Origin of the sequence: Komagataeibacter europaeus LMG 18890 (genome assembly GCF_000285295.1) — a bacterium.
Lineage (GTDB): Bacteria > Pseudomonadota > Alphaproteobacteria > Acetobacterales > Acetobacteraceae > Komagataeibacter > Komagataeibacter europaeus.
Genome location: NZ_CADP01000007.1, coordinates 12,426 through 70,096 on the forward strand (window position 1 = coordinate 12,426; position 57,671 = coordinate 70,096).

Annotated in this window: 49 protein-coding genes (1 of these 49 only partly in view); 23 read left to right on the forward strand and 26 right to left on the reverse strand. The window is 65.7% G+C overall.

The genetic code is table 11. From position 1 onward, the window contains the following. Positions 1-30 precede the first annotated feature (30 nt). The 3 genes from GEU01_RS04510 to GEU01_RS26180 form a co-directional block, all read right to left on the reverse strand. The gene (locus GEU01_RS04510; RefSeq protein WP_010507201.1) at positions 31-1,605 is read right to left on the reverse strand and encodes a 2-isopropylmalate synthase; all 1,575 of its coding nucleotides are present in this window, start codon (positions 1,603-1,605) and stop codon (positions 31-33) included. A 358-nt stretch (positions 1,606-1,963) separates the two neighbouring features. After that, positions 1,964-2,914: an N-acetylmuramoyl-L-alanine amidase family protein gene (locus GEU01_RS04515; RefSeq protein ID WP_019085110.1), complete on the reverse strand. Its 951-nt coding sequence runs from the start codon at positions 2,912-2,914 to the stop codon at positions 1,964-1,966. Positions 2,915-3,161: 247 nt separating this feature from the next. Next, a complete protein-coding gene (locus GEU01_RS26180; RefSeq protein WP_182356866.1) occupies positions 3,162-3,485 on the reverse strand; it encodes a hypothetical protein in 324 nt (107 codons plus the stop codon). Between the two features lie 92 nt (positions 3,486-3,577). Here GEU01_RS26180 and GEU01_RS04530 point away from each other — a divergent pair, with 92 nt between their 5' ends. Continuing rightward, on the forward strand, positions 3,578-6,466 hold the full coding sequence (locus tag GEU01_RS04530) for an Rne/Rng family ribonuclease (RefSeq protein WP_019085113.1): 2,889 nt from the start codon (positions 3,578-3,580) through the stop codon (positions 6,464-6,466). Between the two features lie 158 nt (positions 6,467-6,624). After that, a complete protein-coding gene (locus GEU01_RS26185; protein ID WP_162136424.1) occupies positions 6,625-6,897 on the forward strand; it encodes a hypothetical protein in 273 nt (90 codons plus the stop codon). Here the strand turns inward: GEU01_RS26185 and GEU01_RS04545 are convergent. The 4 genes from GEU01_RS04545 to GEU01_RS04560 form a co-directional block, all read right to left on the reverse strand. Next, the gene (locus GEU01_RS04545) at positions 6,888-8,390 is read right to left on the reverse strand and encodes an ATP-binding protein (RefSeq protein ID WP_019085116.1); all 1,503 of its coding nucleotides are present in this window, start codon (positions 8,388-8,390) and stop codon (positions 6,888-6,890) included. The genes GEU01_RS26185 and GEU01_RS04545 overlap by 10 nt on opposite strands. Continuing rightward, positions 8,387-9,643, reverse strand: a complete 1,257-nt coding sequence (locus GEU01_RS04550) for a TIGR03862 family flavoprotein (RefSeq protein WP_019085117.1) — start codon at positions 9,641-9,643, stop codon at positions 8,387-8,389. Before GEU01_RS04550 ends, GEU01_RS04545 begins: the two co-directional genes overlap by 4 nt. Further along, a complete protein-coding gene (gene cysE / locus GEU01_RS04555) occupies positions 9,643-10,452 on the reverse strand; it encodes a serine O-acetyltransferase (RefSeq protein WP_231289803.1) in 810 nt (269 codons plus the stop codon). The genes GEU01_RS04550 and cysE overlap by 1 nt, the downstream gene beginning before the upstream one ends. Before the next feature lie 104 nt (positions 10,453-10,556). Then, positions 10,557-11,789: a UbiH/UbiF/VisC/COQ6 family ubiquinone biosynthesis hydroxylase gene (locus GEU01_RS04560; RefSeq protein ID WP_010507215.1), complete on the reverse strand. Its 1,233-nt coding sequence runs from the start codon at positions 11,787-11,789 to the stop codon at positions 10,557-10,559. A gap of 206 nt (positions 11,790-11,995) precedes the next feature. Between GEU01_RS04560 and GEU01_RS04565 the strand changes: the two genes are divergently transcribed. Continuing rightward, positions 11,996-12,334 carry a P-II family nitrogen regulator gene (locus GEU01_RS04565; protein ID WP_010507216.1) on the forward strand — a complete coding sequence of 113 codons (339 nt, stop codon included), beginning with the start codon at positions 11,996-11,998 and terminating at the stop codon, positions 12,332-12,334. Positions 12,335-12,378: 44 nt separating this feature from the next. Further along, entirely contained in the window at positions 12,379-12,852 is a 474-nt protein-coding gene (locus GEU01_RS04570) for a hypothetical protein (RefSeq protein WP_019085118.1), read from the forward strand. Positions 12,853-13,035: 183 nt separating this feature from the next. Here the strand turns inward: GEU01_RS04570 and GEU01_RS04575 are convergent, their stop codons facing one another. From GEU01_RS04575 to GEU01_RS04585, 3 genes are read right to left on the reverse strand one after another with little or no spacing between them, the layout of a single operon-like run. Further along, entirely contained in the window at positions 13,036-13,992 is a 957-nt protein-coding gene (locus GEU01_RS04575; protein ID WP_019085119.1) for a retroviral-like aspartic protease family protein, read from the reverse strand. A gap of 8 nt (positions 13,993-14,000) precedes the next feature. Next, positions 14,001-14,957, reverse strand: a complete 957-nt coding sequence (pip, locus tag GEU01_RS04580) for a prolyl aminopeptidase (protein WP_019085120.1) — start codon at positions 14,955-14,957, stop codon at positions 14,001-14,003. Between the two features lie 12 nt (positions 14,958-14,969). After that, positions 14,970-15,959 (reverse strand): tyrosine recombinase XerC, encoded by a 990-nt coding sequence (locus GEU01_RS04585; protein WP_026018500.1) that lies wholly within the window; start codon positions 15,957-15,959, stop codon positions 14,970-14,972. A gap of 240 nt (positions 15,960-16,199) precedes the next feature. Here GEU01_RS04585 and GEU01_RS04590 point away from each other — a divergent pair, with 240 nt between their 5' ends. Beyond that, positions 16,200-18,449: a primosomal protein N' gene (locus tag GEU01_RS04590; RefSeq protein WP_019085122.1), complete on the forward strand. Its 2,250-nt coding sequence runs from the start codon at positions 16,200-16,202 to the stop codon at positions 18,447-18,449. A gap of 106 nt (positions 18,450-18,555) precedes the next feature. Here GEU01_RS04590 and GEU01_RS04595 read toward each other — a convergent pair whose 3' ends face one another. Then, positions 18,556-20,241 (reverse strand): NAD(P)/FAD-dependent oxidoreductase, encoded by a 1,686-nt coding sequence (locus tag GEU01_RS04595; protein ID WP_019085123.1) that lies wholly within the window; start codon positions 20,239-20,241, stop codon positions 18,556-18,558. 149 nt (positions 20,242-20,390) lie between these two features. Between GEU01_RS04595 and GEU01_RS04600 the strand changes: the two genes are divergently transcribed. From GEU01_RS04600 to GEU01_RS04610, 3 genes are all read left to right on the forward strand, one after another. Next, positions 20,391-21,476, forward strand: a complete 1,086-nt coding sequence (locus GEU01_RS04600; protein WP_026018501.1) for a cation diffusion facilitator family transporter — start codon at positions 20,391-20,393, stop codon at positions 21,474-21,476. A 23-nt stretch (positions 21,477-21,499) separates the two neighbouring features. After that, on the forward strand, positions 21,500-22,402 hold the full coding sequence (locus GEU01_RS04605; RefSeq protein WP_019085126.1) for a cation diffusion facilitator family transporter: 903 nt from the start codon (positions 21,500-21,502) through the stop codon (positions 22,400-22,402). A 193-nt stretch (positions 22,403-22,595) separates the two neighbouring features. Beyond that, a complete protein-coding gene (locus tag GEU01_RS04610; protein ID WP_019085127.1) occupies positions 22,596-23,948 on the forward strand; it encodes a chloride channel protein in 1,353 nt (450 codons plus the stop codon). On the opposite strand, the gene GEU01_RS04615 is transcribed toward GEU01_RS04610, so the two are convergent. From GEU01_RS04615 to GEU01_RS04655, 9 genes are all read right to left on the reverse strand, one after another. Continuing rightward, positions 23,931-24,968 (reverse strand): glycosyltransferase, encoded by a 1,038-nt coding sequence (locus GEU01_RS04615; RefSeq protein ID WP_019085128.1) that lies wholly within the window; start codon positions 24,966-24,968, stop codon positions 23,931-23,933. The two genes, GEU01_RS04610 and GEU01_RS04615, sit on opposite strands and share 18 nt — an antisense overlap. Before the next feature lie 114 nt (positions 24,969-25,082). Then, on the reverse strand, positions 25,083-26,147 hold the full coding sequence (locus GEU01_RS04620; RefSeq protein ID WP_019085129.1) for a WD40 repeat domain-containing protein: 1,065 nt from the start codon (positions 26,145-26,147) through the stop codon (positions 25,083-25,085). Further along, positions 26,144-27,145, reverse strand: coding sequence for a CobW family GTP-binding protein (locus GEU01_RS04625; protein WP_010507237.1), 1,002 nt, complete (start codon positions 27,143-27,145; stop codon positions 26,144-26,146). Before GEU01_RS04625 ends, GEU01_RS04620 begins: the two co-directional genes overlap by 4 nt. Positions 27,146-27,265: 120 nt before the next feature. After that, the gene (locus GEU01_RS04630) at positions 27,266-28,363 is read right to left on the reverse strand and encodes a glycosyltransferase family 4 protein (RefSeq protein ID WP_019085130.1); all 1,098 of its coding nucleotides are present in this window, start codon (positions 28,361-28,363) and stop codon (positions 27,266-27,268) included. A 16-nt stretch (positions 28,364-28,379) separates the two neighbouring features. Further along, the gene (locus GEU01_RS04635) at positions 28,380-29,048 is read right to left on the reverse strand and encodes a glutathione S-transferase family protein (RefSeq protein ID WP_019085131.1); all 669 of its coding nucleotides are present in this window, start codon (positions 29,046-29,048) and stop codon (positions 28,380-28,382) included. Then, complete coding sequence (gene mnmA / locus GEU01_RS04640) at positions 29,045-30,154, reverse strand: tRNA 2-thiouridine(34) synthase MnmA (RefSeq protein ID WP_019085132.1); 1,110 nt, start codon at positions 30,152-30,154, stop codon at positions 29,045-29,047. Before mnmA ends, GEU01_RS04635 begins: the two co-directional genes overlap by 4 nt. Before the next feature lie 118 nt (positions 30,155-30,272). Next, complete coding sequence (locus tag GEU01_RS04645) at positions 30,273-30,587, reverse strand: ferredoxin family 2Fe-2S iron-sulfur cluster binding protein (RefSeq protein ID WP_019085133.1); 315 nt, start codon at positions 30,585-30,587, stop codon at positions 30,273-30,275. 4 nt (positions 30,588-30,591) lie between these two features. Continuing rightward, positions 30,592-31,806, reverse strand: a complete 1,215-nt coding sequence (locus GEU01_RS04650) for a cysteine desulfurase family protein (RefSeq protein WP_019085134.1) — start codon at positions 31,804-31,806, stop codon at positions 30,592-30,594. Next, positions 31,803-32,939: a cysteine desulfurase family protein gene (locus GEU01_RS04655; protein ID WP_019085135.1), complete on the reverse strand. Its 1,137-nt coding sequence runs from the start codon at positions 32,937-32,939 to the stop codon at positions 31,803-31,805. Before GEU01_RS04655 ends, GEU01_RS04650 begins: the two co-directional genes overlap by 4 nt. Before the next feature lie 575 nt (positions 32,940-33,514). Between GEU01_RS04655 and GEU01_RS04660 the strand changes: the two genes are divergently transcribed. The 3 genes from GEU01_RS04660 to GEU01_RS04670 all read left to right on the forward strand — a co-directional run bounded on the left by GEU01_RS04660 (position 33,515) and on the right by GEU01_RS04670 (position 36,079). Next, complete coding sequence (locus GEU01_RS04660) at positions 33,515-34,180, forward strand: alpha/beta hydrolase (protein WP_010507247.1); 666 nt, start codon at positions 33,515-33,517, stop codon at positions 34,178-34,180. A 118-nt stretch (positions 34,181-34,298) separates the two neighbouring features. Beyond that, the gene (tyrS, locus tag GEU01_RS04665) at positions 34,299-35,546 is read left to right on the forward strand and encodes a tyrosine--tRNA ligase (protein WP_026018504.1); all 1,248 of its coding nucleotides are present in this window, start codon (positions 34,299-34,301) and stop codon (positions 35,544-35,546) included. Between the two features lie 11 nt (positions 35,547-35,557). Continuing rightward, positions 35,558-36,079, forward strand: coding sequence for a DUF4186 domain-containing protein (locus tag GEU01_RS04670; RefSeq protein ID WP_026018505.1), 522 nt, complete (start codon positions 35,558-35,560; stop codon positions 36,077-36,079). On the opposite strand, the gene GEU01_RS04675 is transcribed toward GEU01_RS04670, so the two are convergent. After that, complete coding sequence (locus GEU01_RS04675) at positions 36,042-36,389, reverse strand: Rieske (2Fe-2S) protein (RefSeq protein WP_231289802.1); 348 nt, start codon at positions 36,387-36,389, stop codon at positions 36,042-36,044. The two genes, GEU01_RS04670 and GEU01_RS04675, sit on opposite strands and share 38 nt — an antisense overlap. Before the next feature lie 121 nt (positions 36,390-36,510). Between GEU01_RS04675 and GEU01_RS04680 the strand changes: the two genes are divergently transcribed. Together GEU01_RS04680 and GEU01_RS04685 are read left to right on the forward strand one after the other, a co-directional pair. Further along, the gene (locus GEU01_RS04680; RefSeq protein WP_010507255.1) at positions 36,511-37,758 is read left to right on the forward strand and encodes an aminopeptidase; all 1,248 of its coding nucleotides are present in this window, start codon (positions 36,511-36,513) and stop codon (positions 37,756-37,758) included. Beyond that, on the forward strand, positions 37,755-38,288 hold the full coding sequence (locus GEU01_RS04685) for a hypothetical protein (protein WP_019085138.1): 534 nt from the start codon (positions 37,755-37,757) through the stop codon (positions 38,286-38,288). Before GEU01_RS04680 ends, GEU01_RS04685 begins: the two co-directional genes overlap by 4 nt. Positions 38,289-38,348: 60 nt before the next feature. Here the strand turns inward: GEU01_RS04685 and GEU01_RS04690 are convergent, their stop codons facing one another. Genes GEU01_RS04690 through GEU01_RS04705 form a run of 4 tightly spaced genes read right to left on the reverse strand, consistent with a single transcriptional unit; the run spans position 38,349 to position 43,334 of the window. Further along, the gene (locus tag GEU01_RS04690) at positions 38,349-39,554 is read right to left on the reverse strand and encodes a glycosyltransferase family 4 protein (protein ID WP_019085139.1); all 1,206 of its coding nucleotides are present in this window, start codon (positions 39,552-39,554) and stop codon (positions 38,349-38,351) included. Beyond that, positions 39,551-41,224, reverse strand: coding sequence for a heparinase II/III family protein (locus GEU01_RS04695; RefSeq protein ID WP_019085140.1), 1,674 nt, complete (start codon positions 41,222-41,224; stop codon positions 39,551-39,553). The genes GEU01_RS04690 and GEU01_RS04695 overlap by 4 nt, the downstream gene beginning before the upstream one ends. 37 nt (positions 41,225-41,261) lie before the next feature. Continuing rightward, positions 41,262-41,939: a ribulose-phosphate 3-epimerase gene (rpe, locus tag GEU01_RS04700; protein WP_019085141.1), complete on the reverse strand. Its 678-nt coding sequence runs from the start codon at positions 41,937-41,939 to the stop codon at positions 41,262-41,264. 60 nt (positions 41,940-41,999) lie between these two features. Further along, on the reverse strand, positions 42,000-43,334 hold the full coding sequence (locus GEU01_RS04705) for an RsmB/NOP family class I SAM-dependent RNA methyltransferase (protein WP_010507261.1): 1,335 nt from the start codon (positions 43,332-43,334) through the stop codon (positions 42,000-42,002). A 70-nt stretch (positions 43,335-43,404) separates the two neighbouring features. On the opposite strand from GEU01_RS04705, the gene GEU01_RS04710 reads away from it, so the two are divergent. From GEU01_RS04710 to GEU01_RS04735, 6 genes are all read left to right on the forward strand, one after another. After that, entirely contained in the window at positions 43,405-44,088 is a 684-nt protein-coding gene (locus GEU01_RS04710) for a YggS family pyridoxal phosphate-dependent enzyme (protein WP_019085143.1), read from the forward strand. 126 nt (positions 44,089-44,214) lie between these two features. Continuing rightward, complete coding sequence (locus GEU01_RS04715; RefSeq protein WP_026018506.1) at positions 44,215-46,215, forward strand: potassium transporter Kup; 2,001 nt, start codon at positions 44,215-44,217, stop codon at positions 46,213-46,215. A 145-nt stretch (positions 46,216-46,360) separates the two neighbouring features. Next, complete coding sequence (gene hemW / locus GEU01_RS04720; RefSeq protein ID WP_019085145.1) at positions 46,361-47,533, forward strand: radical SAM family heme chaperone HemW; 1,173 nt, start codon at positions 46,361-46,363, stop codon at positions 47,531-47,533. A gap of 109 nt (positions 47,534-47,642) precedes the next feature. After that, positions 47,643-48,713 carry a nucleoside hydrolase gene (locus GEU01_RS04725; RefSeq protein WP_019085146.1) on the forward strand — a complete coding sequence of 357 codons (1,071 nt, stop codon included), beginning with the start codon at positions 47,643-47,645 and terminating at the stop codon, positions 48,711-48,713. A 19-nt stretch (positions 48,714-48,732) separates the two neighbouring features. Beyond that, positions 48,733-49,176 carry a DUF1489 family protein gene (locus GEU01_RS04730; RefSeq protein WP_010507268.1) on the forward strand — a complete coding sequence of 148 codons (444 nt, stop codon included), beginning with the start codon at positions 48,733-48,735 and terminating at the stop codon, positions 49,174-49,176. Positions 49,177-49,208: 32 nt separating this feature from the next. Next, entirely contained in the window at positions 49,209-50,270 is a 1,062-nt protein-coding gene (locus GEU01_RS04735) for a lytic transglycosylase domain-containing protein (RefSeq protein WP_019085147.1), read from the forward strand. 33 nt (positions 50,271-50,303) lie between these two features. Here the strand turns inward: GEU01_RS04735 and GEU01_RS04740 are convergent, their stop codons facing one another. Beyond that, positions 50,304-52,331: a glycoside hydrolase family 3 protein gene (locus GEU01_RS04740; protein WP_019085148.1), complete on the reverse strand. Its 2,028-nt coding sequence runs from the start codon at positions 52,329-52,331 to the stop codon at positions 50,304-50,306. 229 nt (positions 52,332-52,560) lie between these two features. On the opposite strand from GEU01_RS04740, the gene GEU01_RS04745 reads away from it, so the two are divergent. From GEU01_RS04745 to holA, 4 genes are all read left to right on the forward strand, one after another. Further along, positions 52,561-53,094 (forward strand): DUF3576 domain-containing protein, encoded by a 534-nt coding sequence (locus GEU01_RS04745; protein WP_010507274.1) that lies wholly within the window; start codon positions 52,561-52,563, stop codon positions 53,092-53,094. Positions 53,095-53,200: 106 nt separating this feature from the next. Continuing rightward, on the forward strand, positions 53,201-55,834 hold the full coding sequence (leuS, locus tag GEU01_RS04750) for a leucine--tRNA ligase (RefSeq protein WP_019085149.1): 2,634 nt from the start codon (positions 53,201-53,203) through the stop codon (positions 55,832-55,834). A gap of 3 nt (positions 55,835-55,837) precedes the next feature. Continuing rightward, positions 55,838-56,695 carry an LPS-assembly lipoprotein gene (locus tag GEU01_RS04755; protein WP_019085150.1) on the forward strand — a complete coding sequence of 286 codons (858 nt, stop codon included), beginning with the start codon at positions 55,838-55,840 and terminating at the stop codon, positions 56,693-56,695. Between the two features lie 5 nt (positions 56,696-56,700). Further along, positions 56,701-57,671: the 5' portion of a DNA polymerase III subunit delta gene (gene holA / locus GEU01_RS04760; RefSeq protein WP_019085151.1), read on the forward strand. The gene runs 49 nt beyond the window's last position; 971 of the gene's 1,020 nt are visible here — the first part of the coding sequence; the start codon lies at positions 56,701-56,703; its stop codon lies beyond the right edge, outside the window.

Below are 57,671 nucleotides of genomic sequence, written 5' to 3' on the forward strand. Positions count from 1 at the left end.
TGGCGGCAGGATTGCCCGAACCGCCGGGGATCAGGCATCCAGCGCCGCGGGTTCGGCACGGTCACGCTTGACCAGCAGCTTGTTCAGCGCATGGACATAGGCCCGCACGGCGGACACCAGCGTGTCGGCATCCGCACCCTGGCCATCAACCAGCTTGCCGCCTTCTTCCAGACGGACCGAAGTACGGGCCTGCGCATCGCTGCCTTCGGTCACGGCACCGACGGAATACAGCTGCAGGGTTGCGTCATGGGCGACAATGGCGCGGATGGCGTTGAACGCGGCGTCAACCGGCCCCTGCCCTTCGGCACGACCTTCCTCGCGCTTCCCGTCGACATCCAGCACCAGATCGGCGGTGGCCGGGCGACGGGAACCGGCGGTCACGTCCAGTGATACGAAGCGGATGCGGGCATGGTCGCGCACTTCGTCATCGACCAGCGCCACCAGATCCTCGTCGTAGATGACCTTCTTGCGGTCGGCCAGATCCTTGAAGCGTGAAAATGCCTCGTTGAACTGCGCTTCTTCCAGATTGTCGTAGCCCATCGCCTTCAGCTTGTCGCGGAAGGCCGCACGGCCCGAATGCTTGCCCAGCACCAGCGAGGAACGGGTCCAGCCCACGCTTTCGGGCGTCATGATCTCATAGGTCGCGGCGTTTTTCAGGATACCATCCTGATGGATGCCGCTTTCATGCGCGAACGCGTTGCGCCCCACGATGGCCTTGTTGGGCTGCACGTCAAAGCCGGTGATGGTGGCCAGCATGCGCGAGGTGCGCAGCAGGCGTTCGGTATGGATACCGGTGGTGAACGGCAGCACGTCATGGCGCGTGCGCAGCACCATGATGATTTCCTCCAGCGCCGCATTGCCCGCGCGTTCGCCAATGCCGTTGATGGTGCATTCCACCTGCCGTGCGCCTGCCTTCAGCGCCGCAACCGTGTTGGCCACGCCCAGGCCCAGATCGTTATGGTTGTGGGTGGAGAAGATCACCCCATCGGCGCCTGGCACGCGCGCGCGCAGGTCAGCAAAGATGCGGGCCATGTCTTCCGGCGTGGAATAGCCGACGGTATCGGGGATGTTGATGGTGGTGGCACCCGCGCGGATGGCGGTTTCCACACAGCGGCACAGGAAGTCGGGATCAGTGCGCGAGCCGTCTTCCGCCGACCATTCCACGTCATCGGTGAACTGGCGGGCGGCGCGGTTGCCTGCCTCGATCACTTCCAGAACCGTTTCGGGCTCCATGCGCAGCTTGTATTTCATGTGCAGCGGCGAGGTGGAGATGAAGTTGTGGATACGCCCGCGCCTTGCCGGCCGGATCGCCTCGCCCGCGCTGGCGATGTCATTCTTGCCACCGCTGCGCGCCAGTGCGCATACGACGGTGTCCTTCACCTTCTGCGCGATCTGGTAGACGCTGTCGAAATCCCCCTTGGACGCCACGGGAAAGCCCGCTTCCATCACGTCCACGCCCAGTTCCTCCAGCGCTTCGGCCATGCGCAGCTTTTCCGCGAGGTTCATGGAAAAACCGGGCGACTGCTCCCCATCACGCAGGGTGGTGTCGAAAATGATGACACGGTTGGGGTCGATACGGCCAAAGGAAGGATGGTCGATGCTCATGGTAATAACCTCGGACTTGGTCCTGTTGTGTGACGGGCGGTGGCACGGTTGTCGCGTGCCACTGTCATGCGTGTTCGCAAACCGGCGTGGGCCGGCCTGATCAATCCCCTGGGCGCACCGGCACGCGGCCGGCCCTGATCGCTCAGGGGCGGATAAGTCGAAGACGAAGAAGCCCGGCACCGGCACATGCGCGCGCGGACAGGTGCGCGTATGCGCCCGTTCCAGCCCCAGCAATGTGCGCTATCGTTACCATGGCGGGCACAATACAGGCCCGACCCCCGATTGCAACCGTAAAAGCACGCGCTTTCCCCATCACGCGGACGGGAGGCCGGACCGCCATGCCCCATCGCGCGCCACGTCAGCCCGTGGCATGGGTCACCATGCTGTCGGTTGCGAAATAGCGGTCGATCGCCTGCACCATCGCGCCCGCCACCACCATGCGGTGGGCGGCCTGGCGCAGGGCTGCTTCATCCATGTGGTTGGACATGAATCCCATCTCCACCAGGACGGAGGGGATATCGGCCGATTTCAGCACCACGAACGAGGCATGGCGCGCCGGATGCTGCAGCAGCCCGATGCGCGGGCGGAAAGCGGTGACGATGCTGCTGGCCATGTGGGCCGCCCCGTGGCGCGTTTCCTCGGTCACGAGGCTGGCGAGGATTTCCTGCACTTCGGGCGAATCCGCATGCACCTGCGGGCCACCATAACGGTCGGCGCTGTTTTCCGTGCGGGCCAGCGTGGCCGTCTGCCGGTCCGACGCCTTTGACGACAGGGTATAGACACTGGCCCCGCGCACGGCGCGGTTGGTCAGGGCATCGGCATGCATGGATATGAACAGCGACGCCTTGTGGCTATGGGCGATGTCCACCCGGACTTCCAGCGGGATGAAGCGGTCATCGGCGCGGGTCATCGCGACACGGTAACGCCCGCTGGCTTCAAGCTGGCGCTGCAGTTCGCTGGCCGCCGCTTCCGCCACATGCTTTTCATACGTACCGGAAATGCCGATCGCGCCAGGATCCTTGCCGCCATGGCCGGGGTCCAGCATGACCAGCGGCTTTGGCGGTGCCGCGCGGCCGACAATGGCCGGGGCATGCAGCGGCGCATGGGGCACGCGGCTGGCGGCATGATGGGTGGTTACGGCATGGGCCGGGACATGCGCCGCCACCCGCGCCAGTGCCGTCGTGGGCGCAAGCCCGGCCAGCCCCCCCACCAGCAGGCGCCGCGCCAGGTCGGGCACACGCCCGCCCGTGCCATCGTGTCGTGGCGTGGGCTGCAGGGCATCATTTCCATCCGGCCGGCCTTTGGGCATGCATCTTGTTCCGGTCAAAACAGTTACGGGTCTGTCCGCTTTCCTTATCATCGTACGGGCCGGTCGTCAGCGGGATAAACGCAAGGCCCCCTTGCAGGAATGGTTTCATTGCGCCATGCTGCCCAGCCGTGATGGACCACGCCAAGTCCGGCTGCCTTGCGGGCATGTCCGAAACGGACCGATGCCAGCAGGCATGACTTTCTCCATCCGGCATGCATCATGCATGCGCGGCATACGCTTACCGGTCTTACATACCGGCCACGCCACGGCGTGGGGGCACATGCCACGCACGACCTGACGCTGCCGCGCCGGTGTTCCCCATCGACAGGAAACCGGATGGCATACCAGTCGATACGGAAGGTCCCGCCCCGGCAATCAGGCCGGGCCGCGCCCTCCCCCAGTCATGACCGAGGATGGATTGAACACCACGCGGGTTTCTGCCGCACATGCGATGACACCATGCCCCACCGCGGGCGGCACGAATGCGCCGCGTCAACGCGGCAGGCATGGCCTGTCCGCCCGCGCGCCGCGCGGTGGTGTTCCGTCCGGGTCCGGTCGCCTGTTTTTTCATGTTTCTGTCCGTTCCCCCCGCCTCCCCCTGCCGCCACGGATCGCGCGCGCAGCCCGGATGCCGGAACGCGACATACCGGAGTGCGCCTATTTATGAGCAAACGCATGCTGATCGACACGACCCACGCGGAAGAAACCCGCGTGGTCGTGATGGATGGTAACCACCTGGAAGATTACGATGTTGAAGCTGCATCCAAGAAGCAGCTCAAGGGCAACATCTATCTGGCCAAGGTTATCCGCGTGGAACCCAGCCTGCAGGCTGCGTTCGTGGATTATGGCGGCAACCGCCACGGGTTCCTGGCCTTCAGTGAGATCCACCCCGATTATTACCAGATCCCCGTAGCCGACCGCGAAAAGCTGCTGGCGCTGCAGGAAGAGGAACGCCGCGCGGAAGAAGAACGCCGCGCGCGTGACGACGAGGAAGATGATGCCCCCGCCGCCACCGCCGAGGAAGGCGAGGAACCCGGCGAGGACGACGAGCCCGAAACCGTAGGCGGCGAAAACGACACCGGCGACGAAGCGCAGGCCCAGCGCCGCATCGCGCGCTTCCTGCGCAACTACAAGATTCAGGAAGTCATCCGCCGCCGCCAGATCCTGCTGGTGCAGGTGGTCAAGGAAGAACGCGGCAACAAGGGCGCTGCGCTGACCACATATGTCTCGCTGGCCGGTCGCTATTGCGTGCTCATGCCCAACTCGCTGCGTGGCGGGGGGGTTTCGCGCAAGATCACCTCGGTGGCCGACCGCCGCCGCCTGCGTGACATCATTACCGAACTGCAGATCCCGCGCGGCATGGCCATGATCGTGCGCACCGCCGGCGCCCAGCGCCCGCGCGCCGAAATCATGCGCGACTGCGAATACCTGCTGCGCCTGTGGGACGATATCCGCCAGCACACGCTGGAATCGGTGGCCCCCGCCCTGATCTATGAAGAAGCCAGCCTGATCAAGCGCGCCATCCGCGACATCTACACGCGTGAGGTCAGCGAGATCCTGATCGATGGCGAGCCGGGTTGGAAGTCCGCGCGTGAGTTCATGCGCATGCTCATGCCGCAGAACGCGCAGAAGGTACGGCTGTGGCAGGATCATGAACAGACCCTGTTCTCCCACTACAAGGTGGAGGGACTGCTGGATTCCATGCTGTCGCCGTCCGTGCAGCTGAAATCGGGTGGCTATCTGGTCATCAACCAGACCGAGGCGCTGGTCGCGATCGACGTGAACTCGGGCCGCGCCACGCGTGAGCGCAATATCGAGGAAACGGCGCTGCGCACCAACCTCGAAGCGGCCGAGGAAGTCGCCCGCCAGCTGCGCCTGCGTGACCTTGCCGGGCTGATCGTCATCGACTTCATCGACATGGAAAGCCGCAAGCACAACGGCATGGTCGAGCGCAAGCTGAAGGACGCGCTGCGCACTGACCGCGCGCGCATTCAGGTGGGCCAGATCTCGCATTTCGGCCTGCTGGAAATGTCGCGCCAGCGCCTGCGTCCCTCCATTGCCGAATCCGCCTTCATGCCCTGCCCGCACTGTCAGGGCACCGGCATCGTGCGCGGGATCGAAAGCTCGGCGCTGCACGTACTGCGCGCGATCGAGGAAGAGGGCATGCAGCGCAAGGCGGCGGAGATCGCCGTAGGCGTCGCGCCGGAAATCGCCTTCTACATCCTCAACCACAAGCGCAACTGGCTGTCGGAAATCGAAACCCGGCACAAGATGCAGGTCACCTTCGCCCCCGATGCCGCCCTGCAGCCGCAGGAATGCAAGATCGAGCGCGTGCGCCAGCAGACGGCCCGCTTCGATGCGCCGGTGGTCGAACAGGCTGTGGCTGAAACCAGCCATGTGCGTGAAATCCAGATCCAGGCCGAACCGCCAGGGGCGGAAACCCCGGCCGAAGCCGTCACGACCACGGATGAGGACGAGGATATCGCGTCAGGCACCGACCATCGTCGCCGTCGCCGTCGCCGCCGCCGTCGTGGCGCGGGCACACAGACCGCCCAGACGCAGGCAACCGGGGATACGGCACAGGAAGCACCCGCACCGGTCGCGCCTCCCGCGCCCGCCCCGGCTCCTGAAGCCTATCGTGGCCCCACCTCGGCTGATCCGTATGGCGATGCGATCATCGACATCTTTGACGTGATCGAACAGACGACCGCACCCAGCGAAGTGGTTGTGGAAGCCGATCCGGTGGTGGTCGAAGTGGAAGAAGCCGCCCCGGCCCCGGTGGCCGAGGAAGAAACCACCAAGCCACGCCGCACGCGTCGTCGTACGCGCCGTCGTACCACCCCGGTGGAAAACGAGGCGACGCCGGTTGCACAGGAAGCCGAGGCAACCCCGCCTGCCGTGGAAGTGGAAGCCGAACCCGAAGCTGCCCCCGCACCTGCGGAACCGGCAGCGGAAGAAGCGCCCAAGCCACGCCGCCGTCGTGCCAGCACGACCACCACGCGCCGCACCAGCACCCGCCGCAAGGCCGCTGATGAGGCTGTAGAGGCGGAACCGGCGGAAGAAAAGGCAACCGAGGAAGCAGCCCCCGCCAAGCCCGCGCGCAAGCGTGCGGCCAGCCGCAGCACGGGCACGACGGCCACCACGCGTCGCCGCACCACCCGCACGGCGGCAAAGGCCGCGGACAAGGTCGAGGAACCGGCAGTGGAAACGCCTGCCGCCCCGACCGAAGCCGAAGCCCCGGCCACGGAAGAAGCCCCCAAGCGTCGCCGCACCACGCGCCGCAAGAAGGCTGAACCCGCGCCGGAAGCGGAAGCTGCGCCAACCGTAGCCGAAACAGCGGACGCCGCACCGGAAAAGGCTGAAAAGCCCACCCCGAAAAAGCGGACCACAACCCGCAAGACGGCCACGACCACGACGGCAACCCGTCGCCGCCGCAAGAAGGCCGATGAGGAGGCTGAAACCACGGGTACCACGGCGGATGCCGCGCCGACCCCGATCGACGTGGACGCCGCACCAGCCACACGCCGTCGCACGGGATGGTGGAAGCGCTGATGACAGCGTGATGGATTGACCGGTGAAAAAAACCTGCCTTCGCAAGAAGGCAGGTTTTTTCATACCCGGACGGATCCCGATTTCCATCTGCGTTACAGATTTCTACCGAAATTTTTTGAAAAAATTGATACCCGGAAAATTCTATTACTTTTCCATCAATGCACCATGACCACGACTATCCCCTGCATGATCCCGTTGATGTAAAAACTGTACAGGTCAAAGGACTGAAGGATTTCGTGTTCCGGATCACCTTGGAAGAAAAAGTCCATCCGGTCCGGGTTGATGCCGGAATCGTTTGTCTTTTTCCGCACACCCGGCAGGGAATGGCGCTGGCCATGCCAGTTTTACTGACAGGCACGGCCAACAATAAAGGTTTTCAGGTGCTGCCTTTTCAGGCAGGCGGCGTTCTGGCGGCGCTTCTTTACGACTGACCGCCATCCGGCAGGGCGGGCGCGGTTTCCCAGCCGGGACCGATAATGGCGGCACTGCGCCGACCCAGCCCGTCATTGCGCAGGACAATCATGTTCTGCTCCTCCAGATAGGCCAGTTGCCGCCGGGCACGTCCCAGGGAATGGGTGCCATAGGTGCGGGCAATCAGGCTGTCGGACGGACAGGGTTCACCATGCAGGGCGGCGCGCGCGATCAGCAGGAAGATGCCCTGCACGTCATCAGGCAGCACGCCTGCCATCTGTTCGGCCTGCCGCCACTGCCCGCTTTCCGCCGTGCGGGCATCCACACCGGCCTTGGCGACCGCCAGCAGGCGGCGGAAGCGCGGCATGTCCAGCGCATCACGGCCCATGCCCTCGATCCGGCAGCGGACGAGAAAATCCTGATACAGCACATGTACGGGACGAAAACCCGCATCCTCGTCGCGCAGGATATCGGTCAGTATCTCGATAAAGCGCAGCCGCTGGGCCGCCGCGTCGACAGGCGGGGCATCCGGCTCCTCCTCCGCCACGTCCACCGTCGCGGTTTCGGCGTGGGCCGCCAGTTGGGACAGGATATCGGGCGGCGGGCTGAAACTGCGCGCGGGACGGGCCGGGATCTCGCGTTCGGGCACGGGGGTCAGGATCAGTTCACGGATCTCGTCCCCCGCTGGCACCGGCTCGAACGGCATGAGCGTGGGACCGGCCGAACGGCTCTCGGTTTCCACCGGGCCGATCTTCACGGCCAGTGGCCTGCGGGATATGGCGGGACCGAGGGCCACGAAATACCCGCGTTCAAGGTCACGGAAACTTTCGGCCTGCCGCCGTTCCATGCCCAGCAGGTCGGCCGCCCTCATCATGTCGATATCAAGGAAAGTGCGGCCCATGAGAAAGTTCGAGGCCTCGGCCGCGACATTCTTCGCCAGCTTGGCCAGGCGCTGGGTCGCGATCACCCCGGCCAGCCCCCGCTTGCGCCCACGGCACATGAGGTTGGTCATGGCGCCAAGCGAGGCCCGGCGCGCTTCGTCCGATACCTCGCCCGCCGCCGCAGGTGCAAAAAGCTGGGCTTCATCCACCACGACCAGCACGGGGTACCAGTAATCACGCGGCACCTCGAACATGCCGCCAAGGAAGGCGGCGGCGCGGCGCATCTGCACCTCCGCATCCACGCCCTCAAGGTTCAGCACGACGGAGGCCCGGTGCATCCGCATCCGCTCCCCCGCCGCCTGCAATGCGGCTTCGGTATGTTCGGCGGCGTCAATGACCAGATGGCCGTAGCGTTCGGCTATGCTGACAAAATCGCCCTCGGGGTCGATGATCGCCTGCTGCACCATGCGCGCGGACTGTTCCAGCAGGCGACGCAGCAGGTGCGACTTGCCCGACCCGGAATTGCCCTGCACCAGCAGGCGGGTGGACAGCAGTTCCGCCAGGTCCATCGTCACGGGGGCATCCGTCGCCATGGCCCCGCGCCGTTCACCAATCGTGATCGCAACACTCATGGCGCTGACGGATACCGCCCGCGCTGCGAGTCACGCAACCATTCCCATGCGCCCTGTCCCGCCATGCGCCCGGTCGCGATGCAGCCCTGCAGCAGATAACCGCCGGTCGGGGCCTCCCAGTCCAGCATTTCACCGGCGGCGAAAACACCGGGCAGCGCACGCAGCATGAAATGTTCGTCCAGCGCGGGCCACGCGATTCCACCAGCCACCGAAATGGCGCGGTCCAGCGCCGCGGGCGCACGCAGCACCACCGGCACGGCCTTGACCAGACGGGCCAGGGCCGCAGGATCGCGCGGCGGTGGTCCCACATCGCCCTCACGCAGCAGGGCGATGGCCACGGGCGGAAGCCGCAGTGCCTTGCGCAGGGTGTTGGACAGGCTTTCGCGCGAACGCACGCGGGCGATCCGGGTGGCGATTTCCGTCACGTCCAGCGCGGGCCGCAGGTCGACATGAACCAGCGCATGGCCATCACGGGCAATCCGGTCGCGAATCGCAGCCGACAGGGCATAGACCGCGCCGCCTTCAATTCCCGCGCCGGTCACCACGGCCTCCCCACGCACCGTGTCACCCCCATCCAGCGTCAGTGCTATCCCCCGCAGCGGCGTGCCCGCAAAACGCGTGGTGAACGGCGCACGCCACCCGGTTACGAAGCCACAATTGGCGGGGGCAAAGGGCGATACATCAACACCCAGCCCCAGCAGGCGCGCCCGCCATGCGCCATCTGCCCCCAGCCGCGCCCAGCTTGCCCCGCCCAGCGCCAGCACCGTGGCGTTGACCCGCCACGATGCCGGGCCACCGGGACCTGATACAAGCAGCCTGCCATCCGCGTCCCAGCCATCCCAGCGGTGGCGCGTCAGCAGTCGCACGCCAGCGGCGGCAAGCCGCGCCAGCCACGCCCGCAACAGCGGCGACGCCTTCATGGCGCGCGGAAAGACACGTCCGCTACTGCCGGTAAAACAGGGTTGGCCCAGCCCTTCGGCCCACTGCACCATGTCGCGCGGGGCAAAGGCCCGCAGGGCGCGTTCCATCATCGGGCGCGCGGCGCCATAGCGGGCGGCAAAGGCGTCGGCCGGTTCGGAATGGGTCAGGTTGAGCCCCCCCCGCCCGGCAATGAGCAGCTTGCGCCCCATGGTGGGCATCTGTTCCACCACGCTGACGCCGCACCCGTGCGCGGACAGGATTTCGGCTGCGGCAAGGCCCGCGGGCCCACCGCCAATGACCGCGACGTGCGGCCTGAAAACGAATTCGGTCATCAGATGATATAATCGATCGGCGGCAGCATCTGGTCCATGGTGAAGGCGGGCAGGCTGGAATGCCGCGTGCCCACGATACGGGCGGGGTTGCCCACCACGGTGGTGTAGGGGGGCACGGATTCCAGCACGATGGAGCCAGCGCCGACCTTGGCCCCCTCGCCAATCTCGATATTGCCCAGGATCTTGGCCCCTGCCCCGATCAGCACGCCCCGGCGTACCTTGGGGTGGCGGTCGCCCACGTTCTTGCCTGTCCCCCCAAGGGTCACGCCCTGCAGCAGGGACACGTCATCCTCCAGCACCGATGTCTCGCCTATGACGATACCCGTGCCGTGGTCCAGCAGGATACGCCGTCCCAGCGTTGCCGCAGGATGGATATCAACGGCAAACAGTTCGGAACACCGGCTTTGCAGGTGCAGGGCAAGGTAGCTGCGGTTGTTGTGCCACAGCCAGTGCGCCACGCGGTAGCTCTGCACCGCGTGATAACCCTTGAAGAACAGGAAGGGGGTCACGTAATTGGCCGTGGCCGGGTCGCGTTCACGAATGGCGACAAGGTCGGCCGCCGCCGCGCTGACGATATCGGGGTCGGCGTCGAATACCTCGCTAACCAGTTCGGCCAGCGCGTCATCCGCAACCGAACGGTCCCCCAGCTTGCGACCGATCAGGGCCGCCAGGGCACAGCGGAAGGACGCATGGTTGCGGATGCCAGTGGCCAGCAGCCCCTTGACCAGCGGGTCATTGCACCCGCACGCGCCATTCACGATTTCCTGCCACAGCGCGACAGGGTCCACATGCCCCAGCGTGGGCGGCATGACGGGACGCGTGCGTGTATCCATGGGAATGCCAGCAGGCTGCTTTTCAGACATAAGCCATCCGTTCCGGCCCTTGGGCCCAGTTATTCGTCGCGATCCCCGTTTTACAGGCCCATGGCGTGACGGGCAAAGCCGCGGCGCAGCGGGGTGATGCGGTTGACGGTCGCAAGCCCCACGTCGCGCGCAAGGCGCAGGACCGGGTTGTCGTTGCCAAACAGCCGTTCCAGCGCATCGGTCGCCACCAGCATGAGCATGTTGGCGGGACGGCAGCGGGCCTGGTACCTGCGCAGCACATCCGCAGCCCCAACGTCCCCGCCACCGGCATGCACGCGGCCCAGAATATCGGCCATGGCAATCACGTCACGGAAACCGAGGTTCAGCCCCTGCCCCGCAATGGGGTGGATGCCATGCGCCGCGTCCCCCACCAGGGCGAGGCGCGTGTCAACATAACGCTGCGCGTACTGCGCCGAAAGCGGATAGACCCACCGCCGCCCCACCGGGTTGACCGCACCCAGCCAGTCATCACCCATGCGGCGGCGGATTTCGTGCGCGAAGGCATCATGCGGCAGGTCCGCCAGGCGATGGGCGACCTTCTCGCTTTCGGTCCAGACAAGGGCGGACAGGTTCGGGTGTTCGGCCGTGCCCGCCATGGGCAGCTGCGCGAACGGACCGGCAGGCAGGAAATGTTCCAGCGCGCGGCCTTCATGCGGGCGTTCATGGGCCACGGCGCAGACGATGCCGCACTGGTTGTAGGGCAGGCGCGTAACCGCGATGCGGGCCTGTTCGCGCAGCGGGCTGCGCCGCCCCTCGGCCGCGACGACCAGACGCGCATGGATGACCCGCCCGCTGGCGGTGCGGATGACCGCACCATCGGGACTGCGGGTCACGACCCCTTCGTCAGGGGCGAAAACATGCAGGCCGGGCGTTGCGTGCAGGCTTGCGTTCAGCGCCACGCGCAGGGCGCGCGCCTCGATCATCGCGCCAAAGGGCTGGTCGGCATCGCCGCGCCCGAATTCCAGGAACAGGGGCGACGGCGGCTGTCCCGGCCGGCCGTCGGTCACGCGGATTTCGCGAATGTCGCACGATTCCATGGGCAGGCGCTGCCACACGCCCGCTTCTTCCAGCAGGCGGCGTGAACCCGCGGCAATGGCATAGGCGCGGCCATCGAAGGCGGGATGTTCCATCGGCGGCAGGGCCGCGCGGTCAATGATCGCGACCTTCAGGCCATCAGCAGCCAGACGGCAGGCAAGTGTCGCGCCCACCGGTCCAGCCCCCACGATGCAGACATCGACCTCAAGGGGCCCGGGCGCGGTGTGGGATGGCATGTTCGCGGTCATTTCGTTTCCTGTTCTGGCCCGTGCGGGCAGGGACGGCAAGCCTGCCGGATTTACGCCGCTCCACGGTAAAGACACAAGCGCGCTTAACACATCTGGTGCGCGAAGGCGGATGACATGCATCATCCGATCAGGGTATAGACGGAACGTTACTTTATCTTTCACACACGGTCAGCCCGGCCGGACAGCAGAAATGGAGACGCGGTGAGATGAAGCTTGTCACAGCCATCATCAAGCCTTTCAAGCTCGACGATGTGCGTGAGGCCCTGACCCCGTTGGGGATACAGGGGCTGACCGTATCGGAAGTCAAGGGCTTTGGCCGGCAGAAAGGCCAGACCGAAATCTATCGCGGGGCGGAATATCACGTCAGCTTCCTGCCCAAGATCAAGATCGAGGTCGCCGTGACCGACGACCTGGTTGAACAGGCGGTGGAAACGATCCTGGAAGCCGCCCATACCGGCAAGATCGGTGACGGCAAGATCTTCATTTCCCCCCTCGACAGCGTCATCCGCATCCGCACGCGCGAAACCGGCGACAGCGCGCTGTAAACCGCGTGTCTTTTACAACCGTCATTTCAGGACCGACCCACTCAATGGCCACATCATTCCGTTTCAAGGTCGCAACCGCGTCCGTACTTGCCCTTGCCCTGTCCACCGGCGCCGCACATGCGCGCGAAACCTCCAAGTCGTGTCACCAGAAATTCGCTACCGCCCGCACCGCAGGCACGCTGAACGGGCAGAGCTACAAGGATTTCAAGACCGCCCAGTGCGGCGATGCCGCCACCCCGGAGACCAAGGCCGCTGAAACAGCAGCCCCTGCGGCCAGCCCTGCCGCCGCCCCTGCCCCCAAGGCGACGGCCCCGGCGGCGGCCCCCGTATCCACCAGCGCGACGCTGCCCGATGCCGTTTCCGCGAAATACAGCAAGGAAGCCGCAGGCAAGGCGCGCATGCACACCTGCCTTGACCAGTACAACGCCAACAAGGCCGCCAACGCCAATGGCGGCCTGCGCTGGATCCAGAAGGGCGGCGGATACTACAGCGTGTGCAACGCCAAGCTGAAGGGCTGATCCACCCCGATCACCCCGACGATTATTCCAGGCCCGGCGGACCATGCCGGGCCTGATTTGTGGGAGACTGCCTGAAAAGTCCGCCTTTGGGACATCTTGCAATCATCCACGAAAGTTTCCGGGTAGCACCGTCTTCTAGCAACAGAGGCCGCGCCCGGGAATTTCTGTCTTCCAGTCAGTCCCTTATCTGCTGGCCTGCCGTGGCGTGGGCCGGATGAATATCTGGTTGGTAGCATAGGATATCCACACCTGATGGGTGGCGAACCAGTCCGATCCCAGCAACATTTCCAGATGTTCGCGTAGCGGCGCCACGGTCAGCGTGACATTGCGCTCCAGCTCATGGCCAACCTGCAGGCTGTCGAAGCGGTGCCAGTGATAGATATCCTTGTGCCCGTCCACGCTGGCGGTCACGCCGCCGGGATCGCGGTCAAGCTGTGACTGGCTGACACCGGCGCGGCGTGCGACCTCTGGCGAGACGATGCGTGAACGCGCACCACTATCCAGCAGGGCCGTGACCGGCCTGCCATCCAGCTTCACTTCCAGCAGGAAACGGTTGTCCTGCCTGTGCAGCGGCACGGTTTCATACGGCCCGTCCCATGCCGGTGGCGGCGCGCAGGCCATGGATCGATGCTGGATGTTCCACAATGTCAGCATGCCGGCGGACACGTTCATATCCAGATCGAATCGCGACAGGATATCGCCCCCCAGCAGTCCGGCCACGGGGGGATGGATCATCGGCTGGCCCGGCAGTTCGCCCACCGGCACCGAACGCGCGCCGAAATCGACGCCACCCACCCGCAGATCCGGCACCAGGGCGTTCGGCGTCGCCTGCGCCATCCCGCCCGTACCATGAATGACGGTTTCATGGTCGGGATCAAGCCGCAGCCGCAGGTAGCCAACCATGTCAGGTGTCAGCAGGCCACCATCCGATCCCGTATCCACCAGCGCGCTAAGGTCATGGCCCGCAATGCTGACGACAATGGACAGGTACCCCCCGTCATCACGCAGCGGTACCTGCGCCACGCGTTCATGGTTGCACAGGCGCGGCACCGTATCCTGTGCCGCCACAGCCGATGTGGCCGACAGGCTGGCAACCCCCATGGCGGCGGCAAGTCCCCATGCCGCAAGCCATGCACGCATTCCCGCCACTACGCCAGTCGCCCGGCCATGGTGTCGGTTGCATCCAGCAGGGCGGACAGGATACCCGGCTCGGTCATGGCATGGGCCGCGGTATCTATGATCCGGAAATCCGCCTCGGGCCATGCGCGGTGCAGATCCCACGCGGTGCGCATGGGCGTGGTGACGTCATAGCGCCCCTGCACGATAATGGCGGGGATATCCCGGATACGGCCGACATCACGGATCAGCTGTCCTTCATCCAGCCATCCGGCATTGATGAAATAATGGTTCTCGATACGCGAAAACGCCAGCGCGTAACGTGGGGCGGCATGCTGGATGATGGTGTCGGACGCGGGCAGCAGGGTAATGGTGCGTCCCTCCCACACACTCCACGCAACGGCGGCTTTCATCTGCACCTCCGGGTCCGGGCCGGTCAGCCGCCGGTGATAGGCCGCCATCAGGTCGCCGCGTTCATCGGGCGCAATGGGGGCGACAAACTGCTCCCACAGGTCGGGAAACAGCCATGACGCGCCATCCTGATAATACCACAGCAGTTCCGCCCGACGCAGGGTGAAGATGCCACGCAGCACCAGCGCGCTGACGTGGTCGGGATGCGCCTGTGCATAGGCCAGCGCCAGCGTTGACCCCCACGACCCGCCAAACACCATCCATTTTTGCGCCCCCGTCATGACGCGCAGCCGTTCGATATCCGCCACAAGATGCCATGTCGTGTTGTTGGCAAGGGCGGCATGCGGGGTCGATCGCCCGCAGCCACGCTGGTCAAACAGCAGGATGCGGTAGCGGTCGGGGTCGAACATCTGGCGCTGGAAAGCCGAACAGCCGCCACCGGGACCGCCATGCAGGAACACCACCGGAATGCCATCGGGATTGCCGCACAGTTCCCAGTAAATGCGGTGTCCCTCGCCCGTATCAAGCCAGCCGTGGTCGTAAGGGGCGATCGGGGGATAGGGAAACCGCTGGGACATGGGCAATCCTGTTCATCGTGCAGTATCGGGCGGGGTATCGGTGGCATGGGGATGCGCCCGTGTCCAGACATCCATAAGCCTGGCTTCGTCCGCCAGCGTATAGCGCTGCGTGGTGGACAGGCTGGCATGGCCCAGCAGATCCTGTATCACGCGCAGGTCGGCGCCCCCTTCCATAAGGTGGGTGGCAAACGAATGCCGCAGGGCATGCGGGGTTGCATGTTCGGGCAGGCCCGCCATGTGCCGCCATGTCCGCATGGCGCGCTGGGCGATGCCCGCCTGCAGGCGTCCCCCACGCACGCCGACGAACAATGGCGCATCGGGCTGCGGCAGCGGATGCACGCCCCGCCAGCGCAACAGCGCCTGCATGACCTGCGGCAGCACCGGCACCATGCGTTCCTTCCCGCCCTTGCCCCGTATGCGCAGCACACCATCGCCCTTCGTGCCATCGCCAAGTGTGCCAGCCTGATCCAGATCGCGCACATCCAGCGTCAGGGCTTCGGAAATACGCAGGCCACAGCCATACAGCAGCATGAACAATGCCCCGTCGCGCACCTGCGCCATGGGGGTATGGGCGATATCGGATACCCCTTCGGGTACCTCCAGCGCCTGTGCCTGCGGCAGCGGGCGGGGCAGCGGGCGACGCGTGCGCGGCGTGGCCAGCAGACCCGGCGCCGGATTGTCGACACCATGATAGCGCGCCAGATAACGGTAAAAGGACCGCAGCGCCGAAACCCGGCGCGCGCGTGTCCGCGCGGCGCGGTCCTGCGTGGTGGGGCGGCGACCACCCAAGGCTGCGGCATGTTCATGGGCCAGCCATGCGCGCAGGTCGGTCAGGGACAGGCCCGCCAGCGCCCCCAGATCCGGCTCCGCGCCCAGATGCGTGGTCAGGAATGCAAGGAACCGGTCCAGATCCCCCCGATAGGCCACAAGCGTCAGGTCCGCGGCACGGCGCTCGGTTTCCATCCATTGCAGGAACGCGTCACGTGCTTCGGTTGCCATCATGTCCTGCGCCCTTTCATTCCGTCGCCATGTAACCTTGGACATTACCTGAAAATAACGCATTGATAAAAAATAATAAAAGTTTCCAGGCGATGCCTTTCCGGAAAATGCTGCACCAAAAACCTTCCCGGTTTTTTCCGGCCATTTCACAAGCAGGCTTTTCAGACAGTCCCTTCCGACGATGTGTGCGCCCTACGCAAATGATGGACAAGACACGGGCGATGCCTGACGGTAGAAAAACACATGCCGCATCGCAATGCTTCACAACCGGACCTGCTGCCCGCCCCTGCCGATGGACGGGTGCGGGTCATGCTGACCCTGCCCTTTGCCGGGCCGCTGGACTATCTGCTGCCGCCCCGCCTGGCCGGTGTGCAACCCGGTGATATCGTAAGCGTGCCACTGGGCCGCCGCACCGAAACGGGGGTGGTCTGGGACGCGACATCGCGCCTGCCCCCCGAATTCACCCTGCCGCCTCAAAAAGAAGTGGCGACCGCACGCCTGAAACCCGTTGCCGCGCGGCTTGACCTGCCGCCCCTGCCCGCGCAGTTGCGGCAGTTCGTGGACTGGGTGGCGGCCTATACCCTTTCCCCGCCGGGCATGGTGCTGGCCATGGCGTTGCGGGCCAACGCGCTGGCCCCGCTGCCGCGTCCCGCAACCGGGTGGGCCGTGGTCCCGGCGCTTCCCACGGATCTGCGCCTGACGCCAGCACGGCACAAGGTGCTGGATATTGCCGCCGAAGGCTCCCCCCTGACCACGACGGAACTGGCCCGCCGCGCGGGCGTGGGTGCCGCCGTGATACGCGGGCTGGCGCAGGCCGGTGCGTTGCAGGCGGTTGAAATCGCCCCGCCGCCACCGTTCAGTAATCCCGATCCCGCGCATTGCCCCCCGATGCTGGAGGGTGATCAGGCGACCGTCGCCACCGAACTGCGCGCCCGCGTGGCGGAGAACGGATTTTCCATCACCCTGCTGGAAGGGGTAACCGGGTCAGGCAAGACCGAGATTTACATGGAGGCCATAGCCGCCTGTATCGCAGCGGGGCGGCAGGCGCTGGTGCTGCTGCCAGAAATCGCGCTGTCGGCCCAGTGGACCGGACGGTTTGCCCGCCGCTTCGGCGCGGAACCCGCCCTGTGGCATTCCGACCTTGGTTCCCGCCTGCGCCGTGTGACATGGCGGGCGGTGGCCGATGGCACGGCGCGGGTCGTGGTCGGGGCGCGATCGGCGCTGTTCCTGCCGTTCGACCAGCTTGGCCTGATCATTGTCGATGAGGAGCACGAAACCGCCTTCAAGCAGGAAGACGGCGTGACCTACCACGCCCGCGACATGGCGGTGGTACGCGCGCGCATGAGCCGGGCCCCCGTGGTGCTGGTCTCGGCCACCCCCAGCCTTGAAAGCCTGGCCAATGTCGGCGCGGGCCGGTACCGGCACCTGAAGCTGGGGGCACGCCACGGCAATGCCAGCATGCCGGATGTGGAAACGCTGGACATGCGCGCGGACCCGCCCGAACGCGGGCTGTTCCTGTCGCCCGTGCTGACCGGCGCGATCAATGATGCGATCGGGCGCGGGGAACAGGCGATGCTGTTCCTCAACCGCCGCGGCTATGCGCCGCTGACGCTGTGCCGCACCTGCGGCCACCGCATGCAGTGCCCCAACTGCACCGCATGGCTGGTGGAACACCGCGCGCGCCATATCCTGACCTGTCACCATTGCGGGTATGACGAACCCATTCCCCAGACCTGCCCCAAATGCGCCGATGCCGACAGCCTGACCCCCATCGGCCCCGGCGTGGAGCGGATAACGGAAGAAGCCCGCGCCACCTTTCCCGATGCGCGGATACTGGTCATGGCCAGCGATACGCTGAATGGCCCCTCCGCCACCGCCGCCGCCGTGGAGCGCATCGCCCGGCGCGAGATCGACCTGGTGATCGGCACGCAGATCGTGGCCAAGGGCTGGCATTTCCCGCACCTGACGCTGGTGGGAATCGTGGATGCCGATCTGGGCCTGGGGGGTGGCGACCTGCGCGCGTCCGAGCGCACGGTGCAGCTATTGCACCAGGTCGCGGGCCGCGCGGGCCGTGCCGAGGCACCGGGCCGCGTGCTGCTGCAAAGCTACGTGCCCGACCACCCGGTCATGCAGGCGCTGGTATCGGGCGATTTCGCAAGCTTCATGGAACAGGAAGCCGAACAGCGCCGTCCCGGCTTCTGGCCCCCTTATGGGCGGCTGGCCGCCCTGATCGTCAGCGCGGAAGCACCCGATGCGGCGGACCTGACCGCGCGCGCGCTGGGCCAGAACGCGCCCCGGATGGACGGCGTGCAGGTGCTGGGCCCCGCCCCCGCACCACTGGCCATCCTGCGTGGGCGGCACCGCTTTCGCCTGCTGCTGCGCGCGCGGCGCAATATCGCGGTGCAGCCGATCGTGCGTGAATGGCTGTCGCGCGTAAAGCCTGAGCGCGGGGCGCGGATCGATGTGGATATTGATCCGGTCTCGTTCCTGTAAATTACTTAAAAAATAAAGGTTTTTGGGTGCCGCCTTTTTTCAAAAAGGCGACGTTCCCTGAAGCTTTTTGAAAAAAGCTTCACCAAAAACTTTTATCCGTTTTGGTTCACTGCGCGTCGGTCGCGTGCGTCATGCCACGCTGCATGGTCCCATCAACCGGGCGGCCGGCCAGCGACAGGGCCACGGCCTCGGCAATGCGGGTGCCGTCAATCCCCGCCGACAGGATGCCACCGGCATAACCCGCCCCTTCACCCGCCGGGAACAGGCCGCGCATGTTCACGCCCTGCCCGTCCACCCCGCGCGGGATGCGCAGGGGAGAGGACGTGCGCGTCTCCACCCCGGTCATGATGGCGTCACGCATGGAAAAGCCCGGTATCTTGCGTTCGAACGCGGGCAGCGCCTCACGCATGGCGGTCACCGCGAATTCCGGCAGGCAGAGCGCGAGGTCGGTCGGCGTGACACCGGGCCTGTAGGACGGCACGACATCGCCCAACGCGGTCGAGGGCCTGCCGTCAAGGAAATCCCCCACCGTCTGGGCCGGGGCGAAATAGGCGCCGCCACCGGCTTCGAACGCCTTGCGCTCCCACTCACGCTGGAACGCGATACCGGCCAGCGGGCCGCCGGGATAATCGCGTTCCGGCGTCACGCCGACCACGATGCCCGCATTGGCGTTGCGTTCGGCGCGGGAATACTGGCTCATGCCATTGGTCACCACCTGCCCCACTTCCGACGTGGCCGCGACCACCGTGCCACCGGGACACATGCAGAACGAATAGACCCCGCGCCCGTTGGCCGCATGGTGCACCAGCCTGTAATCGGCCGCCCCCAGCAACGGCACGGTGTCGGGCTGGCCATAACGGGCGGTGTTGATGATGGATTGCGGATGTTCGATCCGCACGCCGATTGAAAACGGCTTGGCCACCATGTCCACGCCCGCCGCATGCAGGGATGCAAAGGTGTCGCGCGCGCTGTGGCCAATCGCCAGCACGACATGGCCTGCCGCGATTTCATCCCCGTCCGCCAGGCGCAGGGCAGCGATACGCTGGCCACCCGCGCCATCGTCCTGCGTTACGAAATCGGTCACATGCGCGCCAAAACGGTATTCGCCACCAAGTGCCTCGATCTCGGCGCGGATACGCTCCACCATCGAGACAAGGCGGAAGGTGCCGATATGGGGACGGGAAAGATAGAGGATTTCCTCCGGCGCGCCCGCACGCACGAATTCCGCCAGCACCTTGCGCCCGTAATGCCGGGGGTCGCTGACCTGGCTGTACAGCTTGCCGTCCGAGAACGTTCCCGCCCCCCCTTCGCCAAACTGCACGTTGCTTTCGGGGTTCAGGATGGATTTGCGCCACAGGGCGAAAGTATCGACCGTGCGCTCACGCACCACCTTGCCGCGTTCGAGCACCAGCGGACGCAGCCCCATCTGCGCCAGCACCAGGGCCGCCATCAGCCCGCATGGCCCCGCCCCGATCACCACCGGCCGCACGAATCCGGCCATCCGCGCCATGGCCGGACCATCATCCACCACGAAACGATAGGACGTATCGGGGGCAGGCATGATATCACGCGCGCCGTCATGCGCAGCGAGGACAGCGGCTTCATCCCGCACGGCGCAGTCCACCGTATAGACCAGCATGATACGGTGCCTGCGGCGGGCGTCATGCCCGCGACGGAATATGGTCACGTCACTGATGTCCATGACAGGCACACCCAGCCGGTCGGCCACGGCCTGCGTCAGGGCAGCGTCGTCATGGTCGATGGGCAGGCGCAGTTCGGTCAGTCGGATCATCGGGTCGCGTTTCCATGGCAGTGAGGCCGTCGCGATGCCATATCACGCCGGCCCCATGCACAAAATGCGCTAAGTGCTGGTGACGTGCCGCAACCTTCTGCTAGGAAGGCGGCACGCTTTCAATCCCACTGCTGAATGGATGCTGCCCCATGGGTGAGTGCCAGCATAACCATGGCGACCATGACGGCCATGGGCACAACCACGATCATGGCCATGACGCCCACAACGCCCACAGCCCCGATGGTCATGCGGGCCATGGTCACGACGACCATGACGGACATGACCATGCAGGTCACGACTGCGGGCACGACCATGGCGGGCTGTTTGGCCACCACCATGTCCACACGCCTGCATCCTATGGCCGGGCGTTTGCCATCGGCATCGCGCTCAACCTTGTCTATGTCATCGGGGAAGCGGCGTGGGGCGTGCGCAGCCATGCGCTGTCGCTGCTGGCGGATGCGGGGCACAACCTGTCGGACGTGCTCGCCCTGGGCGCTGCGTGGCTGGCGGAAATCCTGTCGCGCCGTTCACCCAGCCGCGATTTCACGTACGGGCTGCGCCGGTCATCCATCCTTGCCGCCCTGGGCAATGCGGTGGCCCTGCTGGTCGTGACCGGGGGCATCATGTGGGAAGCCGTGCTGCGCCTGATCCACCCGCACCCGGTGGCCGGTGTCGCAGTAATGGTGGTCGCGGGCATCGGCATTGCGGTCAACGGGGCAACGGCCATGCTGTTCGCCAGCGGCGGCAAGACGGACCTGAACCTGCATGGCGCGTTCCTGCACATGGCGTCGGATGCGCTGATGTCGCTGGCGGTGGTGGCCGGTGGCGGGCTGATCCTGATGACGGGATGGCTGCGAATCGACCCCATCATCTGCCTTGTCGTGTCGCTGTCCATTATCATGGCGACATGGTCGCTTTTGCGGGATTCGCTGGACATGGCGCTGGACCGCGTGCCGCGTGGCATCAACGCGGCGCAGGTGGATGCCTTCCTGCGCACCCTGCCCGGCGTATGCGACCTGCATGACCTGCATATCTGGCCGATCAGCACCACCGAAACCGCGCTGACGGTCCATCTGGTACGCAGCGCCTGTGAAAACGGCCACCCTGCCGACGGGCTGCTGAACCGCGCGGCGCATGAACTGCGTGAGCGCTTTGGCATCGTCCATCCCACGTTCCAGATCGAAACGCTGAACGACGCGGATCACTGCGTCCTTGCCGACGCCCGCACCGTCTAGGTCCAACGAGTTTCCTGCCCGACATGTTTTCCAATACCAACACCAAGATACGCGCGGCCTGGTGCAGCGTGGTGGTCAGCATCATCGCGCTGGGCATGAAATACGCCGCATGGCGGGTGACGGGCAGCATCGCGCTGTATTCCGATGCGATCGAGACGATCATCAACGTGGTTTCCGCCGTGGCGGGACTGTGGGCGCTGCGGGTGGCCAGCCTGCCGCCCGACCACAACCATACCTATGGCCATTACAAGGCCGAGTACCTGTCCGCCGTGGCGGAAGGGGTGCTGGTGGTCATTACCGCCATTACCATCGCGCATGAGGCATGGATCGGTTTCATGCACATGCACCCGCCCGAGGATTCGCTGCTGGGCATTTCGCTCAATGGCGGGGCGGGGCTGCTCAACCTGGGGTGGGGGCTGTTCCTCATGCGCATGGGGCGGGCGCACCATTCCCCCGCCCTTGTGGCCAGCGGGCATCATGTGCTGTCCGATGTCTGGACGTCTGCCGTGCTGATTGGCGGCTTCATCCTGATCCCGCTGACGGGGTGGCTGTGGCTGGACCCGCTGCTGGCCGCGCTGATCTCGCTCAACGTGCTGCGCACGGGCTGGGACATGATGCGTACCTCCATCGCGTGGCTTATGGACGAAGCCCCCGATTCCGGGACGCTGGCGGAAATCCGCTCCATCATTTCCCACACTGCCACCGGCGCGATGGAAGCCCACGACATCCGCGCACGTATCGTGGGCGCCATGACATTCATCGAATTTCACCTTGTGGTGCCCGGCACCATGAGCGTAGAGGACGCCCATCATATCTGCGACCGGATCGAGAACGGCCTGCGCGCGGGTCTGGGCGATGCGCTGATCAACATTCACGTCGAACCCGAACGCAAGGCCAAGCATACCGGCGTACTGGTCCTGCCGTGATCTGATCCCGGTTGCCTGCGCCCGACCGGAAAAACGTAGGCCGGACGTGCCGCAGATGGCCGTCCGGGTTGCGATAAATGCTGCCCTTGTCCCGCAACCGGACTGTCCCCGCCCGGTTTTAACTGTCAGTGCCGTTGCTGAAAGTAGATGACCGGTAATGCGAACCGACCTTACTGAAATCCGCAGGAAGCACATGCGCCACCTGCGTCGTTCCGCCCGCATCACGACCGAGCAGTGGCGGCGCANNGCGTGCTGGGCGGCCGCCGTGGTGGTCGGTGTGGTTGCGGTGGGTTTCGCCATGGCGGCGGACGCGGCGGCCACGGTGCGCAACCATATCATCGGCATCAGCCCATGGATCATGCTGGCGCTTACGCCGGGGGGGCTGGCGCTGTCCACGTGGCTGACGCGCACATGGTTCCGTGGCGCGCAGGGCAGCGGCATTCCCCAGACCATCGCGACGCTGCACCTTGAAAACTTCGCCATCATCGACCGGCTGCTGTCGCTGCGGGTGGCGGCGGGCAAGATCCTGCTGACCACGCTGGGGCTGGTGGCTGGCGCCTCCATCGGGCGCGAGGGGCCAAGCGTGCAGATCGGCGCCGCCATCATGCATGCCTGCGGGCGGTGGCTGAACCTGTCCACCATCAGCATGCGCCGCGGGCTGATCCTGGCGGGTGGGGCATCGGGCGTATCGGCGGCGTTCAATACGCCGCTGGCCGGCATCGTGTTCGCGATCGAGGAACTCAGCCACTCATTCGAACAGCGCACCAGCGGCACCATGCTGACGGGGGTGATCCTGTCGGGCGTGACTGCCATCGCGCTGGTGGGAAACTACAGCTATTTCGGCCATACCGACGTGGTGGTGCCGATCGGCATAAGCTGGATCGCGGTACCCACCTGCGGCATCCTTGGCGGGATCGGGGGCGGCGTGTTTTCGGCCATCCTGATCCGGGCCACGCGTGGCCTGCCCGGCGGGGTGGGGCGCTTTGCCCGTGGCAGACCGATGGCGTTTGCCGCGACCTGCGGGCTGTTGCTGGCGATCATCGGCATTGCATCGGACGGCATCACCTACGGCACCGGCTATGAACAGGCGCATGAAATCATTGAAGGCAAGACGCATTATCCCGCATCCTTCTTCATCCTGAAATTCATCGCCACCATCATTTCCTACTGTTCGGGCATTCCGGGGGGACTGTTCGCGCCCTCGCTGGCCATCGGGGCGGGGTTTGGCGGATGGGTGGCGCAGTTCCTGCCGCACACCACGCCGGGGGCCGTGGTGCTGCTGGGCACGGTCGCCTATTTTTCCGCCGTGGTGCAGTCGCCACTGACCGCATCGGTGATCGTCATGGAAATGTGCGACAACCAGCAGGTGACGCTGGCGCTGCTGGCCACGTCATTCCTTGCCTATGGCGTCTCGCGCATGATCTGTTCGCAGCCGCTTTACGCGGCCCTGGCCGAAGCATTCCTTGACGGCATGGCCTCGGCCCCCAGGCCCCCCGTGGCGACGCCACGGCCGCCGCCTGCATCGCCGCTACCTGCCGCGCGCTGACAGCACGCGTTCATACAGCGCAAGCCACTGCGCGGTTACGGCCTGGCGGGTAAAATGCGCTTCGTAATCCCGCCTGCCGCCTGCGACGATCCGCGCGGCCAGTGCCGGGTCGTCCAGCACGCGCTGCATGGCGGTGGCCAGCGCGGGCGCTTCATCAATGGGCACCAGCATGCCATTATCCCCGTCGCGCACATGCGCGCGCGGCCCGGCGGCCGCACACGCCACCAGCGGCACATCCGCCGACCAGGCATCCAGAATGACAGTGCCAAAAGGCTCATAACGCGACGGCAGCACGCATATGTCCGCCGCCGCCAGCAAAGCTCCCCGATCCGAACGCCAGCCCAGGAAATGCACCCGGTCCGCAATACCCAGACGGGCCGCCTGGGCCGCAAGGGCCGCCTTCAGTTCCCCTTCCCCCGCCAGCCACACATGGCAGCGCGGCAGCAGGGGCAGCGCATCCAGCAGCGTTTCCAGTCCCTTGGCCGGATGCAGCCGCGACAGCACCAGCAACACCGGCGCATCATCTGGCGTATCCAGCGACTGGCGGGAAACCGGCGCCTGCGGCATGACGGAGGGAAAGGTCGGCACATAGGCCACCCGGTCAGGTGGCGCGCCCCGTTCGCGCATGGATTCGGCCATATCCGGCGTGCATCCCACGAACCAGTCGCAATGCGCAAACGGGCGCAGATCCTTGTAATTGCCAAACCAGCCAATGACGGGAACACCCGTATGCGCCGGCACCAGTTCTGCCGCCCGGCGCAGCCAGCAATGGATCAGGTCGGGCTGCATGCGTTCGATCAGGCGATGCAGCGCATGGCGGATCAGGGGACGCAGGGGCAGGCGCAGCGGGCCTGTTTCCACCGCCATGCCCGCATGCCGCAGTTCCCTGCTGCGGGGGGCGGCAGGATGCATGACCACGCGTTGCGTCAGTCCCGCCATGTGCAGGCTGAGCATGACATCGGTGGAATACAGTTCAGCCCCACCATTGCCCCGGGCGGCCATGATATGAAGTACGCGCATAACGCCCCGCAATTCATGAAAAGTTCCTGGTTAAGCCTTTTGCAAGAAACTTCAGCGAACGCCGCCTTTTTTCAAAAAAGGCGGCACCCAGAAACCTTTATGACTTAACCCGTTTTATTTGGCGCTCAGGTCCACAACGCAGGCGCGGCCATCTTCCGAACCAAAGGCAAGGCAGCAGCCATCGGGACTGAATTCCAGCGCCGTCACCGCGCCCGACCCGCCGATGCATACCGGCAGGATACGCTGCGCCCCGGTATCGGCCATCAGCACCGATCCGTCGGCAAACCCCGCCGCCACAATATCATGGACGGGATGACAGGCGACACGGGTGCACATGACGCCCGGCAGGCCGCCGGCCTCGGCCGGGGGCTTGCCCATCGGGCCGCCACCAAAGAACGGCCACATCACGATGGTGTCCGCCCCGCTGGTCACCAGCCACTTGCCATTGCGGGTAAAGGCCATGGACTGCACCTTGGACGGATAACCGCTCATGCGCATGTTATGCCCGTCCGACAGCCGCCAGCCATGCAGTTCCGATTCCTGCATGGATGTGACCAGCGCCTCACCGGCGGGATGGATGGCGATGCCGATATGGCTGCCCTTCCATTCCAGCGGACGCACGGTATCCACCTTCGCCTGCACGAACCACATTGATGCGCCATTATAGTGTGAGGCGGCAATCCGCTTGCCCTTGGCATCGAACACGATGCCGCTGACGGTGGAAGGATGATCCAGCACCTTCAGCGTGGTCTGCCCGTCGGCATCGCGCAGTTCGACCTGCTTGCCCGATGCAAAGGCGATCACGCCGCCCTTGCCATTGGTCCATGTCGTGATGTGCTCGATCCAGCGGCGACCTTTTGCAAGGTCCGTGACGCTGCCATCGGCGCCGACACGGCGCAGGGCGTTGTCATCGCCACCGGTCAGGAAGCCGGTGGGGGCGGCATCGGGCGCAATGGCAAGGATCGCGCCATCATGCACGGTCATGACGTTCCATGCATTCGACTGGCCCCAGTCCGCCCGGTCCGCCACCATGATGTCGCCCTCACCCGTGGCGAAGGCGACCTGCTGGCTGTCGCGTGAGATGGCGCAGCCGGTAATCTGGCCTTCCATCTGGCGCATGGCCCCACGGCGTTCCAGCAGGCCGGTGGCGGGGATGGTATCGTTTACGGTATCGCTCATTTCGCACGGCAGCTTTCAAAACCGCGGCGAAGCTGCGGACGGTTGAGGTTACGGCCAATGAAGACCAGGCGGGAGACACGCGGCTCACCTTCCTTCCACGGGCCGATGAAGCCGCCATCGGCCATCATGTGCACGGCCTGGAAGGCGAAACGCTGGTCCTCGCCAGCGTAGTTCAGGATGCCCTTGGCGCGCAGGATGTCGGCCCCCTGTTCCTGCAGCACCGCGCCGATCCATGCCTGGAACTTGGCGGCGTCCAGCGGTTCTTCCACTTCATAGGACAGGGAAGTCACGTCCGCTTCATGGGAATGGCTGGTATCCTCAAGGAAACGCGGCGCGTGTTCCAGCGCGCGCTGCAGGTCGAACCCGCCCTGGTCCAGCACATCGGACAACGGCACGTCGCCGCGCTGCGCGCGGTGGATGCGCCCGACGGCGTTGATGGAACGGATGCGCGATTCGATGGTGGCCAGCGCCACTTCGTCCACAAGGTCGGTCTTGTTGAGGATGATGACATCGGCAAACGCGATCTGGTTCACCGCTTCCGGGCTTTCATCAAGCGTCTGGATGACGTTGTAGGCATCGACCACCGTGACCACGGCGTCCAGCCGGGTCTTGCCGCGCACGTCCTCGTCCACGAAAAAGGTCTGGGCGACGGGGGCGGGATCGGCCAGGCCGGTAGTCTCGACAATGATGCCGTCGAACTTCGCCCGGCGCTTCATGAGGTTGCCGAGAATGCGGATCAGGTCGCCGCGCACGGTGCAGCAGATGCAGCCGTTGTTCATCTCGAACACTTCCTCGTCGGCATCCACCACGAGGTCGTTGTCCACGCCAAGTTCACCGAACTCGTTCACCACCACCGCGTATTTGCGGCCGTGCTGCGCCGTCAGGATATGGTTGAGCAGCGTGGTCTTGCCCGCCCCCAGGAATCCCGTCAGCACCGTAACCGGCACGAGGGTGTTCTGGGCTGTGGCGTCTGGCGACGCCTGAACGGTATCGGACATGTGGCCTCCGGTCTTTTCAAATTGCCTGCATCATGCGTGGCGTAAGCCTTGTGTGCCCAGATATAGGGCCATGGGGCGGCGTGTCCCATACCCGGCGGCACAGAAAAACGGAAAAGAGGGTCAGGCCCCGCCCCGGTGCAGGGCTGCATCACGCATCGCATCGCGGCAGGCACGGGCATGTTCGATGCTGAAACGCGCGGCCTGCACCCGGCCGCGTGCAGTCAGGGCTTCACGCGCGGGCAGATCGTCCATCAACCCGGCCATGGCCCGGGCCAGCCCCGTTGCGGGTTCGGGCGCGCACAGCAGGCCGCCATTCTCCACCACTTCGGGCAGTCCGCCCACCGGGGACGCGATCAGGGCGGCCCCGGCGGCCATGGCCTCCAGCGCCGTCATGCCGAATGGCTCGGGCCAGCGGCTGGGCACGACCACGATGGCCGCCTGCGCCATGGCCGCCAGAACATCCGCATGTGGCCTGTATCCGGTCATGTCCACGCCCGCCGCCGCGGCTTTGGGCAACAGGTCGGACATGAACGGGGTCAGTGGCGCATCAGTGCGGAAACGGTCGGCGCCGATCATGCGGAAATCCCAGTCGGGATGGGTCCGTGCAAGCTGTCCGCAGGCGGCGACAAACAGGTCCGCCCCCTTGTCCGCCACCACCCGCCCGGCAAACAGCACGCGGCGCGCGCGCTGCGCCATGGGGGGCACCATTGCCGGCAACGCCACGCCATTGGGCGACAGCCCGACCTGCCGCGCGCAGGCCGCGGGCAGGCCGTCAAGGAACCGCTGCCGCACCCAGCCCGATACGCAGGCCACATCCATCAACCGCAGCAGGTCACGACGCTGGCCAGGCGTGTCCGCCCCGCGCATGCCCTGCGGGTCGTTATGCAGCACCAGCAGCACGCGCTGTTCCAGGCGGTGTCGGGCAATGTAATGGGCGGTATCGGGACGGTTGTGGACTTCCACCACGGCGGCGCCCGTCTGGGCCACCGCGCGCGCGATGGCTGCGGCATAACGCAGGCTGCGTCGCCCCGGTGGCCACAGCCCGGGCTGCACGGCACGGTAGTCATGATCCGGCAGCAGGGATGGCCCGTCCAGCGACGGCCCCACGATCACGTCCCGCGGCCCCGCAAGGGCGGCGACCTGCAACCCGATCGCCCCCACGGCGCCAGGAGAAAATCCCTCACGCGCGGGCAGTACCACCGCCACGCGCCATGGCATGGTCACGGGCGGCCCCTCAGGCAATGTCCTCGAAACGGGACTGCCGCCATTCCGCGGGTTCCTGCGCGGCCTTCTGGTACCAGTCATCGACCAGCGGATGCGCGCGCACGGCGGCCATGTAGGCACGCGATTCGGGCGACGGGCTGATGCCATAGGACAGGAAGCGCGAGACGATGGGCGCGAACATGGCATCCGCCATGCCGAACGTCGCCCCGAACAGGAACGGACCATCCTTGCCAAAATCCAGCCGGGCCTCGGTCCAGATGGCGTCGATCCGGGCGATATCCGCATCGATGTCCGGCGTGGTGCCCGCCGCCAGCGGGCGGTTGTCACGACCGATATTCATGGGCATGGCCTGCCGCACGGCGCGGAAACCCGCATGCATTTCAGCCGAGATGCTGCGGGCATAGGCACGCTGGCGGACATCCTCCGGCCACAGGCCCGGCGTCTGTTCGGCGCAGTATTCACAGATTGCGATGCTTTCCCATACCGCAACACCCTTATGTTCCAGATAGGGCACCTTGCCATTGGGCGAAATGGTGCGGATGGCCGGGGTTTCCCCGTTATCGGCCAGCGGGATCACCTGTTCGCGCACATCCAGCCCGGCCAGACGCACCGCCAGCCACCCGCGCAGCGACCAGGATGAATACCGCCGCGTGCCAATGACCAGAATACCATCACTCATGACGCCGCCTTTCCTTCGCTTCCGGCCTGAACAGCTTCCGCCCGGCGGATGAAGCCACCGCCCAGCACCCGTGTGCCATCGTACATCACGCAGGCCTGACCCGGCGCGGGGACCGCCCCTTCATCCAGTTCCACCCGCGCGCCATTGCCATCCGCCTGCCATACCGTGGCGGGCTGGGCGGCTTCGCGCGCGCGGATCTGCACCGCGCAACGCATGCCATCCGGCCCCGGCGGGGGCACAAGCCAGTTCATGTCCCGCAGCATAAGCGTGCGGGCCACGGCCTGCGCGCGCGGGCCGATCACCACGCGACGGCTGGCGGGTTCGATTCCCACCACCATCTGGCGTTCGCCCTGCCGCATGGCGGCGTTGCCCAGCCGCCTGCTCTGCCCCACGGTGTAGCGGGTCACACCTTCATGCTGGCCCACCACATGACCGGACCGGTCCACGATTTCACCAGCGCCCGTTACATCGGGACGCAGCTTTTCCACCAGTCCGGCATAGGAACCATCGGTCACGAAACACAGGTCCTGGCTGTCGGGCTTGGCCGCGACCGCCAGGCCAAAGCGTTCGGCTTCCGCCCGCACGGTGGCCTTGTCGGGCATGTCACCCAGCGGGAAGCGCAGGAAATCAAGCTGGTCGCGGGTCGTGGCGAACAGGAACCATGACTGGTCACGCCCGGCGTCAACGGGACGATGCATTTCCACGCCATCCGGCCCGTCCACGCGGCGGACGTAATGGCCGGTCGCCATGGCATCCACCCCCAGGTCACGCGCCATGCCCAGCAGGTCGGTAAACTTCACGCCCTGATTGCACGCAACACACGGCACCGGGGTCTCGCCCGCGGCATAGGCATCGGCAAACGTGCCGATCACGCTGTCATGGAAGCGGCGTTCGGCGTCGATCACGTAATGGGGAATGCCCAGCCGGTCGGCCACGCGGCGGGCGTCATGAATGTCACGGCCCGCGCAGCATGCGCCCTTTTTCGTGCTTTCGCGCGAATCATACAGCTGGAGGGTCGCGCCGATCACCTCGTGTCCCTCGTCCACCAGACGGGCGGCAACGACGGAACTGTCCACCCCGCCGGACATGGCCACAAGAATGCGCATGGCTTGGTTCCACTTCCCGATGACAGGCAATGCCCGCAGGACTATCCGCCCCCGGGCATCGCACGTCAAACATCATGTTGCGCGCGTCTCATGACGCGCGGTGTATAACAGGTGCCGGTCAGGACGTGCGCGGCAGGCGCACCACCAGACCGTCCAGCGCCTCGGTCATCACGATCTGGCAGCCCAGGCGCGATGTCTTTTCCAGACCGAAGGCCAGGTCGAGCATATCTTCCTCGTCCTCGGTCGGCGGAGTCAGCCGGGATGCCCATTCGGGGTCCACCACCACATGGCAGGTGGCGCAGGCCAGCGAGCCCTCGCACGCACCCTCAAGGTCGATCCCGTTCTTGTGAGCGATTTCCAGAACGGACAGGCCCAGCGGGGCCGCGACTTCGCGGCGGCTGCCGTCACGCTCGATGAATGTTATATGCGCCATCTTTTCATCCTGCCTGTGCTGTGTGCCCGTCATGGGGCGAAACACTGCCTTGCGCGCGGCACCGTGCCACGGCCTGGCACAGGATCACCGCCGCGCGATCCACATCGGCGGGTGAGGTATAGCGTCCGACGGCCAGACGCAAGCCTCCGGCGGCCTGAACCGCATCCAGCCCCATGGCCGTCAGGACATAGGATGGCGTTACTTCGGCCGATGAACAGGCCGATCCGGTGGACAGGCACAGCTGTGGTACCGCCGCCAGCAGGTCCAGCGCGCGCACGCCGTCAAAGCGCAGGTTGAGGTTTCCCGCCAGCCGCCCGGACCCCGACATGGCGCCATGGACATGGATGCCATCGCAGCCCGCCCTTAACGCCGCCAGCAGCCGGTCCCGCAACCCCGCGACCCGCGCGCGTTCCGCCGGCCCTTCGTCACGCGCAATACGGCAGGCCGCGCCGAATCCGATCACCAGCGGTGCGGGCAGCGTGCCAGAGCGCAGGCCACGTTCCTGCCCGCCACCCGAAAACAGCGGGGTCAGCCGCACGCGCGGCCTGCGGCGCACGAACAGCGCCCCCACTCCCTTCGGCCCATACAGCTTGTGCCCCGACACGGACGCCAGATCGAGATCCCACGCCCGCACGTCCACATCCATCTTGCCCACCGCCTGCGCCAGGTCGCTGTGCAGCAGCGCGCCCGCATTGCGGACCAGCGGCGCAAGGGCTGCCATGTCCTGCACCACCCCGGTTTCGTTGTTGGCGGCCATGATGCTGACCAGCAGGGTCGGCACGCTCAGGGCATCAGCCAGCACGTCAGGGGCCAGCGTGCCATCGGCCCTGACCGGCAGGATCACCGGCTCGCATCCTTCGCGCGCCAGGTCACGCACCGATTCCAGCACGCATTTATGTTCGGTCGCCAGCGTAATCACCCGCCTGCGCGCGTCCCCCCGGTCCAGCAGGTGACGCACCGCGCCCTTGATGGCGATGTTGTTGGCCTCTGTCGCACCGGATGTCAGCACGATTTCGCGCACGTCCGCCCCCAGTATCGCAGCCACTTCGGCGCGGGCCTGTTCCACCGCGTCATGCGCAGCACACCCCGCCGCATGGTCAAGGCTGTGGGGATTGGCGAATCTTTCGGTAAACCATGGCATCATTTCCGCCACCACACGTGGATCGCATGGCGTGGTGGCCTGATAGTCGAGATAGATCAGATCATCGGGCATGGTCATGCCGCACCCGCCTGCAACGCGGGCAACCGCCCGGCCATGGCGTCATAGGCCGCGATGAAGCCATCCACCTGCGACTGTGCCGCCGACCACGGCAGGGAAACGCGGATGGCGCAGCCTGCGTCCTCCCCGAACCCCATGGCGTCCAGCACGTGCGAGCGCGTGACCTTGCCCGATGAACACGCCGACCCGGCCGAGACGCAGTATCCCGCCATGTCCAGCGCGATCAACTGCGTCTGTGCGCGCCGTCCCGACAGCACAAGGCTGGTCGTATTGGCCAGGCGCGGGGCCGTGCCACCGCAGACCCGCGCGCCCGCGCTCAGTGCCGCCGTCTCGATCCGGTCGCGCCATGCGCCGAGCCTTTCGGCCTGTTGCGCCATGTCCCCTGCCGCCACTTTGGCCGCCGCGGCCATCCCTGCAATGGCGGGTAGCGCGGGGGTGCCACCGCGCCGACCCTGTTCCTGCCCGCCCCCGGCCAGAAGCGGGGCAAGGGCATGAAACCGGTCCCCCGCCAGCAACAGCGCGCCAGCCCCCTTCGGGCCACCGAATTTATGGCCTGAAATCGCGATGCTATCCGCCCCCAGTTCCCCGATGGCAAAAGGAATGCGACCCGCCGCCTGCACCGCGTCCACATGCACCAGCGCCCCATGGGCGTGGCAAAGTGCTGCGATGTCCCGCACGGGATTGATGACCCCGGTTTCGTTATTGGCCAGCATGACACAGACCAGGGCCGGGGCCGCGCCATCGGCTGCCAGCATGCGTTCCAGCGCGGCACGGTCCAGCACGCCATCGGGGCGGACCGGCACCACGTCCGCCCGCGCCGCACCCCGCACGGCGTCGTGTTCGGTCGCCCCCACCAGCACCCGCCGGCCCTGTGCCTGACCGGTGATGGCCAGCACGTTCGCCTCCGTCCCGCCGGAGGTCAGGACACAGTTTTCAGCCGACACGCCAAACAGGGTGGCCAGATCCTCCCGCGCGGTTTCCAGCACGGCACGCGCGGCACGCCCCGCACGGTGGACGGATGACGGATTGCCCACCACTTCCGCAGCCGACACCATGGCCGCCAGGGCCTCCGGCCGGAGCGGTTCGGACGCGTTGGCGTCAAGGTAGGTAAAACTGTCGCGTCGGGTGTTCATGCTGTCCAGCCATATGGTTACGCCAAGTCGTTTTGCGAGGTGGATTACGATTTATCTGGCATTTTGTGAATCCACACCGCTATAAGGCAGCGCAACATAATATTTATTGCAACGTGTTATGGCGGGTGCGCGCACCTTTCCCATACCGCTGCCTCAATGTCGCCCGCCCGTCATCCGGGTCATGGCAAGGAGAGCGAACCGACACGACACACCCGGACCAGCGGCGGAAAACCTTTTCCCCACGCCGGGTGAACACGACGCATCACCATATCTGCCCCCCGCGCAGGGCACGCCTGCCAAAGACGCACTTTATATCCGGTAGGCAGCAGGCCCATTATCAGGCGGGTTGGTATACTTTCGGCCTGACGTACCAGACCGGATCAATTCTGTTTTTCGTGCCACCATCACCGGATGAATACACGACGTATTCCTGCTTCCGGCACGGATGACATCGAAGGACAGCATTTTCTCTGCCTGCCGACCTGACGGGGCATCGCCGGTCGGACGGGCTGTAACAGCAACCTTTCCCGCTGCAATGCCTGGAATGCGCGGGGAAATGCAAATGCGGGATACCTATGCCTGAGGTCATGTTTGCCGGCCCTGATGGCCGCCTGGAAGGTCGATACCACCATTCAAGCGCGCCCAACGCGCCGCTTGCGCTGGTACTTCATCCCCACCCGCTGCATGGCGGGACCATGAATAACCGCATCACCTATGCGATGTACCGCGCGTTCGAGAAAATGGGCTTCTCGGTCATGCGTTACAATTCGCGTGGGGTTGGCCGCTCGCAGGGGCGCTATGACGGTGGCATTGGCGAGATTTCGGACGCGGCCGCCGCCCTTGACTGGATGCAGATGGTCAATCCGAACGCCAGCGGCCTGTGGATCGCGGGGTATTCGTTCGGTGCGTTCGTCGGCATGCAGCTGCTCATGCGCCGCCCCGAAATCACGGGGTGGATCAGCGTGGCGCCGCCTGCCAACCACTATGATTTCGGCTTCCTTGCGCCATGCCCGTGTGGCGGGCTCATGATCGCGGGGGAAAACGACGAACTCGTGCCAGAACCGGCCGTGCGCAAGCTGGTGGACAAGCTGAACACCCAGAAGGGCGTGACCGTGGACTACCGCATCTTCAAGGGAGCCGACCACGTCTTCGCCAACCATGCGGACCAGGTGGCCGAGGCGCTGGAAGACCACGTCAGCACGGTCATGAACCGCAAGGCGCTGGCGTTGGCCGCCGACTGACGCCCATAACCCATCCCGGTCGGGCCGGGCTGTTCCATCATGGGCCGTGAACATGCTAGAGGCTGGTCCGCGCCGGGGCGGCCCGGCCAGCGATGCCCATCACAGCGCGGAACAGATCATGCCCAAGAGTGAATTCCTCCGGGAAGCCGAAGCACGCGGCTTCATTTTCCAGTGCACCGACATGGACGCGCTTGACGTGGCCATGCAGGCCGGTCCGGTGGGGGGCTATATCGGTTTCGACCCCACGGCGGACAGCCTGCACGTGGGCAGCCTGATCCAGATCATGATGCTGCGCCTGCTGCACCGCCACGGCCACCGCGCCGTGGCCCTGGTGGGCGGCGGCACGGCGAAGATCGGCGACCCGTCCTTCCGCGAGGAAGCGCGCAAGCTCATGACGGCGGAAACCATCGCCACCAACCTGCGCGGGGTGGAAGCCTGCCTGAAGCAGTTCCTGCCGCTGGGCACGGGCGCCACCGATCCGCTGCTGACCAACAATGCCGACTGGCTGGACAGACTGTCCTACATCGACCTGCTGCGTGATGTGGGCATCCATTTTTCCGTCAACCGCATGCTGTCCTTCGACTCGGTCCGGTCGCGGCTGGAGCGTGAGCAGGGCCTGACGTTCCTGGAGTTCAATTACTCCATCCTCCAGTCCTATGATTTCCGGGAGCTCAACAGCCGTCATGGCGTGACCCTTCAGATGGGGGGATCGGACCAGTGGGGCAACATCGTATCGGGCATCGACCTTGTGCGCCGGATGAATGGCGCGCAGGTGTTCGGGCTGACAACGCCGCTGCTGACCACAAGTTCCGGCGCAAAGATGGGCAAGACGGCACAGGGTGCGGTCTGGCTGTCGGCGCGGCGCCTGCCGGTATTCGATTACTGGCAGTTCTGGCGCAATGTGGAGGATGCGGATGTCGGCCGCTTCCTCAGGCTGTTCACGGAACTGCCGATCGCGGAATGTGACCGTCTGGCCGCCCTTGGTGGCGCGGAAATCAATGAAGCGAAAAAAGTCCTCGCCACCGAGGCCACGGCCCTGTGCCACGGCCGCGCCGCCGCCACGGAAGCCGCCGAGGCCGCACGCCGCACGTTTGAGGAAGGGGCCGTAACGGCTGCCGCCCTGCCCACCGTCCACCTGCCCGCCGCCCTGCTGTCCGAAGGCGTGCCCGCCTTCCGCCTGTTCGTGGAGGCCGGTTTCGCCGCCAGCAACGGGGAAGCCCGTCGCCTGATCCGTGGCGGGGGCGCGCGGGTGAATGACGTGGTGATAAAGGACGAGGCACAGGTCGTGTCCGACAGGGACCTGATTGACGGGTCGCTCAAGCTGTCGTCGGGCCGCAAGCGCCATATCCTGGTCCAGCCCGCCTGAAGGGCACGGCCATGACACGCAGGCGGCCAGGCCGGGACAGGGCGCAGGCACGACAGCCCGACCTGTTCGCGCCCGCCACGCCGTCAGCCCCGGCCCCGCCAGAAAGCCCCGGCCCGGCCATACCGGACCTGCACTCACTACCCGCCGTGCCGGGGGAATTGTGGGAACGGTTGGCCTATTCACGTTTCCGCGCGCGCTTCCACCTCGGGGCGAAGGAACGCGATTATCTGGCGACGCGGGGCCTGCCGGAAGTCATGACGCACGCGGCGGATTTCATCGCCACCCGACTCGCTCCCGCCCACCCGGACAAGGACGGCCGCCAGACCCCGTGGCGGGGCCATCCGGTCTTCATCGCCCAGCATGCAACGGGCACATGCTGCCGGGGCTGTGTCGCCAAATGGCACGCCATGCCCGCGGGGCAGGCGCTGGATACGCAGCAGCAGGCCTATATCCTGTCGGTCATACAGGAATGGATCAGACGGGACGCGGCGGCCCCTATGGCGCAATCCGCGCCCAGACCTGATCCCCGCTGATCCAGCATTCATGGGATCGCGGCATCGGTCCCGCCGCCTCCATCCGCCCACCGGGAGCCTGCGCGCGCCCGTCGGGGCCAAAGGTCCACATGTGCAGCGGACAGACAATGCGCCCATACAGCACGTAACCGGCGGAAAGCCGGGCATTGCCGTGGGGGCAGCGGTCATCCAGCACGGCGGGGCGGTCGTCCTCCACCATCCACACCACCAGCGCGCGGCCATCGCACATGACCCGCTGGGGTTCCGCGCGTGCGGCGGATACCGCGCACAGGGGACGGGAACCCGGTAACGCCTGTTTCATTGAACTCATGCCTTCCCCCCTGCTGCGCAGTTACCATCTTACGTGAATGGGGTGTGTCGTCTATCGTGCCTGCGCTTCGCGCATGTATGGAGCGGTACAACGGTCAACATTAATCAGGATATGATGACGCATGGTTCTTTCCCCCCAGCATGAACATCTTCTGGACCGTCTGGCTGAAGTCGCCGTCCGGGTTGGCGTCAATATCGCGCATGGGCAGCAGTTGCTGATCACGGCCCCGCTGGATGCCGTGCCACTGGTACGCCGCATCACGGAACACGCGTATAAAGCCGGGGCATCACTGGTCACGCCGTTCTATGCCGATGACGTGGCGACGCTTGCCCGCTTCCGCCATGCCGCCGATGATACGCTGGATACCGCCGCCGACTGGCTGCAGGACGGCATGGCCAATGCCTACCGCAAGGGGGCCGCGCGCATGGCGATCACGGGGGCCAATCCCGTGCTGCTGGCCAATGAAAAGGCCGAGCGCGTCTCCCGCGTTGGCCGCGCCGCATCGCGCGCGGGGCGTCCGGCCATGGAACTGATCACCCGTTTCGCCATCAACTGGAACATTGTGGCCTTCGCCACGCCCGCATGGGCGCAGCAGGTCTTTCCCGACCTGTCGGTGGATGCGGCGGTCAGCCGGTTGTGGGATGCGATTTTCCAGGCGTCCCGCGTCATGGTGAATGACCCGGTCGCCGAATGGGAAGCCCATAACGCCCACCTGCGCAAACGCGCGGCGTGGCTGAACGAACGGCGTTTCGCGGCCCTGCATTTCAGCGGTCCGGACACGGACCTGACCGTAGGGCTGGCTGACGGGCATGCATGGGCCGGGGGCGCGGAACCCGCGGGTAACGGCATCATCTGCAACCCCAACATCCCGACCGAGGAAGTATTTACTACCCCCCACGCCCGCAAGGTCAGCGGGACGGTGCGCGCGACCAAGCCACTGTTCCACCAGGGCACGCTGATTGACGATATCGCCGTGCGTTTCGAGGACGGCCGCATTACCGAAGCCCATGCCCGCACGGGACAGGACGTGCTTGAACGAATCCTTGATACCGATGACGGCGCGCGCAGGCTGGGTGAAGTGGCGCTTGTTCCCGCGTCGTCCCCCATTTCCAGAAGCGGCATCCTGTTCCGCAATACGCTGTTTGATGAAAACGCGGCCAGCCACATCGCCCTTGGCCAGTCCTATGCCAAGTGCATGCTGGATACCGACAACCTGACCGAAGCCCATCTGGCGCAGCAGGGCGCCAATACCAGCTTTATCCATATTGACTGGATGATCGGGTCCAGCAAGATCGATGTGGACGCCGTCAACCATGACGGCACCCGCGAACCCCTGATGAGACAGGGCGAATGGAGCAACCAGCCATGATATCTTCCTTCGTGCGCAAGACGCTTTTGGCCGCCACGTGCGCCCTTGCCGTGGCCCCTCTTTCCGCCGCCATGGCCCAGCAGCCCACGCAGCAGATGACACAGCAGGCCCCCAGCGCGGCACAGCAGGCCGCCATCCAGCATGACATGGAAACCGTGGCGCGCTACAAGCTGCCCAAGGATTTCTTCACGCGCATGACCCCGGTGATGGAACAGATCCGCAACTCGCGCATTTCCCCGCCCGAGACACCGAACATGTCGCTCGAAGACACCATCAAGCGCACGGAAGCCATGCCCCAACTTGAACCGATCCTGAAGCAGGGACACATGACGGCGCGTGAATTCGTCATGGGTATCACCACCTTCGGCATGACCGCCGCCGTGATGCAGCACCCGTCACAGGACAGCCGGTCCATGCCCGCGCTGAACCCGGACAATGTCAGCCTGCTCAAGTCCCATGCGGCACAGACGCAGGCGCTGATCCAGATCATGGGTGGCGGCGACAGCCAGCAGCAGGCCCCGGGACGTTAAGGGGAGAGCCCAGAACAACCTTCTGATAAAAAACACAAATTCTTGTATGCCGCCTTTTTTTTAGAAAGGTGGCGTCTTCCTGGAGCTTTTTGAAAAAAGCTTCACCAAAAACTTTTTCATGATTTGCAGGGCATCTTTTGCAACGGCTGGATGCCCCGCCGTCAGCAGGGGCACGGTGCGCGCCATGATTTCGGCCTGTGTGTAACAGGCCAGCGCGCGCATCCTTCCAGCTTCGCCCATATGCCGGCGTAACGCGCTGTCATGCACCAGATGTTCCAGCGCCGCAGCCAGCCGTGGCACATTGCCCGGTGGCACCAGCAGGCCGGTCTGACCGGAAACCACCTGCTCGCACGGGCCGGAAATGTCGCTGGCCACCACCGGCAGGCCGCACAGCATGGCTTCGATCACGCTCATCGGCAGGCCCTCGAAATGGCTGGGCAGGACAAAGATATCCGCAGCCGCCATGACCCGCGCCACATCCGCACGGTATCCAAACATGACCAGCCGCGCGCCAAGTGCCGCACGGGCCGCAGCAAAACACGCGCCAAGGTCCACGCCACGGTCGCTGGGCAGGCGCGTGCCCACCACCCATAACACCGCATTATCAGGCAGGGCACGCATGGCCGCCAGCAGTTCGGGATAGCCCTTGCCCCGCACCAGACGGGAAACGGCAAGGATGACAACCTGATCCGCCCCTACCCCCATCCGCGCACGCAGGGCCGCGCGCTGTTCGGGCATGGGATGGAACATGGCCGGGTCGCGCCCGTTGCCAATGGCCGTGGCACGGGGGTGGATATGCAGCCTGCGGGCATCGCGGGCCTCCCTGTCCGATACCGTGAGGTAGATGTCGGTCACCCTGCCAGCCAGCCATTCCAGCGCAAGGGCCACGCCACGACGCACCCGCGATCCCGGCTGGTTGAACAGAAAACCGTGGCAGGTATAGGCAATGCAGGGCACGCCGCAACGCCATGCCGCGAAACGCGCCAGCAGGCCGCTTATGGGCATGTGGGCATGGACCATATCGGGCTTTTCCGCCCGGATCAGGCGCACCAGCCCCCGCCATGCCCGCCATTGCGCAAGGGGGGACAGGGTGCGTGACATGGGCACGGTCTCGACCCGCAGGCCACATGCCCGGACGTCCGCCAGCAGGGGACCATCGGCACAGACCCCGATCACGTCATGTCCATCGTCGCGCAATGCCAGCATAAGGGGAAACAGGAACTGACGTAACGAGAAATCAACATTCGTGATCTCAAGGATCTTCATGTCAGCAGCAGCAGCTTTTCACGCCTGAACGCCCAGCGCACCACCTGTCGCACCTTGCCCATCGGCCCGTCAGCCTGCGTCAGCAGGGCCGTGCCGCCACCCTCTTCCGCGTCGTGCTGGCGGCGTGCGGGATCGACACGCACGACCAGTTGCAGGGTCGGCTGCGGAACCTGACCGCCGGAATAGATGCTGTCCTCAATGGCGACTTCGCCACCCGCCGCACGGAAACGCCAGTGCTGTTCGCCCGCTTCCAGCAGGATGGAACCATCCTGCGCATCAAGCGCGTTGACCGATGGATGCAGGTGCAGGCGCAGGACGAAGGCCACTTCACGTTCGCCTTCCAGCATTTCCTCCCCGCGCAGGATCTCGCCATCACCACCCAGATACAGCCTGCGGTAATACGTCACCCCCGCCGAGGGGTGATAGCCATCATGCGACAGGTTCAGCCAGTGCGCCCCTTCGGCCACGGCATGGTCCACGCCCACATGGGCCGGCCTGCGCCGCACCGTGCCGTCCGGCCCGAATTCGGACGACGACATATCCTCCACCACCACGACGGAATGGGCGGCCGTCTGGCGGAGGGCCTCCTTCCACGCGGGCAGTACGCCGCCCCCGCAATTGACGATCAGGCGCTGGCGCGCGCAGGAAAATTCGAATGAAAGCGTCCCCGCATGCGCGTTACGGTCATATTCGGGCGGCGCCGGAATCCCTACATCCACCAGCAGCAGCGACCGTATGGCCTGCATGCGCATGAAACCGCCATCCGGCATGGAATGGGCCACGACACGGGTGCGCGTGGCCTGCGACAGCACCATCTCGATCAGTGTTGCGCTGCGTTCATGGCTGCCGTTGAACAGGGCAAGCCCGCCATCCCCATGCCGCATGGCCCGCAGCACGGGACACATCTTGTCCAGCGCGATGGCGACCGCATGGGGCAGCGCATGCTGTACCGCCTGCATCATGGCCCGCATTTCCGCCAGTTCCCGCACGGCACGCAGCTGTACTTCCGGGCTGCGTTCGATATGCCAGCCATCGGGCAGGATCTGGCTTTCCACCTCATTATCGATATAGCGGCGGTACCGGGTCAGGAAGCCGGTATATTCCGGCATGGCCACGGCCACCGCCAGCAGTCCCTTCAGCGCGGTCAGGGACTGCCAGCCATGCCGTTCCGGCGGCATGAGGGCGGCAATGGTGCGCCCTTCCACCAGGATACGGGCCATGAGGCGCTGGCGGAAGGAATCGCTGGCCGACGCGGCAAAGAAATCATAATGTCCCAGCCACGCCGCGACCCGCGCGCCAATCACACCGCATTCCAGCGCCAGCGGATCCTGCGACGGATGGTGCAGCCAGTCATCAACCAGCGCGCGCGCCTTCAGCCGCGCGGCGTCGGTGCCCACCGCGCGCAGGTCACGCAACCAGCGGAAACTGAGCAGCCCTTCACGGAACGCGGGTTCAAAATCCGGCGAATCCCACTGTCCCGGCCCGACGGGATGGGTATAGCCCGCCCATGTCAGGCTGCCACGGGCAAGCTGCGCGCCCGCCGCCGGGTCGCCCGGCCACAGGTCACGCACGTTATGGACGGGCGCGACAGGCAGCCGCCTGCCACCCCCCAGCAGGGGCAGCCGCGCAAAGGAAAGGCGCGCGCCCCGCGCCAGACGCTTCAGCGGCATGGGGCCTTATCCCTCCGACACATCAGGGACCATACCCTCACGCCGGGTTATGCGTCCCGGTCCGTAGGTTCCTGATGGCCGCGGCATAATCATCCTGCCCGTACACGGCCGTGCCGGCGACCAGCATGTCAGCACCCGCGGCAACCGCCAGCGGCGCGGTCTGCGGGTTGATGCCGCCATCGACACCAATGCGGATGTCACGTCCCGTCGCATCAGCCATGCGACGCAGGGTTTCGATCTTGCGCAGCTGGCTGGTCAGGAATTTCTGGCCACCAAAACCGGGATTGACCGTCATGACCAGGATCATGTCCACCAGGTCCAGCACTTCGCCCACCGCTTCGGGCGGAGTGGCGGGACAGATGGCGACGCCGGGCTTCACGCCATGGTCGCGCACATGCTGCAGCGAGCGGTGGGTATGGGGACCGGCTTCCACATGCAGGTGGATATGATCGGCCCCGGCCTTTGCAAAGGCTTCGATATACGGATCGACCGGCGCGATCATCAGGTGCACGTCAAACGGCAGCTTCGATTTCGGGCGAAGCGCCTTGATCAGTTGCGGCCCCATGGACAGGTTGGGCACGAAATGCCCGTCCATGACATCCAGATGCAGCCAGTCCGCACCAGCGCGTTCGACGGCGGCGACTTCATCCGCCATGCGGGAGAAATCAGCCGACAGGACACTGGGCGCGATAAGGGGAGTTTCGAGAGCAGCCATGCCTGTTTTTTAACAGCAATCAATGACTAACGCGAATCTTTCCTCATCCCCGCGCCCATATCAGGCGCGCCGGAACCGCGCGGCGAAGAAGCCGTCCATGCCACCCAGATCCGCCAGCATGCCGGGATGGGTGCGCAGCCAGCCTTCCGGCGTGCGGGCCTGCGGCAGGAAAGCCAGTTCGTCTGGCGTGAAGGGATCGGGGACCAGCCCCATCGCGGCGGCGGCCAGCGCGCGCTGCTCGCCTTCCTCGGGCTGGAGCGAGCATACGGCATAGACCACGCGCCCGCCCGGTCGCAGCATGTCACGGCTGGCGGCCAGCAGCCGGTCCTGCCCTTCGGTCATGGTGGCGATGTCGCGCGGGCGCTTGATCCACATGGCATCAGGGTGGCGGCGGATGGTACCGGTGGCCGAGCATGGCGCGTCCAGCAGGATCGCATCCAGCGGGGCGTCGGGCCGCCACTTTGCTGCGTCTTCATGGATCACCTGCACGCCCGACAGCCCGAGGCGGGCCAGATTCGCGCGCAGGCGTTCGATCCGGCGGCCTTCGCGTTCGATGGCGAACACCTCCGCCCCCGCAAAGGCCAGCTGGGCGGTCTTGCCACCAGGTGCCGCGCACAGGTCGGCCACGCGTTCGCCCGCTTTCACATCCAGCAGCCGCGCGGGCAGGCTGGCCGCCATGTCCTGCACCCAGAACGCGCCTTCGGCAAAGCCGGGCAGGTCCACGACCTTTACCGTGCCCGCGGCGAAGCGCACGCTGCCACCCGGCATCACCTCGCCCCCCGGCGGGGCTTCGGCGCCGGGGCGGATGGTCAGGTCCAGCGGCGGCTCATGGCCCAGCGCGCGGGCGATGGGACGCGCAAGCTTCCCCCATGACTGCCACAGCCACGGCGGCACATCCAGCCGCGCCTGATCCAGCCCGTCCAGCGCCCCGGTCCCGCCCGCGGCCACGCGGCGCAGCACGGCGTTGACCAGCCCCGCGAACGGCACCAGCCCCCGCCTGCGCGCAAGGGCCACGGACGTGGCCACGGCGGCATGCGCCGGCGTGTCAAGGAACAGAAGCTGCGCCACCCCGATCAGCAGCACCACGCGCACGGGTTCGGGCGGCTCGCGCTTGAGGAACGGGGACAGCACTTCGTTCGCGGTGCCCATGTGCCGCAGCACGGTCGCGGCCAGCCTGTGGCCCGCGGCACGGTCACGCGGTTCAGCCGTGCGGGCGGCGACCGAGTGGTCCAGCGACGTATCGAGCATGCGGCGGTGGACGATCACCCCTTCGACGATATCGAAGGCGATGTCGCGCGTCGGATCAGGGGCGGCCTTGCCACCACGCCGGTCGGGGCGGCCTTTGTCGGGACGGCGACCAGTGGGGCGGGGTGACGGGGACGGGGAAGGCTTCATGTAATCCTGACCTGAAAGCTGCGGCATGCGGGGGCTTGACCGGGGAGGTATTCAGGCCAAGCCTAGAGCCATGTCAACATCCACATCCATAGCGGATGCCCTGACGGGTATCCACGCCCGCATTGCCGCCAGCGCGCGGGCGGCGGGCCGCGACCCCTCCACCATCGAACTCGTGGCCGTTTCCAAGTTCCATCCACAGGCCAGCGTCATCGCGGCGCTGGAGGCGGGACAGCGGATATTCGGTGAAAACCGCGTGCAGGAAGCCGCCGCGAAATTCCCTGGCCTGCGCACGCGCTGGCCCGACCTGCGGCTGCACATCATCGGTGGCCTGCAGACCAACAAGGCGCTGGAGGCCGTCAGGATCGCGGACATGATCGAAAGCCTCGACCGCCCTTCCCTGTCGGACGCGATCGCGCGCGCGGCTGAAAAGGCAGGCCGCCTGCCAGACCTGCTGGTACAGGTGAACACGGGTGACGAGACCCAGAAATCAGGCGTGAAGCTGGAAGAGGCCGATGCCTTCATCACCGCCAGCATGACGCGGTTTGGGGACAGGGTGCGTGGCCTCATGTGCATCCCGCCGCACGACCAGGACCCGACCCCGCATTTCCGGCTGCTGGCGGACATGGCGGCGCGGCATGGACTGCCGGTGGTGTCCATGGGCATGTCGGCCGATTTCGAACGCGCGATCGCCTGTGGGGCCACGCTGGTGCGGGTGGGCAGTGCGATTTTCGGCGCCCGTCCGGCCCATGCCTGAACGTGCCTGAATGGCACCTGAGCGGAGACGACCCTTGCTGCGCATGGGGCAAGGCGGTAATGCGAGACTATCCGGTCGCTATGTGACGCCGGTTTTCTGTCTTCATTGCCGCGGAGCCGTCACGACATGACGCAACCCACGGGGCCTTCTGCCCCCGGATCCCCGACGACGCCGGATGGCGCAGGTCATCGCGCAACTGCCGTGGACAAGGCCACGACCACGCCCAAGATTACCGAATACGGCGCGGACCAGCACGAACACGCGGCCAACCCCGTGGGCTTCGCTGCCCTGCTGGGCGTGCTGGGCGTGGTGTTTGGCGATATCGGCACAAGCCCGATCTACGCCCTGCGCTCGACCATCATGGTCGTCTCGCAGCATCACCGCATCGCACCGTGGGAGGTGCTGGGCGTCCTCAGCCTGATCATCTGGTCGCTGCTGCTGATCGTGACGGTCAAATACGTCATCCTGATCATGCGCGCCGACCATAATGGCGAAGGCGGGATCATCTCGCTCATGTCGCTGGCCCAGCGCGTGGCGCCGAGCAACCGCATGCGCATTGCGCTGGGCATGGTGGGAATCGGCGGCGCCTGCCTGTTCTTTGGCGATGGCATGATCACCCCCGCCATTTCCGTGCTCTCGGCAGTGGAGGGGCTGGAGGTCAGCTTCCCCGCCGCCCGTGACCTGGTCATTCCCATAGCGCTTCTGGTGCTGGTCGGCCTGTTTTCGGTCCAGTGCTATGGCACGGGCAAGGTGGGCACCGTGTTCGGGCCGATCATGCTGGTGTGGTTCAGCCTGCTGGGCATACTGGGGGGGCTGCAGATCCTGCATCACCCGGCGGTGCTGCTGGCGATATCGCCCACCTATGCCGTGCAGTTCATTGTCTATCACGGGTGGCTGTCGTTCATTGCCCTCGGGTCGGTCGTGCTGTCGGTCACGGGGGCGGAGGCGCTGTATGCCGACATGGGGCATTTCGGCCGCCAGCCCATCCGGTATGCGTGGCTGTTCTGCGTGCTGCCCTGCCTTGCGCTGAATTACCTGGGCCAGGGCGCGCTGATCATTTCGGACCCCAAGGCGCTGGCCAACCCGTTCTTCCTGCTTGGCCCCCACTGGCTGCAGGTGCCGATGATCATCCTGTCCACCTTCGCCACGGTCATTGCCAGTCAGGCGGGCATTTCGGGCGGGTTCTCGCTGTGCCGCCAGATCATCCAGCTGGGCTACCTGCCGCGCATGCGCGTGACCCACACCAATGCGGAGGAGGAAGGCCAGATCTACCTGCCGGAATTCAACCGCTTCCTGATGGTGGGCGCATTGCTGCTGGTGCTGGCCTTCCGCAGTTCGGACGCGCTGGCTTCGGCCTACGGCATTGCGGTGACGGGCACGTTCATGTGCACCTGCGTGCTGGCGATGGTAGTGTTCCGCAGGCTGTATCACTGGACGCGGCCCGCCGCGATCGCAACGTTCGGCGGCTTTTTCCTGCTTGATACGACATTCTTTGCGTCCAACGCGCTCAAGATCCCGCAGGGCGGCTGGGTGCCGGTGCTGCTGGGCATCGTGCTGACGCTGATGATGACGACGTGGAAGAAGGGCCGCCAGCTGATCATGAACCGGCAGAAGCAGGACAGCATGCCGATGAACTCGTTCCTGGCCCGCCTGCCGCAGTCGCGCATCATCCGCGTGCCGGGCACGGCGGTGTACATGACCGGGAACCCGGATTTCGTGCCGGCCTGCCTGCTGCATAACCTCAAGCACAACAAGGTGCTGCATGACCACGTGCTGTTCGTGACCGTGCAGACGCTGGACCAGCCCGAAGCCGATCATGGCCACCGCGTGGCGCTGCAGGAACTGGCCCCCGACATCTACCGCATCATCCTGCGCTACGGCTTCATGGAAATGCCCAACCTGCCCCGCGCGCTAGAGGACCTGAAGGCCAGCGGGCTGGATTTCGATGCACTGCAGGCTTCCTACTTCACCAGCCGCGAACTGCTTGTCCGTTCCTCCGTGCCCAAGCTGTCGCGGTGGCGGATGTCGCTGTTCCTGTTCATGGCGCGCAACGCGACGCCGGCGACCGAGTTTTTCCGTATTCCACCCGACCGCGTGGTGGAACTGGGCGTGCGGCTGGCGATCTGAAAAAACAATAACAGTTTTTGGGTGTCGCCTTTTTCCAGAAAGGCGACATTCCCTTTGAAGCTTTCTGCAGAAAGCTTCACCAAAAACTTCTTCTGGTTTGCAAGGGATTTCATTGGCGGGCTTTTCAGACAGCCTCTTGTCCGGCATGGCGGAACCGCTGGCACTGTACGTGCACTGGCCGTTCTGCCTGTCCAAATGCCCTTACTGCGATTTCAACAGCCATGTGCGTGATGAAATTCCCCGCGCCCGCTTCGGCGCGGCGTTGCAGCGCGAACTGGCGCATGAAGCGGCGCGCATGGGCGACAGCCAGGGCGAACGGCCGACCATAGGCTCCATTTTCTTTGGTGGCGGCACGCCGTCCCTCATGGCGCCGGATGCGGTGGCCGGGCTGATTGACGATGCCCGGGACCTGTTTGGCCTGACGGATGATGTCGAAATCACGCTGGAAGCCAATCCCACCAGCGTGGAGACCGGCAGGCTGCGCGCCTTCCGTGATGCGGGGGCCAACCGCATTTCTGTGGGTATCCAGAGCCTTGATGCCGAGGCCCTGCGTTTTCTGGGGCGCGAACATGACGCGCCACAGGCCATTGCGGCGCTGGAGACGGCACGCAGCCTGTTCGAACGTATTTCATTCGACCTGATCTATGCCCGCCCGGGACAGGATGCCGCCGCATGGCGTGCCGAACTGGAGGCCGCGCTGTCGCTGGTGTCGGATCACCTGTCGCTGTACCAGCTCACCATCGAGCCGGGTACGAAATTCGAAAGCCTGTACCGTCAGGGCCGCTTTCGCCTGCCCGATGGGGATGATGCGGCCCGGTTGTATGAACTGACCGCCGAGGTCGCATCCCGCCACGGGCTGCTGGGGTATGAAATATCCAACTACGCCCGCCCTGGCGCCGAAAGCCGCCACAACCTGACCTACTGGCGGTATGGCGATTATCTGGGCATCGGTCCGGGGGCGCATGGGCGACTGACCCGCAATGGCGTGACCTGTGCCACGCGCCGCCACCGCGCGCCCGAACCATGGGCGGAACGGGTGGAACGCACCGGCACCGGCGCGCATGCGGAAGAACGGCTGGATAACCGTGACCGGGCGCGTGAAATGCTGCTGATGGGGCTGCGGCTGGCGGAAGGGATTTCCACCACGCGCTTCGCCCGCCGCACCGGCATGACGGTACAGGACGCGACCGATGCAGACATCATGGCGGCGGCGGTGGAAGAAGGCTATCTGGTCCCTGATCCCATCCACCACACCCTGCGGGCCACGGCCGCAGGCCGGTTGCGGCTGGAAAGCCTGCTGGCCGCGCTGGTGCTTTAGGAATTTTGGCAATACGATGACTTCCCGCCTCCCCAGCGCCAATGGAGTACGCCGCGTGTTTTCATCCGCTCTTTCACTGACTGCGCGGCTTGCCGCATGCGCCACGGCAATGGTGCTGGTCACCGCCACCACCGCCCTTGCCGCCCCTGCCCCCGCAACCGCCGGGCCGGAACTGGTGATCGAGGATAATGATTTCCTGGGTCCGGGCGGTTCGGATCAGCTTTCCACCATTCCACTGCTGGCCAACCCGCATGTGCGCGTGCTGGGCTTTACGGTCGTGACCGGGGATGGATGGGAAAACGCCGAATCAGCCCATCTGCGCCGCCTGCTGGAAATCATGGGCCGCACCGACGTGCCCGTGGCCGATGGCGCGGTCTATCCACTGGTCAACACGCGCGCGGAAATGAAGCTGCATGAACAGCAGTATGGCTCCATTCCGTGGAAAGGCGCGTGGGGGGCGCTGGGCTCGATCGACGGGGCGCCCGATATCCAGCCCGCCATTCCGGCCATGAAGGAAGGCGCGCCCCACCTCGCCCCCGTGGCGCAGAGTGCGGCGCAGTTCCTGATCGAGCAGGTGCATGCCCACCCGCATGAGGTCACGATTGTCGCGGCGGGCCCGCTGACCAACCTTGCCCTGGCGATCCGTCAGGACCCGACCTTTGCCGAAACGGCGAAGCAGCTTGTGTTCATGGGCGGCATGCTGGACACCAGCATGATGTCCATTACCGGCAATGCGGATTTTGCCTCCGATTTCAACATGATCTTTGATCCCGAAGCCGCCCATATCACCCTGACCGCGCCGTGGAAGAAGATTACCGTGGTGGGTAGCGTGTCGAACGACCTCATGCTGTCGAAACAGTACCTGGCGCAGCTTACGGCAAAGAAGACGCCGCTGACCGACTATATCGGGAAATATTACGACCCCCTGCCCATGTGGGATGAAATGACGACCGCCATCGCAGCCGATCCCACGCTGGTGACATCCGCCGTGGATGCCCGCATGGATATCGACACCAGCCGTGGCCCGCATTACGGCCATGCCTTCGTCGTGCCCGATTCGCTTGCCCCGCATGACAGCCCGATACGCACCATGCATATCGTACGCAGCATTGATGCCGACCGCTTCCGCGACACCTTCGCGCGGCAGGCGCAGGCCGACCTGCCGGTTCAGGGACACTGAAGGGGAGGACACGCACCCTATGCTGCACATGGTCAAGCTGGCGGTTGGCATCCAGTCCATCGAGGATCTGGCCGCGCGCCAGTCCCTCCAGACCCCGCCGGTCGATGATCTGGACGGCACCAGCGCTGCCGGCATGCCATGGTTCCGCACGCGCATGTATCCCCGCCGGGCTGCGGAAATACTCGATGGGGGGTCGATCTACCGCGTGATCGCGGGCCGCATCCTGTGCCGCCAGCGCATTACCGCCATCCAGCCCGACACGCGTGAAGATGGCACGCCATGCGCGCTGGTTGTCATGGCGCCCGACATCATTCCCGTCCAGCCCCGCGCCATGCGCCCGTTCCAGGGGTGGCGCTACCTGCGGCCCGAGGACGCGCCGCCGGACCTGCTGGCCAACAGCCATACGGGCGACGTGCTGCCCGAAGCCCTACGCAACGAACTGGCGGAACTGTGCCTGATCTGAACATGCCCACGACCCTTCCCTCACTCCGGGGCATGACGCGCCTTGGCCTGCTGGCCCTGACCGGCCTCGGCCTTGCCGCCTGCGCCAGCTCGGGGGGCGGGGGGGGCAAAACGTCCCATTACAACAGTTATTACCAGGGCAAGGCCGCCTACCGCGCGCCGGGACCGGAGACGGATCCGTGGCAGCCCTACATTGCCGATGCCTCCACCCGTTTTTCCGTGCCGCAGGAATGGATCCGCGCCGTGATCCAGAAGGAGTCCGGCGGTCATGAATACATGGACGGGCACCTGACCCGTTCAGCCAGCGGGGCGATCGGGCTCATGCAGCTCATGCCACCGACCTATGCCGACATGCAGCGCCGCAACCACCTTGGTTCCGACCCGTACAACCCGCATGACAACATCCTTGCGGGCACGGCCTATATCCGCATCCTGTACGGGCTGTATGGCGCGCCGGGGTTTCTTGCAGCCTATAACGCGGGCACGGAGCGGCTGAACGACTACCTTGAAAACGGTCGGCCACTGCCCAGCCAGACGGTGCGCTACCTGCGCATCATCACCCCCAACCTTGGCAACGAGGTCGCACTGAGCGGCCCGCTGGCGGTCTATGGCGGCGCTGGCCAGCGCGTAGCGGCCAATCCGCCCACACTCAGCCCGGTCAATACCAGGGTCCAGCCCGACCATACCTATGTCCAGTACGCCACCCTCAACCCGCCCGCCCCCATACAGCACCGCACCGCCTGCGTGCAGGATGTCAACCTGGCGTATGATCCCACCAATACCACATGCCATACCGATGCCCGCACGGCGGCCGCACCGGCGGCCAGCGCCGGGGCCGGTTACGGCGCATGGATGGTGCAGGTCGGGGCCTTCACCGCGGAAGGGCAGGCCCGCTTCGCCACCACCATGGCCCGACAGGGGGATTTCGCCGCCCTGCAGGGCGCGCGCAGCATGGTCATTCCCGTCAACAAACCCGCAGGCGGCGTGATCTATCGCGCGCGCCTTGCCGGACTGTCACAGGCGACCGCCACGCAGGCCTGCGCCACGCTGAAGAACCAGGGCCTGCCCTGCACCGTGATCCGGCCGGGACAGTAAGCACGGGGCCGGTGGGGCAGATCATCCTGCCGCCTATTCAGCCGTTACGGCCGGCGTGGGCGTGCTGTCCAGCACACCGGGCACATGCAGCGCGGGCAGGTGAAGCGTTGCATGCCGCACCATCATGACGGACGACAGCCCGAGCGAGAGGGTATAATCCCCCGCCGCCACATTCCAGTTGCCCCCCGCCGGGTTCCACTGTCCCACCAGCCGCAGGCTGAACGGCACGCTCAGCCGTACCGTATGGCCCGGCGCCACCATGACGCTGCGCCAGCCAGCCAGGCGGCGCGCGGCACCCGGCAGGTCGTCGGGCATTTCCACATAAAGCTGTGGCACCGCACGCACCGGCGTATCATCGGGATTGGTGATGGAGAAATTTGCGCTCACATGGTTCCCGTCACGTACGACACGCAGGTCGCCCAACGTCACGTGTCCATGCGTTGACAGGCCGTAGCCAAACGGGAACAGCGGCACCACATGGGCGCGCGCGAACGCGCGATAGTCGGCATCCGCCATGCCCGGCGGATAGAAGCCACCCGTCAGCGTGACCGGCAGGTGACCGGAAAAATCCTGCTGTCCCGACAGAAGGGCCGCCAGCGGCTGGGCATATTCATTGCGCCATGCCCATGCCTGCACCACGCTGTCCACCGTATCCAGCCATGGCATCTGCCGGTCGGGATCATCGGCCACCAGCACGACGGCGACATGGCCGCCCATTTCCGCCAGGGTGGAAATCATCTGGTTGTCGTCATTGCTGTCACTCAGCACCAGCGTGCGGGCGGCCTGTGCCGTGGCGGGCGGCAGGGTGCCGGGGGCGCCAGCCCCCGCAGTCGTAACGGACAACGTCACGTTCAGCCCCGCATGGCGCAGCGCGTCCGCCAGTTTTTCAGCGGCCGGGCGCAATGCGGGACGGACCAGCATCAGGACTGGCCCCCAGGCGGGATCAAATGGCACGACCTTGTTTTCATTCTGCAGCAGCACCGCGCCCTGCGCCTCCACATCCGCCACCAGCGTATCGGCGGATGCGGACTGCGCACCCTCATGCGCACTGGCGAAGGCAGGCGGATGGTCAAGGCTGCCCGACATGTAGAACGAGGCGAGGATATGCATGACCATGGCCTGAACCTGCGCCGGTTTCACGCTTCCCTCACGCACGGCCTGCCGCAGGGCTGCGCCAAGGACATCGTGGCCGTCCTCGCCCGGCGCCACCTGTTCCATGTCCATCCCGGCCGCCACAGCGGCCAGCGTGGGGGCGATATCCTTATCCCTGATCGCGCCCGCCCCACCGGGTAGCGCCATGATCATGCCGGGAAAGCGCCAGACGTCATGCACCATGCCCCCAAGCCCGGTTACGGTCTGGCAGGGCGCCAGACCACCGCACAGTATGGCGCCCCCACGGGCCGTTTCCAGCGCCATGGCCACGCCCAGCAGCCCCTGCGACGCCAGCCGGGCCGCAGGTACCGGCGTCGTGCGGTCGGGCACGGCGCCATCGGCACGGGCGTGTTCCTCCCGCACCACAGAACCGAAGACCGGCAGCACATGTCCCGCCAGCAGTCCCGCGCCGATCATACCCGCCATGCTTCCGGCAAGGACCTGATCTTCCCCGGCCTGCAGGCGCCCAGATGGCAGCAGGTCAACGCCGCCCACACGCAGCACCGCGCGCGCCTGCTGCCATTCAGCCCGTGCCAGCGCATTGCCCGCGCGGCGGGCCAGGTCGGGATCCCATGTCGCGGCCAGCGCCAGCCAGGGCAGCAGCGGGCGGGCATTGCCATCGTCAGGTGCGACCGCGAAATCGGGCATGCGCAGCACCGGCAGGCCAAGCCGCGGCACGCCCGGCCATGCCAGCAGGCCCGCCCTCCCCGTGCCCGGCGTCGGGGCGGGACGGGCCTGCAGGACGGCCTGCTGTTCGGCTGGTTGCATGCGCATGGCCATGTCCGCCGCGTGGGCCGCCCCCGTGCTGCCGCCCGCCACCCCGGCCGCGTGGGACGGCATGGCCGACAGCGGCAGGAAAACCATGCCCATGCACAGGGCGGTGATGAAGCATGTGGCTGAATGTCTCATTCATGTCCCGTTGCTGTTGGAAGATGCCGCCATTTTTGCTCCCGTAGGCCCGGATTGTCACGCAACGCAGGGTAAAGTGGCCGTGCGACTTGGCGGGACAGGCGGGGCAGGATATGAAGAACGGATAACGCGACAGGCCAGAACGCACCCTGCCCGGCATGGCCGGCAGTTCAGGCGCATGGCTGGATTACCACATGCGGGGGCCATCCCCGGCGTCCATAGAGGCATCATGACCCTTCGTCCGCCCAGTTTTGCCCCTCCCGCCGCCCCTATGGGCCGCCACCTGCTGCCGCGCGCGGCGGCACCAGCCCTGCTGGCCGTAAGCCTTCTGGCTGGCTGCGGCAGCGCGCCACAGCACGACAAAAGCGGGCTGGCCATACCCCAGAATCGCCTGCTGAAGGAAGATCGGGGCGCCAATGGCGGTTCAACCCCGCTGGAAAGCAACGGGGTCAACGCCTTCCTGTGGCGTGGTGCGCTGGATACGCTGTCCTTCATGCCGTTCGCATCCGCCGATGCGGTGGCTGGCGTGATCCTGACGGACTGGTACACGCCCCCCGCGACCAAGGATGAACGCTTCAAGATCACCTGCTTCATCCTGTCGCGCAGCCTGCGTTCGGACGCGGTGCGCGTATCGGTGTTCCGTCAGGTGTTCCAGGACAACCAGTGGGTCGATACCCCGGTCGCGGCCAATACCGTATCCGACATCACCGCGCGTATCCTGACCCGCGCGCGCCAGTTGCGCACCGATAGTGGACAGCACTAGCCCCCCTGCCCGACCCGTTATCCATCCACCGGGTGGCGCGTGAACGCGTGGCCCGTATCTTTCCGGCGGGCACGGCCCCGTCCACCGCATACCGAACCAGAAGAAGATGACCGAAACCAGCACCCCACCGGACAGCGCCACCCCCGCCTATGATTTCCACACGGCCGAACCGCAGTGGCAGGAACGCTGGGCGTCATCAGGCGTCTTCGATGTCCCCGACGTGCCGCCCGCCGACCGGCCCAAATATTATGTGCTGGAGATGTTCCCGTACCCGTCGGGCCAGTTGCACATGGGTCATGTACGCAACTACACGCTGGGTGACGTGGTGGCGCGGTACAAGCGTGCGCGCGGCTTCAGCGTGCTGCACCCGATGGGCTGGGACGCCTTTGGCCTGCCGGCGGAAAATGCCGCGCGCGAACGCGGCGTGCATCCCGGCCAGTGGACGATGGACAACATCGCCGCCATGCGCACGACCCTCAAGCGGCTGGGCTTTTCATTCAACTGGGACCGGGAAATCGCGACCTGCCTGCCGGAATATTACGGCAGGCAGCAGAAGCTGTTCCTCGACATGCTCAAGGGCGGGCTGGTCGAACGGCGCGAAAGCTGGGTCAACTGGGATCCCGTGGACAACACCGTGCTGGCGAACGAGCAGGTGGTGGACGGGCGCGGCTGGCGTTCGGGCGCGCTGATCGAACAGAAGAAGCTGTCGCAGTGGTTCCTGAAAATCACGAAATTCGCGCCGCAACTGCTCGATGGCCTGTCCACCCTGTCGCGCTGGCCCGAACGCGTGCGCACCATGCAGGAACGCTGGATCGGCCGTTCGGAAGGGGCGAAGGTCCGTTTCGGCCTGCATGAACCGCCTGCCGGTTTCGACACCGACCTTGATTCGATCGAGGTCTTCACCACCCGTCCCGACACGCTGTTCGGCATGTCCTTCCTGGCCATTGCCGCGGATCACCCGCTTGCGGCCAAGGTTGCGGCGAAAAATGCGACGGCAGGGGAATTCATAGCCGAATGCCAGCGCCTGGGCACATCGGAAGAAGCAATCGAAACAGCGGAAAAGCGCGGTTTCGATACCGGCCTGCGGGTCAGTCACCCGTTCATGCCCGACAGGTCCTTTCCGGTATGGATCGCAAATTTCGTGCTGATGGATTACGGCACGGGCGCCGTGTTCGGCTGCCCGTGCGGGGATCAGCGCGATCTTGATTTCGCGCGCAAGTACAACCTGCCCGTCACCCCGGTCATCCTGCCGCCGGGGGCTGAAGCGGGCACCTTCACCATGACCGACAGGGCGTGTGACGGGCATGGCACGCTGTTCAATTCCGGCTTTCTGGACGGGCTTGATACCGAAGCCGCGAAGAAGGAAGCGATTACCCGGCTGGAAGGCATGGGAATCGGTCAGGGCGTAATCAACTGGCGGCTGCGTGACTGGGGCATTTCGCGCCAGCGTTACTGGGGCTGCCCCATTCCCGTCATCCACTGCACCGATTGCGGCGCGCAGCCCGTGCCCGATGACCAGCTTCCGGTAAAGCTGCCCGATGACGTGACATTCGACCGTCCCGGCAACCCACTGGAACATCACCCGACATGGAAGCACGTGGCCTGCCCCAGCTGTGGCAAGCCCGCCCTGCGCGAAACCGATACCTGTGACACGTTTGTGGACAGTTCATGGTATTTCGCCCGCTTTACCGCGCCACACGCCCCCACGCCCACCGTGCCTGCGGCGGCGGATGGCTGGCTGCCGGTGGACCAGTACATCGGCGGGATCGAACATGCGATCCTGCATCTGCTCTATGCCCGTTTCTTCACCCGCGCGATGCATGAAACCGGGCATCTGCATGTGGATGAGCCCTTCAGCGGGCTGTTCACGCAGGGCATGGTCAACCACGAAAGTTACCGCGACGCGCAGGGCAACTGGCTGTATCCCGAAGAGGTCGAGCGCAAGGCCGATTCCGCCGTGCGCCGCGACAATGGCCAGCCCGTCACCATCGGGCGCGTGGAAAAGATGTCAAAGTCCAAGCGCAACACGGTGGCCCCTGTCGCCATCATCGAACGCTTTGGCGCGGATACGGCGCGGTGGTTCGTGCTGTCCGACAGTCCGCCGGAACGTGACATGGAATGGACGGAATCCGGCGTTGCCGCAGCCGCGCGCTTCCTGCAGCGCCTGTTCCGTATCGTCCGCACGGTGGCGGAACAGGTCCCGGCGGGCACGGCGTGTCCCACGACACTGTCACGCAATGCGGACGCCCTGCGCCGCGCCACCCACCGTACCATCGCGGCGGTGACCGATGCGCTGGAAACCTTCAGTGTCAACGTGGCGGTCGCCCGCCTGCATGAACTGACCTCCGCCCTTGCCGAAGCGGAAAAGACGGCAGGCGAGGACGGCATGGCATTCGCCCGGCGTGAAGCCGCCACCACGCTGGCGCTGCTGTGCGCGCCGATGGTGCCCCATCAGGCGGAAACAATGATGGCGCAGCTTGAACCCGGTGGCCAGCCGGTGGTGGAACGCACCTGGCCGGTTGCCATTGCCGACCTGCTGAAGGCGAATGAACTGACCATTGCAGTGCAGATCATGGGCAAGCTGCGCGGCACCATTGAAGTGGCGCCGGACCTGCCGGCGGACAGGGTGATCGCCATGGCGGAAGCCGAGCCGAATGTCGCGCGCCTGCTGGACGGCGCGCGGATCGTCAAGCGCATCCATGTGCCGGGCCGGATCGTCAACTTCGTGGTGGCGAAGTAATCCATGGCGCACCCCGTCCGTCATCCTGCCGTTCTGGGCATCGTGCTGTTGCTGGCGGGATGCGGCTTTTCGCCCATGTACAAGACGACGGGAAAGCATATCGGCGCGGATGGCAAGCCCACCGTGACCGATGTGCTGGCGGAACTGAAGGAAGTATATGTTCCGATCATCAAGGAACGGTACGGCCAGCAGTTGCGCCAGTTCCTGCAGCAGGACCTGAGCGGGGCATCACCGGAAAACCCGACCCGCTACGCACTGCAGATCCGCACCTATCTCATGAACGAAGCCGTGGATATCCATGCGGACAATACCAGCGGCCGCACGCGGACAACCGCCTTCGCCCACTGGCAGCTTTACCTGCTGGGGGATAATCCGCGCCTGCTGGCGGGCGGGGATGCCTCGGTCGTGGATGGGACCAACAATACATACGAACAGTATTTCGCCCTGACGCTGAACCTGGAAACCGTGCGCACCCGCGTGGCCAAGAACATGGCCGATCAGGTGACCCAGCAGGTGGCGACATGGTTCCGGACCCATGCCACCCCGGCGGTGGACGGGTCGGTCGCGGGCCAGAACCAGCCGCGCTATGTCGATCCCAACAGCATCGTCAATCCCAACAACCAGATGCCGTCCCAGCAGCCGGGTGCGGATGGCCTGCCCGCGCTGGCGACAGGCCGGACCGATTCCCAGCTGAACGAGGAAAATAACGAAGGCGACAGCCTGTCCACCGAAAGCGGGCCGATGGACAACATGCCGCAATCCACCACGGGCAGCAACCAGGGCCCGTCGCACTCCGGCGCCACGGCACCGGATAACGATACCGTCCCCGGTTCGGGCATCAGCATAGGCGGCGGGAACTAGGTCCGGTGAAGATCGATGCCCGCGCCACCAATGCCACCCTGCAGGCACCCGGCGCGCTGCGGGCCATCATCCTGCATGGGGACGATGCAGGCCTGATCCGCGAACGGGCCACGACAGTGGCGAAAGCGGTCTGTCCCGACCTGCATGATCCATTCCGCGTTGCCATACTGGGCCGTGAGGACCATGACCGGCTGGAGGAGGAAACAGCCGCCCTCGCCCTGACGGGCGGGCGGCGGGTGGTCTGGCTGCGTGACGCGGGCGACAGCGTGCTGGCGGCATTGCAGCACAGCCTGGCCCGGCCATCCGATACGCTGGTCATCATCGAAGCGCCGGGGCTTGCGTCGCGCTCGAAACTGCGGGCCTTTGCGGAAAAGGACAGGCAGTGCGGGATAATCGGCTGTTACCCCGAAGAAGGGCGGACGCTGGAAGCCGCCATCCGGCAGATGCTATCGGCGCAGGATGTCGGTATCGACCCCGATGCGCTGGGATGGATGGTGGAACGCGCAGGCCCGGACCGCGCGGCAACACGCAGCGAGGTGGAGAAACTGGCCCTGTTCGCAGGCAAGGGTGGCAGGCTGGGGCTGGAGGATGTCCGTGCCTGCGTTGGTGACGCGGCTGGCGTATCACTGGAAGATGCCGCCTTTGCCGCCATGGCGGGCGACCGCAGGGGGGCAGATACCGCAGCCGAGCGCGCGCTGACCATTGATGGCAGCAGTCCCATCGCCCTGACGCGCGTGCTGCTGTCGCATATCCACCGGCTACGCCGGGCACGCCTTGCGGTGGATGGGGGGGCAAGCCGGGCGGACGCCATGCGACAACTCCGCCCCCCGGTCTTTTTCAAACGCACCGACAGCTTCGGGCAGGCCATGATGATATGGTCGGCCAGCGCCCTGCTGCACGCGGCGGAGGAAACACAGGCGCTGGAACTGGCCTGCAAGCAGACCGGCAGCCCCGATGTCGTGCTGTGCCTGCGCCA

Bases quoted from the DNA above. Each gene is read 5' to 3' on its own strand.
- GEU01_RS04510 (WP_010507201.1), bottom strand. From the start codon at position 1,605: ATGAGCATCGACCATCCTTCCTTTGGCCGTATCGACCCCAACCGTGTC.
- GEU01_RS04515 (WP_019085110.1), bottom strand. From the start codon at position 2,914: ATGCCCAAAGGCCGGCCGGATGGAAATGATGCCCTGCAGCCCACGCCA.
- GEU01_RS26180 (WP_182356866.1), bottom strand. From the start codon at position 3,485: ATGAAAAAACAGGCGACCGGACCCGGACGGAACACCACCGCGCGGCGC.
- GEU01_RS04530 (WP_019085113.1), top strand. From the start codon at position 3,578: ATGAGCAAACGCATGCTGATCGACACGACCCACGCGGAAGAAACCCGC.
- GEU01_RS26185 (WP_162136424.1), top strand. From the start codon at position 6,625: ATGCACCATGACCACGACTATCCCCTGCATGATCCCGTTGATGTAAAA.
- GEU01_RS04545 (WP_019085116.1), bottom strand. From the start codon at position 8,390: ATGAGTGTTGCGATCACGATTGGTGAACGGCGCGGGGCCATGGCGACG.
- GEU01_RS04550 (WP_019085117.1), bottom strand. From the start codon at position 9,643: ATGACCGAATTCGTTTTCAGGCCGCACGTCGCGGTCATTGGCGGTGGG.
- cysE (WP_231289803.1), bottom strand. From the start codon at position 10,452: ATGCCGCCCACGCTGGGGCATGTGGACCCTGTCGCGCTGTGGCAGGAA.
- GEU01_RS04560 (WP_010507215.1), bottom strand. From the start codon at position 11,789: ATGACCGCGAACATGCCATCCCACACCGCGCCCGGGCCCCTTGAGGTC.
- GEU01_RS04565 (WP_010507216.1), top strand. From the start codon at position 11,996: ATGAAGCTTGTCACAGCCATCATCAAGCCTTTCAAGCTCGACGATGTG.
- GEU01_RS04570 (WP_019085118.1), top strand. From the start codon at position 12,379: ATGGCCACATCATTCCGTTTCAAGGTCGCAACCGCGTCCGTACTTGCC.
- GEU01_RS04575 (WP_019085119.1), bottom strand. From the start codon at position 13,992: ATGCGTGCATGGCTTGCGGCATGGGGACTTGCCGCCGCCATGGGGGTT.
- pip (WP_019085120.1), bottom strand. From the start codon at position 14,957: ATGTCCCAGCGGTTTCCCTATCCCCCGATCGCCCCTTACGACCACGGC.
- GEU01_RS04585 (WP_026018500.1), bottom strand. From the start codon at position 15,959: ATGATGGCAACCGAAGCACGTGACGCGTTCCTGCAATGGATGGAAACC.
- GEU01_RS04590 (WP_019085122.1), top strand. From the start codon at position 16,200: ATGCCGCATCGCAATGCTTCACAACCGGACCTGCTGCCCGCCCCTGCC.
- GEU01_RS04595 (WP_019085123.1), bottom strand. From the start codon at position 20,241: ATGATCCGACTGACCGAACTGCGCCTGCCCATCGACCATGACGACGCT.
- GEU01_RS04600 (WP_026018501.1), top strand. From the start codon at position 20,391: ATGGGTGAGTGCCAGCATAACCATGGCGACCATGACGGCCATGGGCAC.
- GEU01_RS04605 (WP_019085126.1), top strand. From the start codon at position 21,500: ATGTTTTCCAATACCAACACCAAGATACGCGCGGCCTGGTGCAGCGTG.
- GEU01_RS04615 (WP_019085128.1), bottom strand. From the start codon at position 24,968: ATGCGCGTACTTCATATCATGGCCGCCCGGGGCAATGGTGGGGCTGAA.
- GEU01_RS04620 (WP_019085129.1), bottom strand. From the start codon at position 26,147: ATGAGCGATACCGTAAACGATACCATCCCCGCCACCGGCCTGCTGGAA.
- GEU01_RS04625 (WP_010507237.1), bottom strand. From the start codon at position 27,145: ATGTCCGATACCGTTCAGGCGTCGCCAGACGCCACAGCCCAGAACACC.
- GEU01_RS04630 (WP_019085130.1), bottom strand. From the start codon at position 28,363: ATGCCATGGCGCGTGGCGGTGGTACTGCCCGCGCGTGAGGGATTTTCT.
- GEU01_RS04635 (WP_019085131.1), bottom strand. From the start codon at position 29,048: ATGAGTGATGGTATTCTGGTCATTGGCACGCGGCGGTATTCATCCTGG.
- mnmA (WP_019085132.1), bottom strand. From the start codon at position 30,154: ATGCGCATTCTTGTGGCCATGTCCGGCGGGGTGGACAGTTCCGTCGTT.
- GEU01_RS04645 (WP_019085133.1), bottom strand. From the start codon at position 30,587: ATGGCGCATATAACATTCATCGAGCGTGACGGCAGCCGCCGCGAAGTC.
- GEU01_RS04650 (WP_019085134.1), bottom strand. From the start codon at position 31,806: ATGACCATGCCCGATGATCTGATCTATCTCGACTATCAGGCCACCACG.
- GEU01_RS04655 (WP_019085135.1), bottom strand. From the start codon at position 32,939: ATGAACACCCGACGCGACAGTTTTACCTACCTTGACGCCAACGCGTCC.
- GEU01_RS04660 (WP_010507247.1), top strand. From the start codon at position 33,515: ATGCCTGAGGTCATGTTTGCCGGCCCTGATGGCCGCCTGGAAGGTCGA.
- tyrS (WP_026018504.1), top strand. From the start codon at position 34,299: ATGCCCAAGAGTGAATTCCTCCGGGAAGCCGAAGCACGCGGCTTCATT.
- GEU01_RS04670 (WP_026018505.1), top strand. From the start codon at position 35,558: ATGACACGCAGGCGGCCAGGCCGGGACAGGGCGCAGGCACGACAGCCC.
- GEU01_RS04675 (WP_231289802.1), bottom strand. From the start codon at position 36,389: ATGAGTTCAATGAAACAGGCGTTACCGGGTTCCCGTCCCCTGTGCGCG.
- GEU01_RS04680 (WP_010507255.1), top strand. From the start codon at position 36,511: ATGGTTCTTTCCCCCCAGCATGAACATCTTCTGGACCGTCTGGCTGAA.
- GEU01_RS04685 (WP_019085138.1), top strand. From the start codon at position 37,755: ATGATATCTTCCTTCGTGCGCAAGACGCTTTTGGCCGCCACGTGCGCC.
- GEU01_RS04690 (WP_019085139.1), bottom strand. From the start codon at position 39,554: ATGAAGATCCTTGAGATCACGAATGTTGATTTCTCGTTACGTCAGTTC.
- GEU01_RS04695 (WP_019085140.1), bottom strand. From the start codon at position 41,224: ATGCCGCTGAAGCGTCTGGCGCGGGGCGCGCGCCTTTCCTTTGCGCGG.
- rpe (WP_019085141.1), bottom strand. From the start codon at position 41,939: ATGGCTGCTCTCGAAACTCCCCTTATCGCGCCCAGTGTCCTGTCGGCT.
- GEU01_RS04705 (WP_010507261.1), bottom strand. From the start codon at position 43,334: ATGAAGCCTTCCCCGTCCCCGTCACCCCGCCCCACTGGTCGCCGTCCC.
- GEU01_RS04710 (WP_019085143.1), top strand. From the start codon at position 43,405: ATGTCAACATCCACATCCATAGCGGATGCCCTGACGGGTATCCACGCC.
- GEU01_RS04715 (WP_026018506.1), top strand. From the start codon at position 44,215: ATGACGCAACCCACGGGGCCTTCTGCCCCCGGATCCCCGACGACGCCG.
- hemW (WP_019085145.1), top strand. From the start codon at position 46,361: ATGGCGGAACCGCTGGCACTGTACGTGCACTGGCCGTTCTGCCTGTCC.
- GEU01_RS04725 (WP_019085146.1), top strand. From the start codon at position 47,643: ATGGTGCTGGTCACCGCCACCACCGCCCTTGCCGCCCCTGCCCCCGCA.
- GEU01_RS04730 (WP_010507268.1), top strand. From the start codon at position 48,733: ATGCTGCACATGGTCAAGCTGGCGGTTGGCATCCAGTCCATCGAGGAT.
- GEU01_RS04735 (WP_019085147.1), top strand. From the start codon at position 49,209: ATGACGCGCCTTGGCCTGCTGGCCCTGACCGGCCTCGGCCTTGCCGCC.
- GEU01_RS04740 (WP_019085148.1), bottom strand. From the start codon at position 52,331: ATGAGACATTCAGCCACATGCTTCATCACCGCCCTGTGCATGGGCATG.
- GEU01_RS04745 (WP_010507274.1), top strand. From the start codon at position 52,561: ATGACCCTTCGTCCGCCCAGTTTTGCCCCTCCCGCCGCCCCTATGGGC.
- leuS (WP_019085149.1), top strand. From the start codon at position 53,201: ATGACCGAAACCAGCACCCCACCGGACAGCGCCACCCCCGCCTATGAT.
- GEU01_RS04755 (WP_019085150.1), top strand. From the start codon at position 55,838: ATGGCGCACCCCGTCCGTCATCCTGCCGTTCTGGGCATCGTGCTGTTG.